The sequence below is a fragment of the Shewanella sp. SP2S2-4 genome (genome assembly GCF_031932025.1).
Taxonomy (GTDB): Bacteria; Pseudomonadota; Gammaproteobacteria; order Enterobacterales; family Shewanellaceae; genus Shewanella; species Shewanella baltica.
Genome location: NZ_JAUOER010000004.1, coordinates 173,014 through 230,544 on the forward strand (window position 1 = coordinate 173,014; position 57,531 = coordinate 230,544).

The following is a 57,531-nucleotide window of genomic DNA, read 5'->3' on the forward strand; positions in this document are numbered from 1 at the left end:
CAGGAAGTACAACTGCCACAAACGGATACGACGCAAACAGCAACCGGTCTACCGGACAGTTTGATTTCAGGAAAATTACGCACTCAAGGCTCATTTGCTGATCCTCGCTGGCAAGTCTCCCTGAACGACACTGAGCTCACGGGCACCCTGCAAGGTTATCCCTTCGATATCACAGGGGATATCAGTGTGAATGATTCCCTGTATGTCAGTGCTAAGGGGCTGAACGCCAAAGTACTGGGCTCGACTCTGGCACTCAAAGGCGAAGCCAACGCCAACTGGGATCTACAGGGTGAGCTGCAAGTGCCCGACTTCGGTCTTTGGTTGCCTAAGGCCAGCGGCCAATTGCAGGCGCAAATTAATGTCACAGGGGATGAAAAACACCCTCAAGTTGAACTCACCGCCCAACTCGCTGAACTGTTTTATCAAAACATTAAACTGCGAGAATCCAACTTAAAGGCCTATTACAAGCCGCTAGATCAACATGAATTTGCTATCTCGCTGATATCAAAAGCCTTACAGATTGCGGATCAGAATTTAGATACAGTGACGGTTGGGGCGAAAGGCACGATTGACGCTCAAAAGCTGACCCTGAATGCCACTGGCGATCTTGGCCTCGATACCACAGTGAGCAGTCAATACGATGTGAAAAAGTCACGGCTACGGCTCGATGTTGAACGTTTAAATCTCAATACCCCCGTTGGCCTATGGCAGCTCGACAACGCCATTAATCTCGCTTGGGACCAAAACAAGAATCAGGGCAGCATCACACCGTTTTGTCTCATGAATCCGAACAGCCGTATCTGTCTAAACAGTGAGACGGCCATAGGCAAAAAAGGCAGCGCGCAGGTGAGCTACTCAGGGAATCCGGGGCAGTTACTCGTACCGATATTGCCAACGAATATGCGCTGGGATGGTCCGGCCTCGCTGTTAGCCAATTTTGCTTGGACTGCGGGTCGTAAACCGACAGCCGATGTGGACTTTGATTTTGCTCCTGGCAGTATCATGCTCAAACGGGATAAGAATCGTGAAGTCACCATTAATTACCAACATTTGTCATTGCTGGCGACCTTAGATGCTAAACGGCTAGCAACAGTATTAAATTTTGAATCTGAAGGCGTGGCCAGTTGGCAGAGTGAGATCAACGTCAATGTCACCCCAGACCGCTCGCTCTCTGGTTATGCCAATATCAAGCAAATCAACTTACAACCACTGGGAGAATTTTTCCCACAACTCAATACGGTACAAGGCTTACTCACCAGTCAGCTTAACTTTGCGGGCAGTCTAGAGGCGCCGGAAGTGTCGGGAAGCATGGCCTTAACGGAGGGTGCCTTAGCCCTGACGGCAAACCCAACACTCATAGACAAAATTGATATGTCAATGTCGTTCGCGGGTCAACAAGCCGAGCTTAAAGGTCGCTGGATGATGGGCAATGGCTTGGGCAGGGTAAATGGCCAGCTGCAATGGCCACAAGGTCAATTTAGTGGCGAATTAGCCCTCGAAGGCGATAAGCTCGCCGTGATCCAACCGCCACTGGCTATCCTCGATGTTTCACCCGATATCAATTTAAGCTTCAATAGTAAGCAACTGGCAGTAAAAGGAAAAATTGCAGTCCCTTCTGGCAATATTAAAATTGTGCCATTAGCAGAAGGCGGTATCGCCACCTCAGAGGACGTGGTCTTTGACGATTCCATTGCCGCTATGCAACCTAAAACCAGCCCCTATGCCGTCGTAGCCGATCTGAATATCAGTGTAGGCAACGAGCTCAGGATTGATGGCATGGGCCTCAAGGGTAAGCTGCAAGGAACCTTAAAGCTGCAACAACAAGCGTTCCGCCCACCTTTGCTCTTCGGTAATATCAAGGTCAATCAGGGCAGTTACAAATTTATGGGCCAAACCCTGAAGATCCGTACCGGCGAAGTGCAGTTTGTGGGGCCAACGTCAGTGCCAAACTTAAATATTGAGGCAATACGCGAGATTAAGAGTGAAGACTTAGTCGCAGGTGTGCGCGTTACTGGCACTCCCGCCCGCCCTGTGGTGACCCTGTTCTCTAACCCCGCTAAAGAGCAGGCTGAAATCTTGTCTTACATTATTAAAGGCAGTGGTTTTAACAGTGCCAACAATGAGCAAAATAACTCGTTGATGATGGGCGCGGCCTTAGGTTTAGGCTCGCAGGTGGGCGGCGGCGCAATAAATAATATAGGAAATACCGCGACCGGATTAATAGAAGAGTTTGGTTTCTCTAACGTGCAACTCGACACCAACGATGAAGGCCGTGTGGCGATCAGTGGCTTTATCGGTGAGAACTTGATGGTGAAATACGGGGTAGGCGTGTTTAACCCTGGCTATGAGATGACGGTCAGATATTACCTGCTATCACAGCTTTATCTCGAAACCGTATCGGGTACTTTAGGGCAATCTCTTGATATCTATTACAACTTTAATATCAAGTAGCAAGATTAAGACTCGGGTGGAGTGTCGATACACTCTGCCTATCTATGATAAGTCTTTGGCAACAATAAAATGAGTCACGCCGATCCATCAGATGAAAATCAGTCGCGTGAAAATCAGCCACAAAAAAAGCGCCCTTAGGCGCTTTTTTGCTTCAGTTACGACAATTAAGCGTAAACGAAGTCAACATGTTCAATGATTGGCTTGAACACGTGGCGTTGCATAGCTTGTGCGCGTACACCCACTTCTTTACCATCAACAACGATAGTCAGAGTTGAAGTGTAGAAATCAGCGTTAGCTTGAATGTTGATGATATCTTTGTGATCAAAAACAATAGAAACTGGCTCTTTGCCTTGGCCATAAATAACAGCAGGTACTTTACCAGCATGGCGTAGGCGGCGGCTCGAACCTTTCCCTATTTCAGTGCGGGTTTGTGCTTGGATAGTGTAAGACATGTGTTTCTCACTTAAATTTAGAGTAAAAAGTTGCCGGCATTTTCGACCAATGACGGCTCATATAAAGCGCGCGAATACTAACATAGATACCCAAGGCGCACAAGAATGCCGCAACCCATCAATTTGTCCGCCGCTGCGTTAGTAAAACAGGTAGCAATTTATCAAATTGAAGAACTTGTATCTTGGCTGTTACAGCTGGGAAAAGGCTTTGATCTCAAACAAAAAACACGCGATCTAGATCACACTGGGAAATTGAGAAGCCTGATAAGCTCGGGCAAATTTCGATAACTGCTGTGTCAAAAAATGCGTCATGCGCTATACCAGTTACAACAAGAAAACAGACTTTCATGCCAACTGGCCCGTGAACTTGTCTCACTTATCGAAACCGTTCCTTACCAGCAAAATACCCTCGAATTAAAATTTTTAGAATTGCTTGCCTGCACCCAACAGAAAAACCGCAGCTTGATTTTACTCATGCAAGTCATTGAGTCGGTCGACATTGAGTTACAAAGGCAAAGGCAGTATCAATTCTCACAACATTTGAGTTTATTGATCTGTGATTGGCAACAGCATAGAGAAATGAACAAGCTCAACCAGCAATTTATCCCGCTGCTGAGGCATTACCTGACAGAATCTCAAGCCCTAGAGCAAGGATTCTATCAACGAGTTCAGCAACAAATTATTCACGCTACCAGTGTCGTACCGGCCCACAATCGACATGCACAAAGCCAGAGTTAGGATAATAGCCCACTCCACCCAGTTTTAGGGATAAAGCCGCTTCTCTGAGGGTTTTAAGCTTAACGCTTGGGATCGCGATATCCATAGCCATGCCGCGCATGTGATAACTCTTTTTTGCGACACCGCCACTGTGACTCGCAAGCATGGCATTGGTTTTGGGTGAACGATAACCAGAAATCACATGGATTTCATCGTCGACATTCAAAGTCGTTTTAAGGGAATAGAGTAAATCGAATAAACGTTTATCCATAGGCGCCGCCACATTCTGGCGATGGTCCCGCAGTAAATGATTAAAATCGTTTAATACCTTGCTTTGATAATGACCATCAACCCAGTAACTGCCGTCATCGCGCTCACCAGTATGGCGATTAAACAGACTTAACTCGCGGATCCCTTTGGTTGAACGACTGGCTACTGCTTTTGAGGGAATAAGAGAACATAATGCCACACCACTCAGGCCTAACAATAACTGCCTACGGGCAGGACATATCAAAGTCACATGATCACCTTTTGTATGCTTTTTGGTCACTAATCAAGCAAATTATACTGAATAAGCCCTAAGATCAAGTTTTGCCAACCCCATTCTGCCCACGATTTTAAAATGCCCTGTGAGTTCAATTTGTTATCTTACTCAGCTTTATGGTGCCAAAATCTTAATTGAGATCTAAAACCGTGGCGGGTACGGCATTCGTCAACTCAGCTTCTAAATGGTAAATGTCATTACGGTATTGCTCTTGCCCACTGTCATCTAGCCACGCAGTCCAATACACCAGATGCACTGGCAGCTTTTGAGAAAGTGAAAACCACTGGGGCTGCGTTACATCTGGGGCTAATTTGTCCCATAAACGCTTATCTTTGACTAAATGTTCCTTAAACCATTGAGCTAATTCAGTGACTTTTTCAATCCGAATACAGCCTGATGATAGTGCCCTATCATCCTTATTAAAGAGACTTGGCTCAGAAGTGCCATGCAAATAAACACTAAAACTGTTATCAAAGTGGAACTTATATTTGCCTAATGCATTCTTCACCCCTGGGCGTTGCACTAGCTGATAGGGAAACGAAGTGCTGGCTAAGCCCTGCCATTCTTCTGGCATGTGTTGCACTAGTTGGCCGTTATAGTCGTACACATCAAATTGGCGTTCATTAAGATAATGACCATTTCGCCGAATCTGCGGCAGGATATCTCGGCGTAGAATGCTGCTCGGCACTCGCCAACTGGGATTGAGGACCACGCTGGAAATCTGGCTATCCAGCAGCGGGGTTTGCCGAGAAGATTTGCCCACAATCACTTTGGAATTGAGCACTGTGGTGCCATTATCGACTAAGATCATCTCAAAGGCGGGCACGTTAATCAGCAAGTAGCTTGGCTCCAACTTACGTTCAAACACTCGTTGCCGAATCGTATTTTTAGCCAATAAGACTGCCCTCGCCTTTGGCGATTGATTCAACCAGTACAAGGTCTGCTTACCAATCACCCCGTCCTGTTTTAACCCATGCCTTTGTTGGAAACGCTTAACACCAACCACCAATTCTTCGCTATAGACAAAGTTAGTCATTGGCTCAATGGCTAAGTCACCCAAGCGCCACAAACGTTTAGCTATGGTATCAAGGAGTGGATGACTCATTCCGACCGTTAACTTTTCATCCAGCACTAAGGTTTCCCAAGGATCAGCCGCATCCAATAGCGCTAAATGGGTGACTTGTTTTAGCACCCTTTGATATTGGAGATCCGTTGGAATAACTGATGATACTGTGTCTACAGGTGCGCCGTTATTGCACTGTGCAAAGGTCTTGATATAACGCCAGTAGCCCGTCACATCAGCTTGAACCCGCGCCACATCGGCCGCTGATAAGGTATTTGGTGATAATGTTAATTCGCGATAATGCAGACCAAAAATAGGATTAACGCCCGCAAGATCCAGCAGCAACACCTGCGGCACTAATGCCGTAAGTGGCAAGGCTGCATCGGGCTCATCGGCTTTACTCTCAGTGCTTGGTTGCACACTGTTTAGCTGCAGCATGTCTTGCTGTGCCCCAATGCTGGGATTCGATGAAATGACTTGAGTATCATCGGTAGCCATTGCCACTGACGTGATAGGAAAACAGACAATAACGCTCAGCACTAACAGTCCCAAACAGCGACTCATGGGCATACGTTTAATTTGCGATGCGCGTACAAACGGTGAGAAATACTGGATGATCTTGTGCAATACCATAAATACTCCCTTCGCTATTTAAGGTCACTTGAAAGCCAGCGATCATGTCAGTCAATAATACTGTAATACGACTATTTCATGGGGTTCAGTTAATTACTAGGGGCAAACTGCAGATTATGAAAAGAAAAATGCCACTGAGGTCGTCAGTGGCATTTTCTAATAATTACAACCAAACTCATTTGCGAGCGAATGCTGCGCTAATGTTGGTTCGCTGTGCGTTAGATATTCGTTAGCAAAAAGACACCAGATCTTCTTCTACAAACTGCTCTGGTAATTTCTGCAGGCTACGTAACATCAAAGGATTCGCTAACACCATCGCCATTTCTTGGCGATTCAGTACAGCTAATGCACTCTGCTGGCAGCGAGCTTCATGCACTTTCACATGCACTATGGCTTCCATCGCTTCAATCGGAGTCCCCGCAGCGCGCAATGGCTGTTTATCCACCATAGCCAAATGCAGCTCCATCAACGCAGGATCTTTAAGTACCTGTGCCAATGTCCAAGGCTCAGCAATGTGTTTTTGGTAAGCGGCACGGGCTTCATGTGCTTGCAGACAAATCTGCGCAGGATTGCGCTCTTCAGGCGTCGCAAGAATACCCGCACGTTTAAACACTTCGCCGATTTTGACAGAACCCGTCCATGCTGAAATAGGCACGGCAATCCACAGACCAATCAAGGCTGGACTCATCCAAGCTAACAAGGTCAGAGAATCCAAAATAGCTGCATAACCTAACATCACACCCGCCAGCATATGCCAACGGTGACGATAGATTAACGTCATCCACGGCATACTGCCGTCATCACGACGTTGCGGCGACCAACCACTGTCGCGGCCCATTAGAATCGACATCACGGCACCGCAATGAATGAACATCATGATAGGTGCGATCAGCGCTGAGAGTATGACCTCAAAGATCACACTGAATATCGCTTTAATTCGACCACCAACACTGCGAGCAAACTCACCGTCTTTAAGCAGCAACAAGACACCAAATACTTTAGGGCCGAACAAGACGCCCATAGTAATGTAGAACAATCTCAATGCCCTATCCGAGTCCATGATGGGCCAAGTGGGGAATAGTGAAAATTGATCGGTGAAATATTCAGGTCGAATAAAGTGTGCCTGCAGGGCCAACATCAAACCAGTCAAAATCAACATCAACCAGAAAGGTGATGATAAGTAGGCCATGATGCCCGTCAGTAAATGCAAACGGCTCACCCAGTGCAGACCTTTGGTCGGCAAAATACGCGAATGCTGCAAGTTACCTTGGCACCAGCGGCGATCACGCACGGCTAAGTCGATAATCGACGGTGGACATTCTTCGTATGAACCTGGTAAGTCATAGGCAATGACCACACTCCAGCCCGCACGGCGGATCAGCGCAGCTTCAACAAAGTCATGGCTCATGATATGGCCACCAAAAGGTGGCTTACCCTTAAGGTTGGGTAATCCGGCCGCGGTCATAAAGGCTTCGGTGCGGATAATGGCGTTGTGGCCCCAGAAGTTACCTTCTTTTTGTACCCACCAGCCTAACCCGGTACCAATTACCGGACCATAAATACGCGCCGCAAATTGCTGTAAACGGGCCATTAAAGTGGTGCCATTGATCAACGACGGAATCGTTTGGATCAAACCCGCATCAGGATCGGCCTGCATGCGCTGAGCTAAGCCAGTGATGGTTGAAGACTCCATCAAACTGTCGGCATCAAGCACTAACAAGTGATCATAGCGCGACCCCCAACGACGGCAAAAATCGGCTACGTTACCCGCTTTACGGGCGACGTTTTTACGACGGCGACGGTAATACACCCGCGAATGCTTATGGGTTTCTTGACGTAACACCAGAAACGCCTGCTCTTCGAGCAAAGCAATATCGGGATCGGTAGTATCACTTAAGATAAACCAATCAAAAGCATGACCATGACCCGTTTGCGACAAGGTTTCTGCCATCACAGAGACCGCCGAGAATACCCTGTCTGGGGATTCGTTATAGGTCGGCATTAAGATCGCGGTGCGAGTATGCAGCTCAGTCACTTGCAGATCTTTTGCCCGCGGTTTGCGCAGCAAGATTAAAAACCCCGCAATACCACTACAGAACGCTAAGGCGATCCAACAAAAGTTGACCGCAAATAACGCCAACACGAGATATTCTAGCGGCGTAATTCCGCCGATACTAAATACCGCACCCATTTCATAAATAGCAAATAAAGACAGTAATAAAGCACCGCCAACCACTAAGAAGCGGCGCGAAGCACGCGAACGTACTCCATTCGCCACTGTACTACGGCGAGGGAATCCCTCTGGCATCTTACTTAAATTTTGGGGTTCCATAGCGCCAGGCCGTTCATTTGGCATAGCACTACCACCCACGAGGACTTCCGTCTCGAGTACCGAGTTTTCGGATACAGTCATATCATGTTGCTCCGTCATGAACCTTACAGCGTCCAGCGATAGAGCCAGGTTTCAACCTGACGAGGAGTTGGGAACTTGAGTTCAGCGCGCAGTTCGATAAGTTCTTTATCTTCTGGCTCTAATTCAAAAGCTAAGCGATAGCCATTATTGGTTGCATTACGGGCAATCACCACATTGGTAACCACACCACCAGACGCTTCTACTTTAGCAACTGGCATTTCATCTGTCATCGGACCTTTAATTTGATAGTCGACCACAAATAAACGTCTTGGTGTTGCTTTAGCAATATCGGCACGGCCACTGGCAGAGCGAGACACATGTACAGCACCGACTTTAGCCGCGGGTTCTTCACCCCAGCTCATGCGATAGGCAAAGTGAAATTCACTGCCCGCAGGAATAGGCTGACGAGGTTTCCAGTAGCTAACGATGTTGTCATGAATTTCAGACTCAGTCGGAATCTCAGTCAACACCACTGAACCTTGGCCCCAGTTGCCCACAGGCTCAATCCACAGACTTGGGCGACGTTCATAATGTGCTTCTAAATCTTGGTAAGACGCATAATCACGCTCGCGTTGGATCAAACCAAAACCCTGTGGTGAGTTGTCAGAAAACGCACTGACCTGTAATTGACGTGGGTTAGCCAATGGACGCCATAAATGCTCACCACGGCCGTTTAACATCAATAAACCGTCTGAATCATGTACTTCAGGTCTAAAGTCATCGGTATCATGACGACCATTGAGTGAATGCAGGAACATGCTTGTGCTTGGGGCTAAACCCACTTTGCTCAGCTCAACTCGCGGAAACAGTGTCGCTTCAACGTCAATCAAAGTGTTATCACCAGGACGAACAGAGAAAGTATAAGCACCCGCCACACTTGGGCTATCTAGCAAGGCATGCACGACAATCAGGTTGCTGTCATTGTATGGACGTTCAACCCAGAAGGCGCGAAATATTGGGAATTCTTCCCCTTCGGCATCGGCAGTTTTTAACGCTAAACCACGTGAAGATAAACCATAGGCGTTACCTTTACCTAACGCACGGAAATAACTCGCACCTTGGAACACCATAAGTTCGTCAAACACACCGTTAGTATTCAGCTGGTTATGAATGCGAAAACCTGAATAACCAATGTCGTCATTGGGTAATGCTTGGGTAATCACTTCACCCGCAGTGAAATACTTAGGCTCATAGGCCAAGTGCGTTGCGTTCTGACCTTCCACAATCGCAATTTCGATCAAATCTTGGAAATAGAAGCCACGGTGGAACATTTGCATTTGAAAAGGCACACCCTGATCACGCCAAATGGACGCAGTCGGGTTAAAACGAATATCACGATATTCATCGTATGACAGTTTAGCCAGGCCAGCGGGTAACGGGTCTTTAAGGGCCACATACGGTTTCGCTGCCAAACGTTTTGCAATCTTCACCACAGTATCGCTATCGAAAGCGCCTGTTTTAGTGAATCTCACTTGATTTTTTGTAGCGGGCTGAGAAATCACTTTCGGCGGAGTTACCACAGGAACTGTCTCGGCGGGTTTTGTCTCTTCAGCGTACGCGACACCAGACAGGGCGACAACAGCGCCTAGCGTCAGTGAACAAATGAGTGACGAATAAGGTTTGGACGATGGGCAACGCAACAAGCTAACCATAGATAGGTAACCTAAAAAATAAACTAAGAAATCAATGTTTTTTATGTATACAGTGAATTTTTTTCACCCTCGCTTAGGGGCGAAAAAAAACAGTTGCTTACATATCGCGAAAGATATCAGAAGGAGAAAAAAACTCATAAATAAAGATGCAGTTAACCCCTTCTACACAATACTATTTGAGAATAAGTTTATACCTAAAAGGAATATAAAAATAACATTATCATGCATATTTCTGCTTTCACAGTTACAAAAGCAGGTTAAGTGATCCAAATGCTACATTTTTGAAAGTAAAATGAGACTTTTTAAAGCCTCAACTTAGTGTGGATGATCTTAGATGAAAAAACACAATTAGCGAACCAATCTGTTGGTAAACCTAAGAATTTTTTCTAAAATAGCAGACAAACGCACAATTACACTCACCCAAATGTATCAAAACCACTGAGGTGATGTCACTTAAACTGCAGATCTATTTTAAGATGTTAACTTCTGAACTATTGCGGCAAAAAAAGAGTCACAGATAATCCGCCCTGCTCCCTAGGCGCTATCACTAAACGGCCTTGGTGCAATTCAATGATGTGATGGCAGATAGACAAACCTAAACCCGCACCTATGCCTTCATTTTCATTCACACGATAAAAACGCTCTGTGGCATTAGCAATCTGCTCTTCTGTCATGCCTTGGCCGCGATCCGCAATACAGATACTAATCTCATCACCCAGTGAATGGGCCGACACTGAGATTTCTGATTCCTGCGGGCTGTATTTGCAGGCATTTTCGATAATATTTTTTAGCACGAGCAGCAGATAGAACCGATCGCAAGTCACGGTCAGCTGGGGCGCGATATCGATATTCCATTCATAATCGGTGATTTGTGGCATCAATTGATTAAGCGCATCTTCAACCATAGGCAAGATAGCGTGGGATGACACATTGAGCTCATTTATCGAATCCACCCTCGCTAACACGAGTAACTGTTCAACGGTATGACTCATGTGCACCACACCAGCATCAATCGCGGCTAGATGAAATTTCTGCTGTGGATCATCGTCAATCAGGCTCTCTAAACCGTGTTGATGTAATTTAATCACAGATAATGGTGTTTTAAGTTCATGGGCGGCATCGGCGCTAAAACGGCGTTCACGGGCAATGAATCTAGCTATGCTATTGATATATAAGTTTAATGCACGGCGAACGGGTACGAGCTCTTTCGGTAGTGACATAGTCAGCGGCGTGAGATCGTTCGGCGCCCGCCCAATCAACTCCCTTTCGAAGGTTTTTAATGGCCGGAACAATAGATAAAACAATAGGCTAACGATAAGTAGTGTCAAAGGCACCACAATCAAGGGCACGATAACCGCGTTGTGCATGATTTGCGATACGAGCTCTTGGCGCACTTCATCCTGCTGAGCGGTGACAATCCAAACATGATTTTTAACCGAGAAAAAACTGAACACATGCCAGAGTTCACCTTCAAACACTTTCTTGTGATAACCCTGCACGAATCGGGTGATAGGTTGATGGCCAATATTGTCCGACAGCACTAAGGCTTCGCCCGCCTCACTCCAAATTTGAAACGCCAATTTATGCTCATAGGCGAGTTTCAGGGCATCGGCTTTTTCGGCAAAGGAACTGATCTGGCTATCGGGAACGTGGAGCACTTGCGGTCTTGCAGTACTCTGGGGCGTCGCACCGGGCTCAGTGTGATAAAACAGCTCCAGCATTTTTGCGGTTTGTAGCATTTGCGCATCAAAGAGTTCTTCTATTTGATGCTTAGAATCCCGAGTACTCAACCAGCTAGAGACAGCAACGGACACTGAAATACCTGACAAAATCAATAATGTCAGTACCAAACGCAGTGAATACACATCCAGCCCCTTTAATCGAATCACTTTGGTTTCCTAACGTTTTACCCTCAGCGAATGACTGAGGTATCAATACCCACAAACGTGAGTATTGTCACTTAATTCAGTGAATTAATTTATTTCAATCAAGGTATAGCCGATTCCGCGCACGGTTTTAATCAGCTCATTGGCGAGCTTTTTACGCAAATGATGAATGTGTACTTCAATCGAGTTGCTGCCGACTTCATCCCAACCATAGGTTAACTGTTCCAGTTGGCTGCGCGTCAATACACGACCCGCTGATTGTGCGAGTTCAAGCAATAACTGGAATTCACGCCGTGAAAGCAGCACATTTTGATCGCGAAAGGTCACTTCGCGGGTATTTAAATCTATACACAGCGCACCAATAATCAAACTGTTGTGATCGAGCCCATACTGTCGTCTGACGATGGCACGAATACGCGCGGCCAATTCACGCACATCAAAAGGTTTACCGAGATAATCATCGGCGCCCATGTCTAAGCATTCGAGCTTAGTGTCAAAATCCGTATTGGCGGTCAGCACTATTGTAGGAATTGACACCCCCTGCTGACGCCACGCCTTGAGTAACTCTTTACCGTTACCGTCGGGTAAACCCAGATCGAGCACTATGGCACTGAAGCTTTCATTTTTAACGCCCTGTAATGCTTGCTGATAACTATTAAGGTGATCAACCTGCATACCCAGCTTTGCCAAACTTAAGCAAATCCCTTGGGCTAATAACTCATTGTCTTCAACCAACATAATACGCATTCAATGTCCTTAACAGAGCCTTTTAAAAGAACCCTTAACGGAAAATACTAAACTTAACATCTTGTTGCTGTAAAAAATCTTCCGCATCTTGGCCCTGTAACATGGCCATAGTCGCCAGCATTCCTGCGGTCACACAATTTGGTCCTAACAAAGTCACGGAGCGCGGCGCCTGGACGACGGGATAGCCAGTACGTGGATCGACAATATGGCCGTAACGCTTCCCATGGACTTCAAAAAACCGCCGGGTATCACCGCTAGTCGCTAATGCACCCTGACTGATCGCCAGTACATTAGCCGCGTGATCGAGGTGTTGTGGATCTTCAATGCCCACCTGCCATGGGTACTCTTTGGGCACAGGACAGGCGATATCGCCACCAAAATTCACTAGCACAGGAATATCTGGATAACATTCAGCCAACTCGTAGGCGACTCTATCAACCGCATATTCCTTAGCTACGCCACCAAAATCCAATTTCATCCCCGTTGGCATCTCAATATGGCGCGAATCAAACTCGATACGATCAAACCCCACTAAGGCTTTCGCGGCAAGAATGCGGGCATGTTCGGGCAACTGGGCTTTGGGATCAAAACGCCACAGCTCCATTAACGGCCCTGCAGAAATATCAAAGAGTCCGTCACTGAGCTGAAAACATTGTTTAGCAAAAGCCAACAACTGCCAGGTTTCTTCATCGATAAGCTGCTTATGACCATAGGCATGGTTTAATTGCCACAGACAATTCTGCGCAATAAAGCGACTGTACTTATGCTCGATACGCAGCGCCTCAGTGACAGCCATATCCAACATATCATCGGCAATATCGAGTTGATCGCATGCGATGAGAATTTCACAGGGACTCGCCATGGCCCTAAATTCGCCCAGATAACCCCAATCACGGCGTTGCAGCGAATAAAGTGCGGTTTTTAGGGATGATGTCGACATCATAAATCACCTCTTCACATGGCATCCCACTGGAATTCAGCTCAAATAAGCTCAGGGAAAAATTAAGTATGGGTAGCTAAGCTACCCATACAGTTTAACGCCTTGCTATCTGAGTCAGTAGCATTATTTCGTATTAAAAAGAATAACTAAACTGTGCTGTTATCGCCTTCTGCGTCGGGAACAGATCAAAGTTTTGCAGCTCTCCAGGAATAGTCGTACCGTTATTTTTCGGATCCTGTTGGTAATATTCTAAGCGATACGACATCTCATGACCGCCCGATAATCGATGACCAAATTTAATCCCTATCGTATAAGCCGACATATCACCGATACGATAATCGGCACTGGCAAACTCTGTCAATGGCGTATCCGCCATCAAGAAAGGTTGATAGAAGTTAGCCGCCGTTTGCTGGTAATAACGTAGATGCAATTGACCGTAAAAATTGCCCGTAAAGTAATAACGGTAATGGGTTTCTAAGGTGTGCGACTTGAGATCCCAATCATCAGTATTATAACGATAGGAAAAATCCACCACGCCCGCATCCAACGCGCCTTTAGTCATCACATAGAAGCTATGCTTCAAGCGAGAATCGGGGCGGCTTTCATACAAGAGATCCTGAGTGATGCCATTGTTATCCACCACACTGAGTACTTTATAGGGATCGGTTAAATAGCCATTCACACTCGATAAACCATAATTGGCCTGCAACAACCAGCGCTGGCTCAGTACTTGGGTGATGCCTAGCATCACATCGGCGGTTTGCTTGTTATCGCTGCCACTTTGACGAGTCGCATCAAATGCGCTGCGGTATGCTTCTTCACTGGCGAAGTTATCGCGAACCGCCATTGAGGATAAATCTACCGGACGTCCACCGACAGGATCGACCACATCGAAGCTGTAAGCTGTGCCTAAAAATAACGTCGTGTTGTCTTTATTGAAGCCGCGTTCAATACTGGCATTGAGCCCCATTGACATATAATCAAACTCTTTCGAGCCATATGCGCCAACATTGAGTTTCCAATCTGGTGTTAGCACTTCACTCCAACCGACATTGGCTTGTACGCGAGTATCGTGAAACGTGTCATCGAGCGGTGTATCGCCCGCTGCCACACTGTATTGGCCATTGCCCGAAGGACGAGTAAAGGTTTGGCTGCTACTTTGGGCCACAGCGCCCGAAGCCGAGGCACCGGTTAAGCTATCGACCACCAATTTGAGATCCAGCACGCTATCATCGCCAAAGGCTTTTTGCGCTGTACCTATGGCTTCAACGGCCTGCACTCTATCCTGCTCACCGTAATACATTAGCGCAGCATCGACCTTCCAGTCGTCAGCTTTTTTAGATAATTCAGTCGCGTGGCCACTGGTGGCAAACAGCCCACAACTGGCTAAGGCTAACGCACCCGCAATCTGTTTCGATTGTCTTGCATTTATTTGATTGTTTTTTTGGGTCATAGCTGACAACACCTGTAGGTCACTTTTATCTATTCAATACCGCGGGATTTCGCCCGTGATTTAAGCACATCTGCGCGTTACATTTGTGCGTTACATCTAAGGGCAACTAACACCAACGGAGAGTTTAGTTACAGCCACATCCACCACCAGCAAAGGCACGGCCACCGCTACTGCCTTCTTTACTAAAATAAATATGATCATCGAGCGCCAGATCGAGCTTTTCACTGTCGAGCGCCATATCGCTGCGGGCCAACTGGCCTTTCTCCCATGGCTGCACCCCTAAATTTGAACAACCACTCAAACCTATAATGAGTGTGACTGCGACTAATGCGGGTTTAAGCATAAATTACTCCTTCAGTAAATTGACGAGTTCTTGCTCGTATTCAGCGGCTTTATCGGCATAAAAACCAACATGATGCTGCACTAACTGACCTTGGCGATTGAACATAAAACTGCTCGGCATACCCAGCAAATCGAAGCTGCGCGCGACATCACCTTCTGGATTGAAACGCACTGAAAAATTGGCAGGGACTTGTTTTAAGAATTCTTGGGCTAACTCGTTATCTGTATCTAGGTTGATTGCCACGACGGCCAAACCTTGATCTTGATACTTTTTTTGGATCTCATTCATCCACGGAAAGGATTTACGGCAAGGCCCACACCAAGAGGCCCAAAAATCGACATAAACGACTTTACCTTTAAACTCACTCAGGGAAACAGCTTGGTTTTGCGCGTTAAACACTTGGTGATCCAACGACGGCGCGGCTTGTACGCCAGCAGCCATTAAACTGAGTAACAACAATATTTTCTTCATAGAATATTCCGCGTTAACGATTACCTTTGAATCTATTAACTGAATCTTAAGGTTTTCTTAAACAAGCTGATATAAGCCCAATTAAGCCGTATGCGCAGACTCCCCCACTTAAGGTCGGCATTTTCAACAGCGTAACCTTAATAACATGAGCGCCGATTAAGTGACCGATTTCATCCAAAATGGCAAATATGAGACATTTTGTCCCATTAGAAAAAGTGAAATTAGATCTGCGTCATGTTAATTAAATGTCAAATTCAGTTCTATCACATCTCTTGAAAATTCTTGATATACATCAATAATCCTTACACTCCAACGGCCTAAACTGACCCTGTCAATTATGTAAACCCTTACCAATTTACATTTAAATAACAAAAAAGGTTGACCCATGGACACACATGCAGCCCTATATGAACAGGGAAAGGCGCGCTTAGATGCGTTACGCCAATTCGCTCCCCGTCAACAACAATCGCTGATTGAGAAAATGCAACAGCACGGCATTAGTCGCCGTGATTTTATGAAGTGGAGTGCCATGGTGACGAGCATGCTCGCATTACCGCTCCCCTTTAGTAACTTAGTAGCCGAAGCTGCCGAATTAGCCGACCGTGTACCCTTAATCTGGTTACACATGGCCGAATGTACTGGCTGCTCAGAATCCTTAATTCGTACCGATACCCCCAATCTAGATTCGCTGATTTTCGATCATATCTCCTTGGAATATCACGAAACCTTAATGGCTGCTGCGGGTTGGCAAGCCGAAGAAAACCTCGAAAATGCACTCGAAACCTACAAGGGCCGCTATTTACTGGCCGTTGAAGGGGCAATTCCGACCGCCAATAACGGCAGCTTCCTCACTGTGGGCTGTAAAGGCCACACAGGGTTAGAAATCATCAAACATGCTGCAGAAGGCGCCGCCGCGATTATCTCTGTCGGCACTTGTGCAGCGTTTGGTGGCGTGCAAGCTGCCTATCCAAACCCAACGGGGGCGAAAGGCGTGCACGAAGTGGTCAGTAAACCCGTCATTAACTTAGGCGGTTGCCCACCGAGCGAAAAGAACATAGTCGGCACTTTGATGTACTTCATCATGTTCGGCAAATTACCTGCGCTGGATATGTTTAACAGACCAAAATGGGCTTACGGCGCGCGGGTACACGATAACTGTGAACGTCGCGGGCGCTTTGATGCCGGTGAATTCGTTGAAGAATTTGGCGATCACGGCGCGAAAGAAGGCTACTGCCTGTATAAAGTCGGTTGTAAAGGTCCTTACACCTACAACAACTGCCCTACCGAGCGCTTTAACCATCACACCAGCTGGCCAGTACTTGCTGGACACGGTTGTATGGGCTGCTCAGAACCTAACTTCTGGGATGACATGGCCGACTTTGAAAAACCCCTTGGCCGTCAACTCCTCCATGGATTGGATGCGACCGCAGATACTATTGGTGCGGTGATTTTAGGCGCGACTGTGGTGGGCATTGGAGCCCATGCCGTTGCCAGTATTTTTGCCAAACCGCTGGAGGAATAACCCATGAGCAAGCGCGTTGTTATCGACCCTATCACACGTATCGAGGGTCACTTACGTATCGAAGTCGAAGTTGATGAAAATAACGTCATCAACAAGGCTTGGTCATCCTCCACACTTTGGCGTGGTATTGAAGTCATCCTCAAGGGCCGTACACCTATGGACGTGGGACTGATCGTGCAGCGGATCTGCGGTGTTTGTACCTATTCCCACTATCGCTGCGGCACTGAAGCGGTTGAGAACGCTCTGGGAATTCAAATTCCGTTGAACGCGAGATACTTACGTTCATTGATGCAAACCTCTTTATACATGCATGACCATATTGTGCATTTCTACCATCTACACGGTCTTGATTGGGTGGATGTGGTGTCTGCACTGAGCGCCGATCCGGCCAAAGCTGCACAAGTTGCGCTGCAATACACAGACCATCCCATAGCGGCGGGTGAAGGTGATTTAAAAGCGGTACAAGAAAGAGTTAAAGGCTTTGTCGAAACAGGAAAATTAGGTCCATTTGCCAACGCTTATTGGGGCAACGGCACCTATAAATTTACCCCAGAGCAAAATCTTATCGCGCTATCTCACTACCTTAAAGCGCTTGAAGTACAACGTGTTGCGGCAGAGATGCTAGCCATTTTTGGTGGCAAATCACCACATCCACAATCCGTTGTTGTCGGTGGTGTGACTTCGGTGCGCGACATGCTCAGCCCTGCTCGCCTGCAGGAATGGAAGCAAAAACATGCGACAGTAACTGACTTTATTCTGCGTGCCTATCAAGCAGATATCGTGATGGCGGCCGAAGCCTTTGGTACTGAACCTAGCGTGTTGGGCGGCGTAAACGTGAAAAACTTCATGGCGACCGATGACTTTGTGTTAGCCAATGGCGAATACATGTTTAATCAAGGCGTGATCATGAATGGCGACCTTGCCGGCGTCAGTGATGTGAATCCAGATCTGATTGCCGAAGACGTCAGCCACGCTTGGTATAGCGCCGATGCGCCGCAGCATCCCTATGACGGTACAACGATTCCTAATTACACTGGTTTTGTTGAACGTGACACTGTCTACGGCAAATTGCCAACACTGGATGGTGATGGCAAATACTCATGGGTGAAATCTCCCCGTTATCAAGGTGAACCTGTCGAAGTGGGTCCACTCGCCTGCCTATTGGTGAGTTATGCCCGCGGTAACAAGGTGGTCGTGGATTCGGTTAATGGCCTGCTCGCTCGCACAGGTCTACCCGTAGCGGCTCTATTTACCACTTTAGGTCGCACTGCAGCCCGTATGTTGCAGACAGTCATCGTCGCCCAAGAAGGCTTAAAAACCTTTGATGCGCTGCTGACGAATATCCAGTCAGATGAATCTACCTATGTAAAACCCAATATTGATCCAAATAAAGAGTATGTAGGTCACGCCATGATCGAGGCGCCACGCGGCATGTTAAGCCACTGGATCCGCATTAAAAATGGAGTGATTGAGAACTATCAAGCCGTCGTACCAACGACCTGGAACGCAGGTCCTGTGGATGCCAACGGTAAAATGGGTCCCTATGAAGCCTCTTTAATTGGCTTGAAACTGGAAGATCCTACTAAGCCCCTTGAGGTGATACGTATTATTCACTCATTTGACCCTTGCATGGCGTGTTCTGTACACGTAATGGATTTCAAAGGCCAAGCATTGAGCGAGTTCCGTGTCAGTCCCAATGGTCAATAATCGAGGGAGGGAACGCAAAATGAACCATTCTGCAACCCGCATTCGGACACTGATTTTTAGTCCGGCAATACGGATTTTTCACTGGCTCAGGGCACTGTCAATTCTGGTGCTAGTGATCACCGGATTCTATATTGCTTGGCCGTTTCTGGTGGCGCCTGAAAGTACGGACGTACTCGTACAAGGCTGGATCCGCTTCGCTCATCTGATCTGCGGTTTTGTACTAACCGCAATCACTTTAGTGCGCTTCTACCTGTATTTTTTCAGCCGAAGCGACATTGAGCGGCGCTCATTTCGCGATGTCATGAGCGTAAAAAGCTGGATCACCCAGCTGAAATCTTACTTATGGATGGGGCACTTACATAAAGCCGGTGTCTATGGACCGCTGCAATTTGTGACTTATGTAGCAATCTCACTGGTCGCTCTTGTGATATGTATAACGGGTCTGGTGTTGTATGCCAATGTGTATCACCAAGGTTTAGGTGGCATGCTTTGGGGCAGCGCCGCTTGGATCACGGCACAAATGGGTGGGCTGGCACAAGTTAGGATTTGGCATCACTACCTCACTTGGGCATTTGTTATCTTTGTGGTTATCCACGTCTATATGGCGGTTTGGTCAGGGATACGCTTCAAACATAACTCAGTTGACTCGATTGTCTCTGGCTATGACTACCCAAAGCCAGACTCACACCACTAGGAGTCCAATGAAGATATTGCTACTCGGTATTGGCAATGTCCTGTACGCCGATGAAGGCATCGGCGTACATTTTGTCAATTATATAGCTGATAATTATCAGTTTACCCATGAGTCCCACCAGCTAAAGCTGCTCGATGGCGGCACCTTGGCTCAGGGACTTATCCCTATTATTTGCCAATACGATTATTTAATCGTGGTCGATACAGTTAATGCCAATGGCGTAGAAGCGGGCGAAGTCTATTTCTTCGATTTTGATAAAGCGCCGAAGGAAATCGACTGGCAAGGCAGCGCCCATGAAGTCGAAATGCTGCAAACCCTCAATATGATGGAAATGGTTGGCGACAGACCTAAGACCTTTGTGCTGGGCGTCACCCCAACCGTGCTCGAACCTATGGTGCTAGGCTTGACCCCTAAAGTCGCCGCCGCGGTACCTTTAATGGAATCAAGCTTGTTATCCCACTTAGCCTCCCTTGGGTTCACTGCGACGCGTGTTGCCGAGCATAGTATCGACTCGCTGATCCCTGACTCTTATAAACGCGGCGTTACTACTGGTGAAAGTATATAGAAGATGAAAAACATCAGATTTGATTTTACCTGCTCACGTCAGGTGCCTTTGTACGCGCATTTATGTAATCAATATCTAAATTACGATGAACTAAATATCAGCATAGGCTGTGATGGTCAACATAGCTCAGGTCAATATGGTGCTGGCCAACATGACTTTGGCCCTCAAAGCTATTTTATTGAAGCTCAGGGCGAGCAAAACCAACTAGAACAATTGGCCGATGCCATTGCCGCGGACTTTTTGATTTCCGCTTGGTTGATTGACTCTAGCATTAAAGTCATCGACGAGCCCCAAGGCAGTAAAACCTTACTGCCCTTTCCACAGTCTGGATCAAGCTCTGCCATAGTGCCTTTTTGCCAGCATTGTTATCCGCTGATTGGCGATAATCAGTCGGCAAAGTTTGGCACACTCGATTTAATTTGCCCTTGCTGCAAAGGCGAAACACAATTAACGTCCGCACAAAAAGCGTTAACCTTGTCAGATATTAAAGCCATGGCACAGGGACTGCTGACACAAGGCCCACTGACATTAGCGGCCGCCGATAATCTGCAACTTAGTCTGACACCGTTTGCTCAGCCCTTAGGCGAGCGGCCACAACTGTTAATTTGTAATCCCAATACGCTAAACGCCCATTTTTGTCTGAACGATGCGCAGGTGCTCGCGCTTTCGAGTATTGAAAAGCCGCTTATCTGCGCGAGACCCACGCAAGAACACGACAAACTCAGTGCGCCGCTGTACGACATTTGCTTTGCCTACAGCCGAGTGATCTTAGTGCTCGGGGAAGTATTACGACAAAAAGGGGTCGATTGGGTTTACATTAAAGGGCCGCATAATAGGCCGAAGCTAGCGTGGGTCGATGGTGCTTGGGCACAAATTGCCAGCAAAGATTTAGGCTCAATGCAGACTCAAACCAAGCACTTTATCGCCCCAGAACCCTTAAGGGAAAAAGTCAGTCTTCACGGTTATCAAGCCCAATGGCAAGCGGCGAAACGCTCACGTTCCCATCAAGGCGAACTGAGTGTGGCGGTATTAGCTCAATCGAGTGAAGCGACTCATGCTGCTAACACCTTTGCCGCTAACGCAGGTGCCGATAATGGTGAAATTGAGCACGCTGGCACGCCACACGCTAGCGATACCGAAAATCATACCATCGCGGACGCAGCGTTATTCAGTGCCTTACTCAAGGGTAAATTTACTAGCCACAGACAGGCAAAAAATGCCGCGGTCATTTACTTAAGCCATACCCACGCCAGTCAAATTGTGACCTGCGATAATAAGGGCGACACCGAACTCTTCTTCGCGCTGCCCGAGCTGCCCGATAACGGTTACGAAATTTTCCATCAACTGGACAGCAGTCCACAAAAAGCCGTGGCACAGAAGTTTAAAAGCCTGTTCCCAGACGATTACCTAAAACTCTTAAGCCTAAAGCTTCACGGCAGACGGGACAACTTGCAAAGTCTGTGGGCCATTGCCGCCATTTTAATTGGCCTCAATCCCCAAGAAGAAACGCAAAGCCAAGAAAAACTCAGCGATGCACTCATGGCCGCCGCCATGCGCTACCACGGTGCCAATGCACCGCGTATCGATTATCCGCTGACCAAAGGTGAAGCCCACCGCAGCCTAAATTGGTGTAAAACCTTAGGCACTGTCTTAAGTTTTCGTATTGCGGGTAATGACGATCCGAGTCAGCTCGCCTTTGCAATGCAAGACTCGCTGGCGGACTATTTATCTAACTGGATCGAGCATATCGATTTAAATATCGGCGTGCACAATATAGCCTTAGCGGGCAATGAATTAATCAATGAAACCCTGTGCAAACGCATCAGCTTACGCTTAGGCAAAAACTTTCCATTGGTGATCAATCGCAGCCTAGATTTAGACGGCGATAACTTAGCCGTTGGGGCACTTTACGTTAAGCAGCGCCAACTGAATGCCCATGATTAGGAGGCCAAAAGTTAAGTCACAACGTATGAAGCCACATAGGCACAATAGTCGCCACAAAAAGCACTGTGACCTGCAGATAAAACGAAGGCTGGCATTGGAATACCTTGTCCACAAAGGAGCCACGTTAAAGCGTTGTCAGCTGCACGTCACTGGCATAGTACAAGGGGTGGGATTTCGCCCCTTTGTCTATCGTTATGCCCTTGAGTTTCAACTGACGGGCACTGTGCTCAACAATGTCAAGGGCGTGACCATTGAGCTGCAAGGTAATGATGAAAACCTCACTCGCTTTATCACTGTACTCAATACCACTCCACCGCCACTTGCCCGTATCGACAATATCAGTCAAATACCACTGCCGATTTTATTAAGCGAAACCACGTTTGAGATTATAAAAAGCGACACGAATGACGCCGATAACTCAAGCCCACTAATGGGCGTGCAAGTCGCAGTATCGGCGGATAAAAGCACCTGCCAAGACTGCATGAACGACATGCATAATCCTGATGATCGCCACTTTGGCTATGCCTTTACCAACTGCACTAACTGTGGCCCTCGATACACGATTATCAATGCTTTACCCTATGATAGACACAACACCGCTATGGCCGATTTTGACATGTGTCCCGAGTGCGCCAAAGAATATCAAAACCCACTCGACCGCCGCTACCATGCCCAGCCCATAAGTTGCCCCGCCTGTGGCCCCAGACTCAGTTTAAAAACACCGCAAGGGGAATACATCCTTCCCAATGCCTCAAATGTCAGCGCACCTGAATTGAGTACGGACCTTGCGGTACTGACAGCAGCGGCTGACAGATTACGCCAAGGGCAGATTCTGGCAATTAAAGGATTGGGTGGATTTCACTTAATCTGTGATGCCCGAAGTGACAATGCCGTCAACGCACTCCGGCTGCGAAAACAGCGCCAAGCCAAGCCGCTAGCGGTGATGATGGCGGATATCACCATGGCGCAGCACTATGTCACAGGGACGGATGCCGAGTGGCGAGTGCTGAGTTCGCAGGAAAGGCCCATAGTGCTGATGAGCAGCCGAGCCGAACATGATCTCAGCTTAGCTGTCGCCCCCAATCTGAATAAACTCGGGGTATTTTTACCCTACACACCGCTACATCATTTGCTATTGAGTCTCTTCAAAGGGCCATTAGTTGCGACCAGCGCCAATGTGTCAGGCGAGCCTATCATCACAGATTGTGACGAGCTGATTAACAGCTTAAGCCATGTGGTGGATGCCATAGTCGATCATAATCGGCCGATTATTAATGGCTGCGATGACAGTGTGGTGCAAGTGATTCAGCCGCACATGGATTCCTCCGCAGAGGTACAAGTGCTGCGTCTCGCCCGCGGCTATGCGCCCTTAAGTTTTCCACTTGATACACCGCTAACCCAATCAATTTTAGCCGTAGGTGCACAGCAAAAAAATGCCATCGCCTTAGGCTTTGGCAACAATGTGTTTTTAAGTCCCCATATTGGCGATTTATTCAGTGTCAGCGCCGAGCAATATTTTGAGCGCACCTTAGCCACTTTTGCTCGGTTGTATCACTTTACGCCAAATCTTATTATTTGCGATAAACACCCAGATTATGCCCCTTCGCGCTGGGCTGAAATGCACTCAAACTCGAGTGTAAAACTCAGCGATACCAGTCAAAATAAATGTTTATCGGTGCAACACCACCATGCCCATGTGCTCAGCGTAATGGCGGTTAACCAATATCGAGATCCCGTATTGGGCTTTAGTTTTGACGGTACTGGGCTTGGCGACGATGGCAGTTTATGGGGCGGTGAAGTGCTATTAACTACGCTCGATAAAGCGCAGCGACTGGCCCATTTTGAGCCCATAGCTCTGCTAGGTGGCGAGCAAGCCATTAAGCAACCCGTGAGGTTGTTACTGGCATTATTATTCGAGCAAATGAGCCTCAATGCTGTACTCGCATTGCAATTACCTATATTGAACAACATGCACCCAAACACTCTGACTAACTTACATAAGATCTGGCAGAACGGCAGTGCGATAAAAACCTCCTCTGTCGGACGACTGTTCGATGCCCTCGCCTGCGCCTTAGGCTTAATCGAAACCACACTGTTTGAAGGTCAAGCAGGCATGGCGATAGAAGCCGCGGCCAATCGCGCCGATGCATTAGCCCTTGAAGTCATTTCGCTTAACTTACCTCTTGACATCGACCAGTGGCGCAGCAGTGAGATGTTCAAGCAAATTGTTGAATTCATTACAGCACAACCGCTAACAGACAATAGATGCTATACCATCGCCCGCGCCTTTTTACACACATTAGGTGATGCTATCTGCGACTATGCCGCCCAGTACAAACACCTTCCCACCGTGCTCTGCGGCGGCGTATTCCAAAATAAATATCTAATAGAATACTGCCTGAGCAAACTCAGTGCCCAAGGCAATCAAGTGTTATCCAGTAAACAAATCCCCATCAATGATGGCGGCATAGCTCTAGGCCAACTTTGGTATGGCATTCATCAGAATCAATAACCTTATTTATTTGATAACCCCTGATGTTCGCTCGCCATTTTTATCCCCATAAACCTGACGAACATCAAAGATCTGCAGCGCAATTTGTATCACACTCAACATTAGCGTAACCAAATTAACGATCCGTATATCAGCATTCACAATTCGTCAGGCAAAGTCCTCGCACTCTGCCGATTCAAGGAGAGGTAAAATGTGTAAAGACTGCGGCTGCTCCCTTACCCGCCACGACCATGATCATTTAGGCGCGCATTCACATGTTGATAGTCATGACCATAGCCATGATCACGGCCATTCGCATGACGCATCGCATAACTCATCACATAGCCATAGCGAGTTACACACCAATCCTCAGTTAAACGATAAAAAAACCTTGTCAGTCATCCACAAGATTTTAGATAAAAATGATGTCGAAGCTGGTCATAACCGCGCCCACTTTGAGGCACATAAGGTCACGACCTTCAACATCATGAGTAGCCCAGGCAGCGGTAAAACTACCCTTTTAGAAAATCTCAAAGAATACACCAAGCTCAACTATGCGGTGATTGAAGGCGACTTAGAAACCTCACGCGATGCAGACCGCTTAATCGCGAAAGGCATTACAGCCTATCAAATTCAAACGGGCTCGGCCTGTCACCTTGACGCCTTTATGGTGCACGGCGCCCTACATCACCTGCCACTTGAAGGGCTGGATATTTGCTTTGTCGAAAACGTCGGCAATCTCGTCTGCCCAGCGAGTTATGACGTAGGTACCCACAAAAATATCGTGCTGCTGTCCGTGCCTGAAGGCGATGATAAGATTGAGAAATACCCTGTGATGTTCCGCCGAGCCGATGTAGTTTTTATCACTAAGTGCGATCTACTGCCCTATTTTGATTTCAAGCTAGACGAAGCCAGAGCACAGCTTAAAAAACTCAATCCAGCAACTCAAATCATTGAAGTCTCCATCAAAGATGGCGACTCCATGCAGGCTGTGGCCGCTTGGCTTAAAGACAACATTCGAGGTGCACAATAATGTGCTTGTCCATACCATCCCAAGTGGTGGCGGTCGATATTGAGCGCCAGAGCGTCACGGTCGATACCTTAGGCGTGCGCCGCGATGTCAGTAGTCATTTGATGAATGAGCCACTGGAGATTGGCGACTATGTGTTGATCCATATTGGCTTTGTGATGAACAAAATCGATAAGGAAGATGCGCAGCAAAGCATTGACCTATACCAAGAAATCGTCACTAAACTCGAAAACGAAGCCATACACTGACCATCAACAATGCAAGATTGAGTAGCAAGGCGCGCACCCTATCGAGTGCACCGAGGAAAGAGCATGCTTGAACTAAAACACCTCTATCAAGGCTTTCGCGATCCCCAAACGATTGCCAATTTAGCGCGGGATATTCAGGTAACCGCTAAATTGGTTAAGCAACCAATCAATATCATGGAAGTCTGTGGCGGCCATACCCACACTATTATGAAATACGGCTTGCTGGATTTACTGCCTGATAATATTGAGTTTATCCACGGTCCAGGTTGTCCTGTGTGCATTATGCCGAAAGAGCGCATTGACCAAGCGGCGGCGCTGGCCTCCCAAGAAAATGTTATTCTTGTGACGCTGGGCGATATGATCCGTGTGCCCGGTTCTAAGGGTTCCTTAGCCAGTTTTAGGGCGAAAGGCTGCGATATTCGGCCGATTTATGATCCCTTAGATACGCTCAAAATTGCCCGCGATAATCCCGATAAAACCGTGGTGTTCTTTGCCATTGGCTTTGAAACCTCAACCCCAATGACAGCAATTTTATTGCAGCTGGCCGAGCACGAAAAACTCGAAAATCTGTTATTCCATATTAATCATGTATTAGTGCCGCCCGCGATTGATGCCGTGATGCACGACCCGCAAGCCAGAGTGAATGCCTTTATCGGCCCCGCCCATGTGAGCGTGATCAGCGGCGCCAAAATCTATCGCAGCACAGTCGAAAACTATGGTACGCCCGTGGTTGTCGCAGGATTTGAACCCGTTGATGTGATGGAGTCGATTTTACGGATTGTGCACCAAAAAGCCGCGGGCAAAGCGGAGCTCGATATCCAATACAGCCGCGCGGTATCGGAAGACGGTAACCTCACGGCGCAGGCCAAAGTGAATCAATTCTTTAATGTCAGACCGCAATTTCGCTGGCGCGGCCTCGGCCCTATCCCCAATTCAGCGCTGCAGCTCAAACCCGAATATGCCCACAGGGACGCCGAACTGCGCTTTAAAGACCGCCTACCCGTGAAGGAAATTGACGATCATAAAGCCTGCCAGTGTGGCGACATTCTTCGTGGGCTTGCTAAACCAAAGGACTGTAAAGTTTTTGGCCGCGGCTGCAATCCAGAAACGCCCCTAGGCAGCTGCATGGTCAGCTCCGAAGGTGCATGTAACGCCTATTACCGCTATCAAGGTATCGATATCAAGGAGCCACATCATGGCTGATACGCTAAAAGATAAATCCATTCAGCTCAGCCACGGCGGTGGCGGCAAAGAAATGAATAAACTGATCCGTGATCTGTTTTTTGCCGAGTTTGATAACCCAATCCTTCGCAGCGAAGAAGACGCTGCCAAACTCGATTTGCACGGCGCCAACGCCTTTACTACTGACTCTTTTACCGTCTCACCTTTGTTTTTTGCCGGCGGCGATATCGGCAAACTCGCCATCGCAGGCACAGTCAACGATCTCGCTATGATGGGCGCAGAGCCTCAATATCTGAGCTGTAGCGTGATCATCGAAGAAGGCTTTTCTATCAATGATTTAACGACTATTGTCCGCAGCATGGCAAAAGAGCTCAAACAAAGTGGTGCGCGGATTGTCTGCGGCGACACTAAAGTCGTGCCCAAGGGCTGTGCCGATGGTTTATTTATTAATACCTCAGGCATTGGCCGCATCTTGCGTCCCAACATCTCAGCGGCAAACATTGCAGTGGGCGATGCCATTATCGTCTCCCGTGATATTGGCTGCCACGGCGCAGCGATTTTAATGGCGCGTGAAGGACTCACGCTCGAATCAGCATTACAAAGTGACTGCGCCACGCTCTGGCCGATAGTCGAGCAATTGATTGCCGCCAATATTCCCATTCATGCGATGCGAGATGCGACTCGCGGTGGCTTATCGGCAGTACTGAACGAATGGGCTATTGCCTCCAATGTTGGTATCACAGTGAATGAGGCCAGTATTCCCGTCAGCGATGAAGTCAAAGGTCTGTGCGAACTCTATGGTTTCGAAGCCATGGATCTTGCCAACGAAGGCACTTTCATCCTCGCCGTCCCCAACGACATCGCTTTAGGTGCGCTCGAAATCATGCAACGCTTTGGCCACTGTGAGCATGCAGCGATAATCGGCACTGTGAGTGAGGATTTAGTGGGGAAAGTCGTGCTAAGAACGCCTTGGAATACCAAGCGTTATCTCGATCTTCCCCAAGGTGAACTGCTGCCAAGGATTTGCTGATGCACGAATATTCAATTGTGAATGCGCTGATTGAGCAATGCGAGCAGCACGCGCAGGCTAATCATGCCGATAAAATCACCCGAGTGGATATCAAACTAGGCGTCATGAGCGGGGTTGAACCTAGCCTGCTACAAACGGCCTTCGATACCTTTAAGCTCGATGGGATTTGCAAAGAAGCCCTACTCAATATGCAAATTCAGCCGCTAGTGATACTTTGCCAAGACTGCCAGACTGAATCCGTACTGAGTGAGCGCACGGTCGTCTGCCCTGCGTGTCAAAGCTATCGCACCCGCGTACTCGATGGCGAAGACATGCTACTGATGCAACTTGAGATGGAACAGAACGAGGATTAATCATCCACGATACGCATGGTTAACGACAGCGCTATTGATAAAACGCTCTATAAATAAAGAGTGCTATCAATAAATAACGCCCTTCAACACAAAAATGGCTTCGAGCAATCAGAGCTCAAAGCCATTTTAAACCACACTATTTCAGTCACGCTACAATCAGCCGTAAATAGAAGCTTCACCCTCTGGGCGCGTCTTGAGCAACCGCAGGAACCACATATACTGCTCTGGATAAGCTAAGATAACTTGCTCGACCACTTTGTTCAGTGCCAACGCTTCGTTTTCTTTGCCCACCATATCTTCAGGCGCAACGGCCGCCATCACGGTGAGATCAAATTGGCGTGATGTTTGGTTGTAGCCAATCTTTACTGGTAACACTTGGGCATTCCCTGCCTGCGCTAAACGCCCAACAACAGGTAGCGTTGCCTTTACTGTACCTAAAAAAGGCGCAAACACGCTTTGTTCAGGACCTAAGTCTTCATCGGGAAGATAAAAGAAACTGTTACCGCGCTTAAGCTCAGCCAATAACGCCCGAATGCCCGCCTCGCGCATATACACATGGCCACCACAACTGCTGCGTACACGATTACTAAACCAATTGAATAAGCCGTTTTTATGGGCTTTGGCCATAGTCACCATAGGCAACTCAAGGTTAAGGCGTAAACCAGCATAATCGATTGGCCACACATGGGGCATGATAAAAATGATCGGTTGCCCAGCAGCCTGCGCTTTAGTCACATGCTCAAAGCCGATTAAATTGACTCGACGACGTAAATGCGCTTTTGAGCGCACCAGCAATTCGCCCTGTGCTAACAACACCAAAACGAAGTTTTGCACGTTCTCACGGATTAACACTTCAATCTCGGCGGTGGATTGCTCAGGAAAGCACGCCCTTAAGTTGGCTCTGGCAACGCTAATGGGCTTTTTGGCAATTGGCATCACTATTTTTGCCAATAATCTTGCTATGGGATCACGCAGCCATGCGGGCATGAGTCCGAAAATCACTAATAGACCAATCACTAACCAAGTGGCCCAGTATCTAGGGTGTAATAAGGCGAGTTTAAAACGACGGTCAAAATGTTTGGGCTGTCTTGACAAAGAATTCACCTCAGACAGTGGATAAAAACAATGGAGATATTGCATGAAAAAATAAACAGGAAAGCCACTCTCTAAGGAGTGGCTTTCCCATCAAACAAACGAAATTACTTACCCGTGTTTGCTGCTTCTACACGAGTTTTCAGCTTTTGGCCGGGACGGAAAGTCACGACACGACGAGCAGAAATTGGGATATCTTCGCCTGTTTTTGGGTTCCTTCCCGGTCTTTGATTCTTGTCCCTAAGGTCAAAGTTGCCAAAGCCAGATAACTTGACCTGCTCACCACTTTCAAGTGCGCCCCGAATCTCTTCAAAGAACGACTCAACCATCTCTTTGGCGACACGTTTGTTCATTCCGAGTGTTTCAAAAAGATGTTCTGCCATTTCGGCTTTGGTAAGTGCCATACTTTAATCCCTCAACGATGCGTTGAACTCGGACTTAAGGGCAGAAACGACTGAACCAACGGTCTCAGCAATCTCTTTTTCCTCAAGCGTACGAGTAGTGTCTTGTAATGTAAGTGCTATCGCCAGGCTCTTCTTGCCGGGTTCAACACCTTTACCTAAGTATACATCGAACAAGTTTATGCCAACCAACTGATTTTCGCCAACTTTTCTTATCAATTTCATTACATCACCTGCAGATACACTCTCATCTACTACGACTGCGATGTCACGACGATTAGCTGGAAACTTAGATACAGCTTGGGCTAGCGGCAAACTGGTATGCAATAAAGCATCCAATTCCAACTCAAAAACGATGGTTTTACCATTGAGTCCAAAAGGCTTCTCCAAACTAGGATGGATTGCACCTATATGACCGATCACTCGATCATTTCTCAATATTTCAGCACATTGCCCCGGATGGAGAGCAGAATGCGTCGCTCCTCTAAAGCTAAATTCTGATGCGGAAACTGTCAAGCCGATAATTGCTTCTAAATCACCTTTAAGGTCGAAAAAATCAACGGTTTTCGATTCCATAGCCCAATGTTCATCATTTTGGAGCCCAGTAATGACACAAGCGAGCATTGCTTGTTGTCTTACACCGGATTCTGCATTGATATCAGGAACAAAGCGCAGGCCAGTTTCAAAAAGTCTCACGCGACTCTGTTGACGACTTTGGTTATAGCCAACTGCGGCCAATAAACCGGTGAACATTGACAGGCGCATGGCCGACATTTCACTGGAAATTGGGTTTGGTAACACCATAGCGTCTAAACCAGGGTGAACCAGATTTTGCAATTTGGGATCGACAAAGCTGTAGGTTACCGCTTCTTGGAAGCCGCGAGCGACCAATAAGGCACGCACGCGTTTTAGGCTTAAGTCAGATTCTTTATGATCTGACATACGCAGCGCGGCAACTGGTGCGATATTCGGGATATTGTTATAACCGTAAATACGCGCCACTTCTTCAATCAAATCTTCTTCAATCGCCATATCGAAACGATAAGTCGCAGTGGTGACCTGCCAGCTTCCCTCTGCTGCAACGACAGCAAAACCTAAACGCGTGAGGATTTCAGCCACATCGCTATCAGGTACATGGTGACCGAGGATTTTATCTAACTTGCTACGACGTAACACGATTTGTGCTGGTTTGGGTAAATCAGCCTCTGATTTAGCCTCAACTACAGGGCCCGCTTCACCGCCACAGATATCCAGCACTAAACGGGTCGCACGGTCGATAACCTTGTGCTGCATCTCAGGGTCAACACCACGCTCAAAGCGGTGTGATGAGTCTGTGTGCAAGCCTAAACGACGTGACTTACCCATAATGGCAAGCGGCGCGAAGAAGGCACATTCAAGCAGTATGTCTTGGGTTGTGTCACTCACGCCCGAATATTCGCCGCCAAACACGCCAGCAAGGGCTAATGGACGCGCATCATCGGCGATCACTAAAGTATCGTTTGGGATGGTCACTTCGCTGCCATCAAGCAGAGTGATTTTCTCTTCGCCCGTGCCTAAACGCACTTGGATATCGCCCGTTAACTTGGCAAGATCGAAAGCGTGCATAGGTTGACCGAATTCAATCAACACAAAGTTAGTGATATCAACGATAGGATCGATAGAGCGAATACCGCTACGGCGCAGTTTTTCCTGCATCCATAACGGCGTAGGCGCTTTCACATTGACGTTTTTAACCACACGGCCTAAGTAACGTGGACAAGCGGCTGGCGCCTTAACGTTAATCGTGACCTGTGCATCTGTCGTTGGCGTAACGGCTTGCCACTGTGGCTCAACCACAGCTTGGCGGTTTAACACGCCCACTTCACGGGCAAGACCTGCCATGCCTAAGCAATCGGCACGGTTAGCCGTTAAATCTACATCGATAACGGCATCATTAAGTTGCAGATAATCGCGGATGTCAGTGCCGAGTGGCGCGTCCAATGGCAATTCGATAATGCCATCGCTTTCGACGTTGATGCCAAGCTCACTGTACGAGCACAACATGCCTTCTGATGGCATGCCACGCAGTTTGGCTTTCTTGATTTTGAAATCGCCTGGTAATACGGCGCCAACCATAGCCACGGCCACTTTAAGACCCTGGCGGCAGTTGGGTGCACCGCAGACGATATCGATAAGTTCGCTACCACCAACGTTGATTTTGGTCACGCGCAGTTTATCGGCATCGGGATGCTGACCACACTCAACCACTTCACCAATGACTACACCGCTAAAATCGGCAGCCACGGCTTCAACGTCATCGACTTCGAGACCGGCCATAGTGATCTGGTGGGATAATGCTTCACGGCTGACTGAAGGATTGACCCATTCACGAAGCCAAGATTCGCTAAATTTCATGCTATTACAGCTCCGTTATTTAAATTGCTTCAGGAAACGTAGGTCGTTTTCGAAAAACGCACGTAAATCGTTTACGCCGTAACGCAACATAGTTAAGCGCTCGACACCCATACCAAAAGCAAAACCAGAGTATTTTTCTGGATCTATGCCAACGCTGCGCAGCACGTTCGGGTGCACCATACCGCAGCCAAGCACTTCTAGCCATTTACCATTTTTGCCCATCACGTCTACTTCTGCTGAAGGTTCAGTGAAGGGGAAGTAAGATGGACGGAAACGCACTTGCAGATCTTCTTCGAAGAAGTTACGCAGGAAGTCATGCAAAATGCCCTTCAATTCGGCAAAGTTAACATGTTCATCCACGAGCAAACCTTCCACTTGATGGAACATTGGCGTGTGCGTTTGGTCGTAATCGTTACGATAAACACGACCCGGTGAAATAATGCGTAAGGGTGGCTTTTCAGTTTCCATAGTACGGATTTGCACGCCCGACGTTTGGGTACGCAGCATCAGTTTAGGATTGAAATAAAAGGTATCATGATCAGCACGCGCAGGGTGGTGTTCAGAGATATTCAGCGCATCGAAATTGTGAAAATCATCTTCAATTTCAGGCCCTTGCTTTACCGAGAACCCTAATTCCCCGAAAAAGGTTTCGATACGTTCAATGGTACGCGTCACTGGATGTAAGCCACCGATCTCTTGGGTACGGCCTGGCAAAGTCACATCAATCTTTTCAGCGATTAATTTGGCTTCCAGTTCCGAACTCTTCAGACCATCGATGCGCTCAGTTAATTTTTGTTGAATAGCCTGTTTAGCATCATTGACCGCTTGGCCAAAGGCTGGCTTTTCTTCAGGGCTTAAGCTACCCATCATTTTCATCATGTCGGTGATCTTACCTTTCTTACCTAGGTAATCGACACGGATATCATCCAGTGCTTTTAGATCACTGGCCTGGTCAATAATGACTAAGGCTTGTTCTACGATCTCAGTTAACTGCTGCATTTTCTCTTCCACTGCATAGTCGCGCTTGATAAACAAGTGCTATGGGCGCCAAACTTTCAGGCTATTTGGGTGCTCAGGTTATCGGGCGTTAATGCCAGACGCTTTGCTAGCTATAACGAAATAAAAGGATAGAAATTTTACGCGAGCGAGCGGCATATTACTAGGGCTTATTGGGGGTTTTTATCATGCAAATTCATGTGTTACCCCAGTTCAGAGCCTGAGTTTTGCTCAAGGTGAAATCCAAACCTCAATTCTGACCGAAACAAGTTCCCTATACAGCCACTAGCAGCATTTGTAACTAAACTGTAAACTAACGCCTGTACCCTGCCAAAATTGCAGCAAACAACACAATAACGACTGCAATTAGACTACATTAGCGATATAAATCATTACAAAACAGAAAACTATCAAGTCTATGGCAAACTGACCGATATACATTCGGTTCACAGCCCATTTTATCGAGGCACTCATGAAAGAAGTAAAGTTTCGCTGGATAGATCAATATCTTATCCATATGACCTTAAAAACTAAATTCGCAATTCTCTCTATCGTTCCTATGCTAATGATTGTTGGACTGGCGATTTTTCTTGATAACCAATCCCAGCAAACCTTAGTCCAAGGACAACTCAACGGTCTGCAAAATGCGTCACAACAAATCAACCAAGTCACGGGTACCTTATATAACAAACTCCCAGAGCAAGAACGCCAAGCTATCCTTAGCCAGCTAAGCCGCGACATCAAAGGCAATGTCAGCATTATTTCGGTGAATGAGGCCGACAGTAAAGCGCAATCCTTAGCTCGCAGCGGTGGCGGTATTGATAATAGCGGTAAGCTACCTAGAGCTGTGAGTGGCGTTAACGATCAAAACCTGATCACGATTATTCCCTTAGACAGCAAAGAAATTGATGCCCTGCTCGCCAAAGATAACCTGCTGGTTTACGGCCTGATGGCGGCGCTTCTATTTGTGTTGTTTTTATTTAGCTACTACATTTCGACCTTCGTGGGCGGCGCACTTTATACCACAGTGATGGCATTAAAACGGGCCGCATCGGGCGATTTAACTGGGCGTTTAAACTTCTTCGAAGTAAAAGACGAGTTCAGTATCTTAGCTATCAGCATAGATACCTTAGTTGAACGTCAACATCTGTTAGTGAAACAAATCGCCGAGTCGACAACAAAAATCCGTGAGGTAGTCTCCTCGTTTCGTAGCACAGCGCAGCAAGGTCAATCCTTGGCGGTGAACCAAAGACAACATTTGGACTCCCTAGCGACGGCAATGGAAGAAATGACCGCCGCAGTGAAGGAAGTCGCCCGCAATGCCGAGCAATCTTCTGCCGAAACTCAAGAGGCTAATCAACAAGTTAGCGCGGGCGGTAAAGACATTGAAACCACAGTCAAAGCCATCGATGTGTTATCGGATGAGATCTCCTCAGCCTCGAATGCGGTGGGCGTACTCAATGACAACGCCGGTAAAATTGATGAAGTGGTATCAACCATTAATGCGATTTCCCAGCAGACCAACCTACTCGCCCTCAACGCGGCGATTGAAGCAGCGCGCGCCGGTGAACAAGGTCGTGGCTTTGCCGTGGTCGCCGATGAAGTACGTACCTTAGCGGGCCGCACTCAAGCCGCAACGGTTGAGATCAAAACCATGATCGAATCGCTGCAATCGGGTACTCGCAATCTAACCCAAGTGATGTCGCGTACTGTGAGTCAAGCAAATGAAGGCAAACAACACGTACTGCAAACGGGTAAAGACTTAGAGTTTATCGCCCACCACAGTAATAAAGTGTTTGAAATGAGTGTGCTAATCGCCACCTCGGCCGAAGAACAATCGGCTGTGGCCAACGAGATTGCGACTAATCTGATGGAAATCCGCAACCAGTCCCACGATGTGGAGCAATCGGCGAACCAGTCGGTTTCAGGTTGTGATGAGCTGCAAGCAACAGCTGGGCAACTTGATCAGTTGATGGTGGGATTAAAAATCTAGTCGAGCATTATTTGATGGAATTTAAATTCACTTAACACCCAAAATGCACAAGGGAGCGATAATCGCTCCCTTGTTGTTTTTTCATTCTGACGGTAACGGTCCAATCAACTACTGTTGTTTCAATCAACCAGTGTCGTTTCAACCAATAATTCACTTTTCAATCAATAAGTCACTTTTCAATCGACAACGCGACGGTAAAAATTAATCCACGTCTGTTAATCCACATCTTTGAGTGGCCATAGCACGATATGATCTTCAATATCCTTCACGCGTCTTTCATCGACCACTTTGCCTTGGATCGACATGCCCGCTAAATGCATCGCTTCTTTAGAGCCAGTCAGCAGCGGATGCCAGCTCGGTAGCTCACGCCCTGCCGCTAACCGGCGATATGCGCAACTCTCGGGAAGCCAAGTTAACTCATGGATATTATCAATCGTGATCACAGTACATTGAGGGACATGGGTGAAACGGTCAGAGTAATGCTGACAGCCCGCCGTTTGATGATCGAGTAAAAGGCAGGCCGCATTGGTGTAATACAAGTCTTCGGTTTCATCATCTATCAACTTGTTTAAACAACATTTACCACAACCGTCACACAGGGATTCCCACTCGGTTGCGCTCATCTGCGCTAATGTTTTGCTCTGCCAAAATGCCATGATTAACTGTATCTTCTCAATAAAAAGCCCGCTTAATGCGAGCTATTTTACACTAGTTTATCGGCGGATACTTTATTCTCTCGGACAGATGCGCGACAGAAATCCCGAAATAATCGGTATTCTGCCAGTGCATTAATACGCGGTAATTGCCATAAACGAGGTATTTTCGACCGGTAACACCATCGGGCATGATTAGCGAGGCCTTGATTTCTTCGCGGGACGGCAAATCGGTATGATCAAACTTGCGAATACCGAGAGTTTGCCACTGGGCTAAGGACTGGGGTTTATCTAATCCAGCGACGGCCAAATCAAGCGTTGCAGGCACTTGTACTTGTCGCCCCCAAGTATCATCGCCGTTCCAACCGAGTTGCTGTAGCAAATGCGCCGCGGAGGCAAACGCATCTTGTGTGTTGTGCCAAATGTCTTTCTTACCGTCACCATCGCCGTCCTGCCCATAGGCAAGATAATCCGTTGGCATCAGCTGCGTTTGTCCCATGGCGCCATTCCAACGACTTTTAAGATCTTGAAAACCGATATGATCTTTATCCATTATGCTGAGCGCTGCAATAAACTCTTTTTTGAAGAAAGCTTCGCGCTCGCCGCCAAAGGCCAGTGACGCAGTCACAGATAGCACAGGATAATCCCCAGAGGCTTCACCAAAGTCTGAAACAAGCCCCCAGAGCGCAACTAAGAAGCGTGGCTGAACTGAGTATTGGCTGGCGATGGCATTGAGTTGTTGTTCATGCTCTTTAAACAGCACACGGGCGGTGTCAACTTTCCACTCGGGCACAGTGTCGGCGAGATAAGTATCGAGGTTGTGAGTTTTGTCAGTTTGGGAACTGTCTGTCGCGCGGGCTTTTTTGAAGAGTTTGATCTGGGGAAAGGCTATATCTAAGGTGGTTTGGCTGATGCCTTGGAGACTAGCTTCTTGCTTTAATTGAATTAAATAATCACTAAAGCTGATTTTCTCGTCTAGTTGCTGCGCCATGGCAGGCAAACTGCACGCACTCATCCAAATAATGAAACAGACAAATGCCCTGATGGCAGCGAAGATATATGCGGCAAGTCGATAAAGCTTATTCAGATAAAGCCCAAAGTGACAAATCTTAACCGGGAAAGCATTGGTTTGATAAGCTTGGGTTAGATAAGCACGGTATCGATGCATATACCTTCCTGTTATTGTTATGCTATTGGCTTAATCTTTGATCCCAAGACTGAGTTTATGCTCTGCCAATAAATTCACCTGAGGTGGTGGAATTTGTAAATAAAAGCCGTTTTCTTCCATCGCAGCTCTCACCTTTTGAATATCTGCCATGCCTAACGCATCACGTTTCGCAATAGGAAACACCATCACCAGCTTTGGCACGCCGAACATTTCCATCAAAGGCGCTGGAACATCATCAAAACAATCTCTTTTCTTCACAAATAAATAAGTATCAGCCTTTCGGCTACTTTTATAAACGGCACATAGCATAAGAGTACAAATATCCAATAGTTCAAACTTGCCAGTCAATGGGGCACACTATAACATGGTCGCCTAGTAATTTAATTGTAAAATCAGCGAACCGACTGATGATTTCTGGAGAATAGTGCCGGGATGTCAAAACCTAGCTTAGAGTTAAAAGGCGCTTCTTTTACTCTTTCAGTGCTTCATATTAATAGCAGCGATTTACAAGCTGTCATGACTGAATTAGACAGTAAGTTGGCACAAGCTCCTCAGTTTTTTCTGGGTGCTCCTTTAGTCGTCAATCTGAGTGCGATCCAACACGACAGCTTAAATTTAAGTGCGTTAAAGGATCTGCTGATCTCACGTCAATTAGTGATTGTTGGCATAACGGGCGCGACAACCGTACTCAGTAAACAGGCTAAAGACTTAGGCCTTGCCATAGTCAAAGCCGGAAAACAGAGTAGTACGCCACCGCCAGCACCGCGCCAAACTAAGATAGTGAAGCAAAATATTCGTTCAGGCCAACAAGTCTACGCAAAAAATGGTGATTTAATCATATTTGGTGCGGTAGGCAATGGCGCAGAAGTCATCGCAGATGGTAGCATTCATATCTATGGCGCATTACGAGGGAAAGCCATGGCAGGCGCGGCGGGCGATACCAGTGCCGTCATCATAGCCCACTCTCTGGAGGCCGAACTCGTTTCAATAGCAGGGCAATATTGGCTCGCTGAAAATCTACAACAACATAGCTCAGATAAAAGCGGCTGCATTCGCCTAGACGGTGAGTCGCTTATGGTTGAATCATTGCCCCTCTAAATGGCAGAACAAAGGATAGAGAGAAACATGGCACAAATTATTGTTGTCACTTCAGGTAAAGGCGGCGTAGGTAAAACCACATCGAGTGCTGCAATTGCGACCGGTCTTGCCATGCAAGGACACAAGACAGTCGTTATTGATTTCGACATTGGTTTACGGAATTTAGACTTGATCATGGGTTGCGAGCGTCGTGTGGTTTATGACTTCGTCAATGTGATCAATGGTGAAGCCAATTTAAATCAAGCGCTGATCAAAGATAAGCGCTGCGACAAGTTATTCGTATTACCCGCTTCACAGACTCGCGATAAAGATGCGCTGACTAAAGAAGGCGTCGGCCGTGTGCTGGACGATTTAGCCAAAGACTTTGAGTTTATTCTGTGTGATTCACCTGCGGGGATTGAGCAAGGCGCTATGATGGCACTGTATTTTGCCGACATTGCCATTGTGACCACGAACCCAGAAGTCAGTTCAGTGCGCGATTCAGACCGTATTTTAGGGATGCTGCAGAGCAAATCCCGTCGTGCCGAGCTAAACCTTGAGCCAATCAAAGAATACTTATTGCTGACGCGTTATTCACCGAGCCGTGTAAAATCGGGCGAAATGTTGAGTGTCGACGACGTGAAAGAGATTCTGGCCATTGAATTACTGGGCGTGATCCCTGAATCACAATCGGTACTGAAAGCCTCTAACTCAGGCGTGCCTGTGATTATCGATCAAGAAAGTGATGCAGGTTTAGCCTACAGTGACACTGTTGCACGTTTACTGGGCGAAGATGTACCAGTACGCTTTATTACGGAAGAAAAGAAAGGTTTCTTACAACGGATATTTGGTAGCTAATTATGTCTTTACTCGACTATTTCAAAAGCAAGAAAAAGCCTAGCACTGCGGTAATGGCTAAAGAGCGCCTACAGATCATTGTGGCTCATCAACGTGGACAAAGGGACACTCCCGATTATTTCCCACAGATGAAACAAGAGATCATTGCCGTTATTCGCAAATATGTGCCGATTTCTGATGATCAAGTTTCTGTGCAGTTAGATCAAAACGACGCGAACCTGTCGGTACTCGAACTTAACGTCACATTGCCTGACAGATAAGTCGATTACGCAAAAAGCGTCATCTTCTGTGGAAGATGACGCTTTTTGTTAGCTGTTTTTCGGCTTAAATACTGCGCATAAAGTACAAGACATCACGCGCAAGATTTAAATACTAAATTAAAAGCCTTAGACCTCAAGCTTAGCTAAAGACTCAGCGGCAATCTCGCCTCGCCATCCGCATAACACCGCGGGTAAATCCCCTTGTTGCTTATCCCAACGCCATTGCAAAAACTCATGGATATGACGTTTAGAACCGAGCATTTCCTGCGGCACATCATGCTGTTCGCACAACTCGACTAAACAGCTTTTAATCGCCTTAAAGGCCGATTTGTAGCCTGATTTTAACGCCAACACATCCACTAACTCAGGTAAATTGACCAAATCAGCGGTTTGCAGCACACGTAATAAATCTTTGCCGTGGATACGTTTTTCTTGCTCAGTCAAATCATTGAGCTTAAACAAGTCGGCCGAGGATTTAGGTTGCTTCTTCGCCAATGCGATAAGACCATGATCTTTGACCACAAAACCTAGGGCTAAATCACGCACTAAGGCTTTTTCAAGACGCCACTTAGCAAGCACTTTAAGATAAGCCAATTGGATTTCGGTCAGTTGGAAAGCATTTTTCACTTTCAAATAGGCAGTGTCGAGATCAGGATCGGCAAGCCTGCCCTGAGTCATCCTCTCCCCTTCCTCGTATAACCAAGCTAAACGCCCTTGGGCGCTGAGTTTCGCTTCCAGTTGAGGATAGAGCTGATACAAGTACAAGACGTCATTAGCGGCGTAGCTTAACTGTGCTTCCGTTAAAGGACGGCGGATCCAATCGGTACGCGACTCGCCTTTATCGATCACTTCACCAAGGCAAGTTTCAACTAACTTGGCATAACCCACACCGTGGCCCATACCGCACAAAGAGGCGGCAATTTGGCTATCAAACAAAGGCGTAGGCTGACATTTACCGTAGTGGGCAAACACTTCTAAATCTTCACTGCAGGAATGCACAAGCTTAATGATATTCGGGTCCGATAACAGCGCCCAAAACTGGGCTAAATCAGGTAAAGCCACAGGATCAATCAAAGCTAAGGTTTTACCATCATAGGCTTGGATCAAACCTAACTTGGCATAATAAGTACGAGTACGAACAAACTCGGTATCTAACACGAGTATCTTACTCTGTTTATATTGGGCAACGAGGGCATTAAGGCTTGCTTCATCACTCACATATTGAAACGCTGACAAATTCTTCTCCAGATCCTGTGGGTCAATCACAGTCCATAAAAACAAAAGCCGGCAAATGCCGGCTTCAATCTTACGCGCGCTTAGCTTCGTCTCTAAGCTCTCGTCGCAAGATTTTACCCACGTTGGTTTTAGGTAACTCGTCCCTAAATTCTACCAGCTTCGGTACTTTATATCCCGTTAAATGAATACGGCAGTGCTTAATGATGTCTTCAGCGGTTAAAGATTTATCTTTTGCCACCACAAATACCTTCACTAACTCGCCACTGGCGTCGTTTGGCACACCAACAGCGGCCACTTCAATCACTTTAGGATGCAGTGCGACCACTTCTTCGACTTCATTAGGGAATACGTTAAAGCCTGAAACTAAGATCATGTCTTTCTTACGATCGACAATATAGAAGAACCCTTTCTCATCCATGTAACCAATATCGCCCGTGGCTAACCAGCCGTCGGTATCGATCACTTTGGCAGTTTCTTCAGGACGTTGCCAATAGCCTTTCATCACTTGCGGGCCCTTACCAAACAGCTCACCGGTTTCGCCTTGGGCTAATACCTTGCCGTCATCGTCACGGATTTGAATAAGTGTCGAAGGTGCAGGGAAACCAATTGAACCGTTGTAACCATCTAAATTATATGGACAACAGGTTAATAAAGGTGAGGCTTCGGTCAGACCATAACCTTCGAGTAAACGGGTCTTAGTGATGGCTTGCCATTTATCCGCGACGGCTTTTTGTACCGCCATGCCGCCACCGATAGAGAGTTTTAAGCGTGAAAAATCCAACTGGGAAAATTCATCACTGTTCACTAACGCGTTAAACAAGGTGTTTACCCCAGTCAATGCAGTGAAAGGATACTTTTTCAACTCGGCCACAAATCCTGGGATATCACGGGGATTGGTGATGAGTAAGTTCTGGCTGCCTTTGTGCAAAAACAGCAGGCAATTCACGGTCAACGCGAAGATGTGATACAGCGGCAAAGCAGTTACCACAAACTCGCTGCCATCGTTTAAGGCGGGCGAATAAGCGCCATCGGCCTGCAATACGTTGGCGACAATATTGCCATGGGTCAACATCGCGCCTTTAGACACCCCAGTTGTGCCACCTGTATATTGCAAAAACGCTAAATCGTCGTTAGTGACTTCAGGCTTGATGTATTGCATGCGACGACCGGTTGATAAGGTGTCGCGCATCGATAAAGCATGGGGTAAATCGTATTTAGGGACGAGCTTCTTAATGTACTTCACCACAAAGTTCACTAAGGTGCGTTTTGGCGCACTTAATTGGTCACCTAAACTGGTGATAATGACGCTTTCAACAGGCGTTTGTTCGACAACTTCTTCTAAGGTGCGGGCGAAGTTTGACACTACAACTATGGCTTTGGCGCCCGAGTCAATCAACTGATGTTTAAGTTCGCGCGGGGTATATAGTGGGTTAACGTTAACGACCACCATACCGGCACGTAAAACACCAAACAGTGCAATCGGGTATTGCAACAGGTTTGGCATCATTAAGGCGACACGATCGCCCTTTTCAAGCTTTAATTCATTTTGTAGATACGCGGCGAATGCACGGCTGCGTTCTTCCAATTTACGATAGGTTAGCGTGGCACCCATGTTGATAAATGCAGGCTGGTCTTCATACTTAGCCACCGCTGTTTCGAACATATCAACAAGCGATGAGTACTGCTCCACATTAATTTCAGCAGGCACATCTTTTGGCAAATGATTAATCCAAGGCTGATCCACTACTCTCTCCTAAATCCCCACAACTGCGGAAACAATATCCATACAAGCGTCAAGACTCGATAAATACCGAGTTAAAATACCGGCTTACATTTTATAGTTATTGATTGACTCGTCATAAATCATACGAGCGTTTTAATTTTGATCATCATCACATAAAAAAAACAAAAAACCTAGCGTCTTTTTTAGGGCGGCAAAGGCAGCCTATTTAACGAATTCGCGGATCAAGCGTGCAACGCCTTCAGCATTGTCCATGTGCACATGATGATCGCCCTCGATTATATGTTCAGACAAATGTTTGAACCAAGTTCGCGCCTTAGGTATGGCGGTCTGCAACTGGCTAAATCCCTGTTTGCCGCAGACTAATAAGGTTTCAATATTGATGTCCTGCATCAAGGCATCAACTTGAGCAAAAGTTAACCGTTGGGGTGAATCTAATCTCAATCGAGGATCACTGCGCCAACCTATGCCCTCACCTTCGGGTTGCATATTACGCTCGAGCAACAGACGACACCAAGGTTGGGCAAGTCCTGTTAAATGTGCTCTCGCCCGTACTGCGGTATCTATGCCGTCATAAATTTTTGCCTGCCCATGCTTCTGGGTTAAATACTTCTCGTGTTGATAGAAGCTTTTCCTTAATCGTGCTTTCGCCTGCGTTGGCGACTCAGACAAGGGGCTTAACGCTTCAATCAATACCAGCTTGTTGACCTTTTCTGGAAACGTCGCCGTATACGCCGAGGCAATAATGCCACCGAGCGAATGCCCGACCATGGCCACAGGCTTTTGCGGTAATGCCGTTAACAGTGCATCCAAATCATACAAGTAATCAATCCAATGCAGCGGATAATGCCCCGGCCTGTGCATCGAAAAGCCGTGTCCAGGCCAGTCAATGGCGAGCACTTGATAATCGAGTAAATGTGCCGCTAAGGGCTCAAAACTGTTGGCGTTATCTAACCAGCCATGTAAGGCCAGTAATAAAGGTTTATCCTTCGCCCCCCATAATCGGCCCGCGACCTTAATATGAGGTAATACAAATTCGATTTGATTTTGGGGGGCGAGAGATTGCCACATAATGCCTCTGATGTCAGGTGATTAAGATGATTTTTTGACAAATTTGAGTGTCATACGATCACTTTCACCGATCGCTTGGAATTTTTCTTTATCCGTGTCACCCAAAGCAAAGGATGGCGGTAGCGTCCAAACACCTTTGGCATAATCCTTAGTATCTTTGGGGTTCGCATTGATTTCGGCGCTTTCAACTAAGGTGAAACCGGCTTTTTTGGCTAGAGCAACCATGGCCGCTTGGTCCATATAGCCAGTGCTAAAATTCATCCCTTCGTTGGCTCTATGCTCCACCACACCAAAGACACCGCCGTCTTTCAATACTTTATATGACGCAGCAAACACATTCTCTAACTGATCACTTGATGCCCAGTTATGAAGATTACGGAAGGTTAATACCAGATCGGCACTGCCATCGGCGCCTAAGTCCATCTTATTTGGGGGATCGAAAGTGACCATTTTTGCATTGCCCATGACGTCTTTATTAGCCGTCATCCACGCTTCGTACTTAGTGCCGGCATTGGCGCGATAGCGATTTCCAGGCGTGTCCGTCGCGGGAGCGGTTTCAAAACTGGCGGCGATATATTGGCCTTCTTTGGCTAAATAAGGCCCTAATATTTCGCTATACCAACCATTACCTGGCCAGAGTTCAATCACAGTTTGTGTTGGGGTAATGCCAAAAAAACTTAAGGTTTCAGCGGGATGACGATAAACGTCACGACTGGCATTTTTAGCCTGACGAAAATCGCTTTTTAAGACTTTATCTAAACTCTCATCGGCGTAGGTAGCACTCGAACATAAACCAGCAAGCAATAGACTGGCAACTAAGGTGACTTTTTTCATTGTAATTCTCCATGGATACCGAAGGCTTAAGCTAGCAGCCAATGGCCAAAAATCCAAGGAATAGAAGTCGTAAAACCTAGGTTTGAGTGACATAAGTGGTTATGGCTCAAAGTGATGAGTCAATTCACCTTTATCTAAACCAATAAAGCGCAAAGCGGAAAAAAGCCAGAGGAAACACAATACGCCTGAGGTATTAAATGACCTTAAGGATTAGCGACTCGCAGCGTTATCGACACGGCGCCATGCAAAATACAAGGCGCAGGCACTGGTTAATAACCAGAGTCCCACCCAGATCCAAGCGGGGATCCAAGAACGTTCGGCCAACATCACCGCATCACCTTGGCCATCAAGCCCGAGCAACACAGTTGGACTTGCCAGCGCATTGAGCATAATCATCAAGCCAATAATACGTAAAAACTGGGTCAACATTTTGTTTTGACTGAGTTTAAGCGGTAACAACAAAATAATAGTGAGTACGGCTAAAATCGCCAGCGTGAGGATATCCCTTCCCCAAAGCAAGCCGCTTAGCACCACTAAAGCGCCCAGCAAGGCAAAGCTCACGCGGATCCCTTTTGGCCAAGTCGCGAGCAAGTAGATTAAATATCCCCAACAGGCCGCGCCAAAATACCCAGCAAAGCCAATCAACATCGGCGAACCGCCTTGGCTAAAACAAAAGCCTGCGCCGTTAGGAAACAATTGAATATGGCTGACCACGCCCGAGCTTAATATCGTCGCAATGCCGTGGGACAATTCATGGAAATAGCTTTCAAGCCATTTAAACGGCACGCTTAAATAGGGAATGCGAGTGATGAGTAACGCCACCACCAGCTCGATGATAAACAAGCCACGGCTTGGTACACCGCTGGCGGCTAAACCTGTTAATTTAGAAGAGGAAAATCGCGAGGTAGAACGGGGAGGCTTTTGTTGATGTTCAAGCATACAAGTCCACGCCAACCATTTGCTGAATTTCATCGCGTTTGGCGGCATGTTGAGTTTGTAAATATTGGGCTATCGCCCCCTGATGGCCACGCGTATCTTGCTCATACTCGAGGTGGGCGCCGAGCCTTGACTGTAAATTTCCCGCTGCGCTTTTACTTTTAGGCTGGGTTTCTAAACTAAGGGCTTCGACGGCATCTTGCTCAATCACTGGGCGTGACGATTCAGGTGCGGTTAGCCCCTGAGCGATAGCGGGTCTATTACTCGCTACAGCATTCGTCAAACTCATTTGATTCACATTAACTTGCATCAAGAAGCCTTAAGTTTGCACTATTCATCGTTAAGCCATTCATCGTAAAGAATGCTTAGCATTAATTGCCTGAGATTCTATAGCAGATACTCAGGCAAAGAACAGCTTATTCACGACCGGGTAACTTTTTCCATGTGACTGTATCACGTAAATACACAGGTTCAAGCTCATCGACCGAGGTTGTTAGCCCTGCTTTGATACCTGTCTCAGCCAATATCAGCATAGCCCTTGCATCGGGATATTTCACGGCGTCGAGAGCTAAAATCCCCTTGCCGAGTGCCAGTAAATCCGGATAAGCATCAAAACCGGTGCCGCAAGCCACAATGGGCGCTTCAGTATCAAGCTGAAGTTGTACGTTGGCAGGCGCACTGACCACTTCTTTACCGACTAATGTCGCAATACCATCGACGGCCACAAACTGCCCCCAATACACTTCACCCATGCGCGCATCAATGGCACACAGCACTTGCTCGGCTTGATGCTCGCTAATGGCCATTTGTGCCATTGCCGCTAAAGTTGAAATACCAATCACAGGCAAATCTAACCCCAGTGCCAGACCTTGGGTCATGCTAGTGCAAATACGGATCCCCGTAAAACTGCCAGGACCTCGACCATAGGCAATCGCCGCCACTTTATCTAAGCTAATGCCCGCTTGCTTGAGCACTGAATCGACCATAGGCAACAGACGCTGGCTGTGTTCACGCGGCGCATCGGCAAGTTCAGCATAAATCTGACCTTGATATTGCAGCGCAGCTGAGCAGGATTCGGTACAAGTGTCTAAGGCAAGAATACAAGCAGAGTGTTCGTGTGTTATTGTCATTTCAAAACCGGATTAGCGGGCAAGATTTCGCATCAAGTTGACCATTTCGGTATTGTGCGAATATGCCATGAGTAAACTGGCGCAAATAATAACATCAAATGCCCGAAAACAAAGGGCTAAGCAAGCAAGTCAGCTAAAATAGCGCCCGCATGATATCCAGCAGCAAATCAGGACTTGATGGATTTATGTGATCTAAGTCAATGATCGATAAACTCATTAAGGAATACCGCCAGCTTGGGGAAACTTTTTCAACTTTGCTTGTCAGAGCAGACAAGTCTGGATTGAATTCATTCCTTGCCATTCCTTTACTATTGTACGATTGCACTAACCCGCCTTCGATAAGGATATTTCATGTTAAACACGCCTCCATTGCGTCGCCTAAGACGCTTACGTAGTTCAGAAGCGATGCGCGATCTGTTGCGCGAAACCCATATTTCGTTAAGCGATCTCATCCATCCCCTGTTCATAGAAGAACACATCACCCACGCAGTGCCTATCTCCACGTTACCTGGCATCAGCCGCTTACCTGAGACTGCACTGGCGGAAGAAGTGCGCGAGCTTTACGCCCTCGGGATCCGTTATGTTATGCCCTTTGGGATTTCGCACACTAAGGATGATAAAGGCAGCGACACATGGGATGACAATGGCTTGCTCGCCCGCATGGTGCGCACCATTAAAGCCGCCGTGCCTGAGATGATGGTGATCCCCGACATTTGTTTTTGTGAATACACAGATCACGGCCATTGCGGCGTGGTACACAATAATGAAGTCTGCAACGATCTCACCGTCGAAAATTTAGTTCAGCAATCAGTCACTGCCGCTAAAGCGGGCGCCGACATGCTAGCGCCATCGGCCATGATGGACGGTCAAGTGAAAGCCATTCGCCAAGGGCTTGATGCCGCAGGTTTTGAGCATGTGGCGATTCTGGCCCACTCGGCAAAATTCGCCTCTTCCTTCTACGGTCCTTTCAGAGCGGCGGTCGATTGTGAACTCAGTGGTAACCGCAAAGGATATCAGCTTGATTATGCCAACGGTCGCCAAGCCCTGTTAGAAGCCTTATTAGATGAAGCCGAAGGCGCCGATATCTTGATGGTTAAACCGGGTACGCCCTACTTGGATGTGTTAAGCCGTTTAAGACAAGAAACCCACTTGCCACTCGCCGCCTATCAAGTCGGCGGCGAATATGCAGGCATCAAGTTTGCCGCCCTTGCAGGTGCGTTGGATGAGCGTGCAGTGGTGACAGAAACCTTTATCGGCTTAAAGCGAGCTGGAGCGGATTTGATTGTCAGCTATTACACCAAACAATACGCCCAGTGGTTAGCCGAGAGTAGATAGTTACTTAGGTAACTACCGTTGCGGACATTAAAAAACCGATAAAAAACGCCACCTTTATCGGTGGCGTTTTTGTATTTAGCATCCTGCGCTTAACTGCTTAAGCTTTTTGCAATCGTGCAAACAAGGCTTTCACTTTTTCGACTTTAGGGCGCACCACCATCTGACAATAAGGCTGCTCACCGTGTAAAGCAAAGTAATCATTGTGATAATTTTCAGCGGGATAAAACGTCTCAAACGCTGACACTTGAGTCACAATCGGCGCATCAAAAACCTTGGCCGTCGTTAATTGAGTTAACATAGCAGTGGTTTGCTCAATCTGCTCAGCATTATGGGCAAACACCACGGAGCGATATTGTGGCCCCTTATCATTGCCTTGACGATTGAGCGTAGTCGGATCATGACTCTCAAAAAAGACCTGCAACAGCGTTGTAAAATCAATTTCCTCTGGATTGAACTCGATATGCACCACCTCTGCATGGCCAGTTTGGCCCGAGCAAACCGATTTATAATCGGCATCATGGGCATCACCGCCGGCATAGCCAGAAGTGACGTTCACCACGCCTTTGAGGCTTTGAAAGATCGCCTCGACGCACCAAAAACACCCAGCACCAAAAGTCGCAAAGCTGTTCGATGCTGGTTCAACAGCATCATCCATCCCTTTGAAAACCATAGAAACGGAGTTAACACAGTGACGAATATTATTGGGGGTTAACATCTCACCTTCAAAAACATGGCCTAAATGGCCACCACACTGGCTACAGACAATCTCGGTTCTGCGGCCATCGGCGTCGACATGGCGAGTTACAGCGCCGGCGATTTCATCATCGAAAGCTGGCCAGCCACAATGGGCATTAAATTTATGCTCAGAGCGGTACAAGGGCGCATGGCATTTTTTGCATAAATACAAACCCTTGGCATCATGATCATAATACTCACCACTAAATGGTCGTTCAGTGCCTTTTTCTTCGATAACATAGCGTTCAAAATCGGTCAGTTTGTTCATATTAATGCCCTTTCGACTCACGTCGTTGTCTATTTTGATACTCTTTGATTAAGTTGATTAAGCAGCTGTTCCATAAAAAGCCAACATAAGACCCACTCCAAGCAAGATATCTTGCACTCGGCTTCAAAATGCGGCTGACATCAATCCCAATCACAACAAATCTAATCACAACACATCCAATAACCCATAATAACGGGTTTAACGGCTAAAATCTTGCCACTTAAGTCAGTCCTAATCTAAGCATTTAAATCAGTGCGCATTAAGCGACAGCATAAATGACCGAAAATACAGCAGTTGCTCTCACTCACCCTCGCGGAGTATTTGCACCCGCTCAAGCGCACGGCTACACTTGCTGCGGGTCAAATTACAACTAAATATAACAAGTAGAAACCACAATGAAATTAGAAACCATTGATTACCGCGCTGAAAACAGTGCCCAGCAATTCGTTGAATCACTTAGGGAAACTGGCTTTGGTGTTTTATCTAATCATCCGATTGATAAGCGCTTAGTTGAAGACATCTACACCGAGTGGCAAGCCTTTTTTAATTCAGAAGCTAAAAACGACTATATGTTCAAAAAAGAAACCCACGACGGTTTCTTCCCCGCATCGATTTCTGAAACCGCCAAAGGCAACACAGTCAAAGACATTAAAGAGTACTATCACGTTTATCCTTGGGGCCGGATCCCCGATTCACTGCGTGCCAATATTCTCGCCTATTACGACAAAGCCAATGCGCTGGCTTCAGAACTTTTAGAGTGGATTGAAACCTACTCACCCGAAGACGTAAAAGCCAAGTTTTCGATGCCATTGCCAGAAATGATCGCCAACAGCCAAAAAACCTTACTGCGTATTCTGCATTACCCACCGATGACGGGCAGTGAAGAAATGGGCGCCATTCGCGCCGCCGCCCATGAAGATATTAACCTTATCACAGTGTTACCTGCGGCCAATGTGCCTGGGTTACAAGTGAAAGCCAAAGATGGCACTTGGTTAGATGTCCCCAGCGATTTTGGCAGCATTATTATCAATATCGGTGACATGCTACAGGAAGCGTCTGGCGGTTATTTCCCATCGACGTCACATCGCGTCATCAATCCTGAAGGTACGGATAAAACCAAACCACGGATCTCTTTGCCGTTATTTTTGCATCCAAACCCTGCTGTCGTGCTGTCTGAGCGTTATACCGCCGACAGTTATTTGATGGAAAGACTGCGCGAACTAGGGGTTATTTAACCCTTAATTCAGCCTATTAATCCGAGTGACAATCGCAAGAGACAGTCAAGGATTAAGCGATTAAAGCGCCTTAGGGCGCTTTTTTTATGACATTCGCCACCTTCAAGGTAGAATAGCCGTTCTTTAAGTTATTTAGGACAAGGCGTTATCATGGCAATTCAGTGGTATCCAGGGCATATGCACAAGGCACGCAAAGAGATTGAAGAGGCAATGCCTCAGGTCGATCTTGTTATCGAAGTGCTGGACGCGCGTATTCCCTACAGTAGCGAAAACCCCATGGTGGCTCAGCTTCGAGGCGACAAACCTTGTATCAAACTGCTCAATAAATCTGATCTGGCCGATCCAGAGATCACTGCGCAATGGATTGAATACTTAGAACGCGAACAAGGCGTAAAAGCCACCGCGATCACCACACTGCAAGCGGCAATGGTGAAAAAGATCCCTGATATCTGCCGTAAGCTAGTGCCGAGTCGCGATAAAACAGAAAAAGACATTCGCACTATGATCATGGGGATCCCCAACGTAGGGAAATCCACCATCATCAATACCTTAGCTGGCCGTGTTATCGCCAAAACAGGTAACGAACCTGCGGTGACCAAAACCCAGCAAAGGATCAATTTACGTAACGGTATCGTACTCTCGGACACCCCAGGAATTTTGTGGCCCAAAGTGGATAACGAAGCCAGCAGCTATCGCCTCGCCGTCACTGGTGCCATTAAAGATACCGCAATGGAATATGAAGATGTAGCCCTGTTCGCTGCTAAGTATTTCTTAACCGCTTATCCAAAAGAGATTTGTGAGCGCTACAATCTCACTGAATTACCAAAGGATGATGTGGCTTTACTCGAAGCCATTGGCCGCAAACGTGGCGCCCTGCGCCCCGGTGGTCGAATCGATATGCACAAGGCATCTGAGTTATTGCTGCATGAATACCGCTCAGGTAAAATCGGCCTCCTCTCGTTAGAAACGCCTGCGATGGCCGAGCTTGAGAAGATTGAAGTCGCCCGCATCATGGCGGAGAAGGAAGCAATAAAAGAAGCTAAACTCGCAGCAGAAAGATTGAAGCGTTCTGGTAAGCGCCATAACGACTAACTGATTACGCGTAGTCATCACGCTTAGTCATCACGGCAAGTTATCTTACTATTTCTGCAAGCATTGAAAATAACGCTTAGAGTGTATTTAAGATAAGACGCTAATGGCGTTGATATTCAAGCTTAGTAAGCTAATTCATCAAGCTTAATATTTAAGCCAGCATATTGAATATGCTGGCTTTTTATTATCATAAACGAAGATGTTGCGTTAACAAACACTGTCACGCGCAACTACTTTTGTGCACCAGAGGTCAACCTATCAAGCAAGGCATCCAAACTCTGCTCTAATAAATCCAACACCAGTTCAAAGCCCTGCTCGCCACCATAGTAAGGGTCCGGCACTTCCGTGACTTGCGTATCCGCATAAGAGAGCATTAACTGTAACTTGTACTGATACTCAAGCGGACAACGACTACGCAAATCCGCTAAATTGGCCTTATCCGCCGCCAAAATTAAATCAAAGTGTTCAAAGTCGGCATCCACAACCTGCCGAGCCCGCATTCCATCGAAACTAAAACCCCGCTTTTCCCCCGCCGCCATAGCACGGCGGTCAGGCGTATCCCCTTGGTGATAACCAATAGTACCCGCAGAGTCCACCTCAATATTGAGCCTACGCTGCGCAACCTTAAAGCGGCACACAGCTTCTGCCGTCGGTGAGCGGCAGATATTGCCCATATAAACACAATAAACAAGATAAATCGCAATAAAATCAATTAATTAATTGCTATTCGAGGTGTTTTTGTAGAGAACATTGAACAAATTTAAATGCTATTTTAATCAATTACTTATTTTGGGTTTTGGAGAGAGAAAGTGTGAATAACGCACCTTCTAGATGCAAAACTGGACCTCTACTTCAATAAGTAGCAAGTCTATGCTGTTCCTTGCACCCTGCTATGTTATCGCCGAGAGTGACACTGGCAATGGCGCAGATGCTCCAGCCATCACGGTAGTGTTTAATACCCTGTGGCAATTTATGTAGTACTATTTGAAATTATTTTTTATTTTCAAGAAAATCACTTTTTGGAAGTATCCTGCAGCTGAATAGAGACGGTCCAATAATCAGTCGAACCAAAGTAACGCCCACAAACAGCGAACTATCAGATAAAATCGGCAATACACTGCACATTACAGTATCCGACCTGCAACCCACGTTTCCAATACATCAGCCAGTTTAATGAGTTGTTCTTGATGCTTGGATTTGTTTTTCGCTAGGTTTTGGATATTCAATAGCTTCCATCTCACCGCAGGTAGTGCCGCGACGCTCGGTTCATCAAACAATGACCAATCAGGCTGACCCTGTTTAAAGGATAATAAAAAGTCTCTGTCTTTTGCAGTAAAGTGATGCTGCAACGCTGTCAGCATTTCTGAGCGAGTTAAAATAAGCTCATCGAGTTTAATCGGCTTTGTCGTCATTCCATTGAATTCAGTTTGAAAGCTTTCATCAAGCGGTTTCCAGCGTGGAGACATCACTTCATTAATAGGCCTTGGATGGCTAAGTGTATAAGTGAGAAAGCCGACTAAAATCTCTCGAGTGATCCCCTCTTCCGCCAGCAGCATTTTAACATCGAAAAGATCCCTTGGGTGCAGTCTATCCATCGCTGCACATAACTTACCACCGTATAGATCAGGCAGGCTTACGACGGGGATCTCTGCGTACCCAAATTCTTCTTCAACTAACTCAACGACTGGCATTAATACCGCTTTGTGTAGCGTACCTCTCGCAACAGGAGAGACTTCAATTTTTATTGTCACTCTATCACTTGTCACGACGACCCTGAGCTCATCATATTTATTGTCTTGAAATACTGCACTAAGGTTCGGTTGTAGATTGATCTGCGCAGTCAAACGACCAAGCGCTTCCTTCACACTTTGTAGCGCTTGTTCCCTTGGCTCCAAAGGAAGATAAGCCAAATCGATATCGACCGATAAGCGTGGGAAGTTGCGTACAAATAGGTTGATAGCCGTACCGCCCTTTAGAGCAAATACCTTCTCTTGGGCGACGAGCGGCAGCATCCGAATAAGCAAGGTCACTTGCTGGTAGTATATCGATGACTTATTCATATTGATTTTCTTCTGTCTTAATAAACGATGCCGGCACTGTTATTTGATACCGCCCATCGTAACGGCCATGAGCCACCACCTGACGCTTTCCCGCACCGAGCGTGATTTGCTGCTCATCTAGCCTTTTGCTCCACTGGTGTTGATAGTAGTGGCCTAAAAAGAGAAATACGCGATTAGCTTGTACGGCTTCACTTCGATTCAGTATTGACTGAATTTTACGTGGGCTGAGATTCACTAACCCTTGAAACAGCTCCGCGGCATGCTCAAAACTGATATGTTTGCCAATGGCATTGACGACTTCATAGGCCGCAAGCTCCGCACAACTTGCCTTAACTTCCCTATTGTTCACCCCTATAGTAATAAAGTCTTTTTCCAACGTTTGGGTCAGCTTGCTACTGGTATAAAAAAGCCAGTTTTGCTCTTCCAATTCGCGGAACCACTTTGGCAACGCCAGCTTACTTTGACAGCCAACCCAAACTTGCTCGCTGCTTAGTTGAAGATAATGACTAAGCCCTTGATGTGTTAGGCTACTGACTCCCGCAAGGTGAACAGGAAGCTTTAGCTGCTCATTCACAGCCTTGAGCGCTTCAACCCAATGAGGCTGTAACTTGCCTGTTGACTCAGGACGAACGTAAACCCCCGCACTAATCTTGTACAGCCAACCACTCTGCACATATTTTCTCACCAAAGATGAGCTGATCTCATTTTGTGTCAACCACGACTGAAGCACTACCGCACCAGGACTCGTATGATTAATCAGCCAGTTTATTTTTGATGGCATAGTTGTACCATAAGTACCAAAATATTTAATAAATTAAACTGAGTATAGGAACGTGGTTTAAAAATTGCAATTAAATAGCACCTAAAGTACGATTTTACCTAAAAATGTAAACTGACTAAATGAGAAAAGCATCGGTTCTGGCAGACTTAAACATCCAGCTGAATCGCAGTTAGGCCCCCTGTGTCAGAATAGTTCTCACCCCTTAAAAATCACTATTTTATAAAGACAGGGATCGGTAACAAAGAATGACATGGCTCAGTATTCACAAGAACGTAAAGACACAATATTTAAAAAATTATTACCACCCCACAATTTAACTGTCGCAAAGGTTGCACGAGAAGAAAGTATGGCAGTGCAAACCTTGTATCATTGCCGAGATAAAGCCAAAAAGGAAAGTCGCCCCGTGCCAGGTAAAACATTAACAACCGATGATTGGTCAGCTGAAACTAAGCTTGCTGTTATCATTGAAACAGCGCCAATGTCGGAAGCTGAAATTAGTCAGTATTGTCGAGAAAAAGGCTTGTTTTGCGAACAAGTTCAGCAGTGAAAACTTGACTGTTTGGCGGGTTTTCAAACCAGTGAAGTGCAGGCAAAAACCATTAAGCTGCAGGCTAAAGCGGACAAGGCTGAAATCAAATTCTTGAAAAGAGAATTAAATTATAAGGAGAAAGCCTTAAACTGAAGCAGCCGCTTTACTGATGCTAAATAAAAGCTCAATGTACTATGAGGAATCACATTAAATATCTAATCTGTTCAGAGCCTCACAGGCATTTCAATCTAAGGCGCATTGACGAAGAAATGGTCATTCCCTTTTAAGTCAATGCAATAACGGAGTTGGATGCCTGTGTGGCTCTCGAAGGGCGGGCTTCAACGCTCTGAATGAACGGATATTTAATTCGATTAGAATGATAGGGCTAGTTTTAAATAGATTTATGTATTGCCAAAATGGCATGGGTTAACATGAGTGAGTGCAATAGTATGAAATGGATTTATCCGGGTTGGTGTTTTAATCGCTGGTTACATACAGCGTTATTGTTTCTATTTCCTCTGCTCATTGCAGCCTTAATTTACCCTTGGTTAACTTCATCCTTAATGAAACAGAAAGTGACTGAAGATCTCAATGCGATCAGCCGGTCGTTTTCCGGAAACATCGAAAACTTCAAAAACTTAGATGGTTTTAGAAATTTGTCATTTACTTGCTCAGAAGCGGATATTGTTCAGCTAAATAGCTCATTATTAAGCCCTACTATGGTGAGGTTTATTCAGCTAGAATTAGCCAATGGAACTAAATGTTCAAATATTGGCCCTGCTGTGAATTATAAAATTGATCAGCATTATGTACAGTTAATCGGCGATAAATCGATAAGTATTGCCACGACAATGGCGACCGATGATCGCTCTCGAAATTTGATATTTATGTTTCCGTTAGGCGAGCATAAATTAGTCGTATTAACCAACAGCTCCGTATATAACGACCTGTTATCAAAGCTATGTTCCGATTGCTACCAGTTACAAATTACCTATAGTGACCTAAAACCGTTGACGCGAGGCGTCGAAGCCTTAAGTCAACAACAGATTTTTATTGAACAATCTCGACACGACACATGGCTTAATGCAGATTTTGTCCTCCAGGCAGGGGATAAGCTGTATAAGGATATTGGGCTAAAAACAGGTATGTCATTGTTAATCATTGCCCTATTGTTGGCCATAGTTGCAGTGATCTTATATTGGAACTGGATATCAGCAAGGGTTTCGACAGATACTCTGATCCAGAAGGGATTAAAACGTAAAGAGTTTATTCCTTACTATCAAGTCGTTGTCGATTGCCGAACTGGGCAAGTCGTTGGTCAAGAGATGTTAGTACGTTGGCGTAGGTTTGATGGGACATTAGTACAACCTAATCAGTTTATTCCCTATGCCGAAGATTCGGGCTTAATCTTATCAATAACCGAAAGCTTGCTAGAGCAGGTTTATCGGGATTTAACTAGACTTAAGGGATGGGTTAGCGTGAATGTTGTGGCGCAGCATTTAGAGGCTGGCTTACTCAGTGAGTGGCTAAAATCCCATCAAGATAAACGTGTGAAGCGAATTTCATTCGAGTTAACAGAGCGCAAGCCTATTACTTTTTTTGAATTGGCACTCACTGAAATCAATGCTGTCGCCCCCCAATGTCATGATTTTAAATTGGACGATTTTGGTACTGGATTTGGTGGTTTTAGTTATTTACAACAGCTTGGTATTAACAGTATCAAAATCGATAAAATGTTTATTGATACCATTGGCACTCAAGATTTAAAGGCTCCTGTACTTGATTCTATTATTGCCTTCGGACAGGAAGCAAATATGGAGATGATCGCTGAAGGTGTCGAGACGCAAGAGCAAGCAGACTATCTCGCCGCCAAAGGGGTATACATACATCAAGGCTATTTGTACGCTAGGCCCTTACCCTTGGATCAGTTATTAAATTATTACCATAATCATTCATAATGCATAAAGACAAGGGCTCTTAGGAGCCCTTGTTAATGTGAAATGCCATAGGATTAGTGGGTCATTTTATTCTTGATCTGCATACTGTTCTGGTCAACCCAAACTGGACACTTTTAGTTGAGAACCCATAAGGCAGGCTGCTTTTCGCTGTCGTCAACTCATCTCTATAAACAGGTCGCATCCCGATATGAGCACGGGTGAGTTAAGCTTTTTATCACCACTAGCAACTGTGGTCTTATCTACCCAATAATATGCTAGTGACCTTGCAAACTAACTCGATGCAGCACGAGTAGCTCGTCAAGACTTAAGCTCATCTGCATGTGTCTCAAAAACACTCATCCCAGCATGCGCAGAGACTGGAATAAAAAGAAGAATACGCCCATCAGAACACTGTATACAATCACAGTAACCATATGCTGTACTAACCGGTTAGCAGATTTTGAATGATTTAGTTATCAGTTAAGTGATTTTGGGATAAAGCTGGGACGAATCGATGAGCCTAGGCGGCGATGCTCTGATGTAATCAGACTAAAAGTAGGTTTCTCCCCCCTCACTGTTCTCCACTTTATAGTGACTCGCTTACCCATAGAGGCAAAATATCGGCCCATTCAACAAAGATCAAAGGATCACAAAATCGATCTGTTGAAGTTGGTATATCCGAGCATACCTAAATTTTGTCCCTCTGAGAAAGTAACGAAAATAATTATTTATAATCAACACCATATATAGCGTTCAAAATTATGAACGCCCCTTAAAAGCCCGCTAATAAAACAACAACCAAGCCCTCTAAAATCCTCATATGTAGTGAAGCACTGCGTGTCGCCGCCCCCGCAATCAACCGCGCCGGAAGGACCCGCGATGATAATGGTTCGCATCTACATAGAGTTGAGAGTGATTCTCATCATCATAAAGTGTCGCGTTCGGTTTCAATCAAACCGTGAGCATCGGCGAGACACAAAATCCACCCATCTGAAAGTCTAAATTCCTCATAATTGCACATGATCATCGATCCCTTTCTATCCATGCAAGATGACTAATATAGGTAAAGTGGCACTCGGCTAAAGTAAGCCTAGGCCTAGACAGCTGCTGTTCACCTAAAACCGTCTAAAACCTTGGCTTTTACCCTCTTCACCCTATCGCCAACAATTAACACTAAAGCAACAAATG

51 protein-coding genes and 1 pseudogene (1 of these 52 only partly in view) are annotated in these 57,531 nt (G+C 46.6%); 23 read left to right on the forward strand and 29 right to left on the reverse strand.

All coding sequences use genetic code 11. From position 1 onward, the window contains the following. Positions 1 to 2,451, forward strand: the 3' portion of a protein-coding gene (locus Q4Q54_RS05430) for a translocation/assembly module TamB domain-containing protein (RefSeq protein WP_311987918.1). 1,584 nt of this gene lie to the left of the window's left edge; only the last 2,451 of its 4,035 coding nucleotides appear in the window; its start codon lies off the left edge, out of view; its stop codon occupies positions 2,449 to 2,451. Between the two features lie 164 nt (positions 2,452 to 2,615). On the opposite strand, the gene rplY is transcribed toward Q4Q54_RS05430, so the two are convergent. Next, on the reverse strand, positions 2,616 to 2,903 hold the full coding sequence (rplY, locus tag Q4Q54_RS05435) for a 50S ribosomal protein L25 (RefSeq protein ID WP_028760163.1): 288 nt from the start codon (positions 2,901 to 2,903) through the stop codon (positions 2,616 to 2,618). A gap of 105 nt (positions 2,904 to 3,008) precedes the next feature. Between rplY and Q4Q54_RS05440 the strand changes: the two genes are divergently transcribed. Continuing rightward, positions 3,009 to 3,191 (forward strand): hypothetical protein, encoded by a 183-nt coding sequence (locus Q4Q54_RS05440; protein ID WP_006086419.1) that lies wholly within the window; start codon positions 3,009 to 3,011, stop codon positions 3,189 to 3,191. 15 nt (positions 3,192 to 3,206) lie between these two features. After that, on the forward strand, positions 3,207 to 3,641 hold the full coding sequence (locus Q4Q54_RS05445; protein WP_006081396.1) for a hypothetical protein: 435 nt from the start codon (positions 3,207 to 3,209) through the stop codon (positions 3,639 to 3,641). Here Q4Q54_RS05445 and Q4Q54_RS05450 read toward each other — a convergent pair. The 10 genes from Q4Q54_RS05450 to Q4Q54_RS05495 form a co-directional block, all read right to left on the reverse strand. After that, positions 3,592 to 4,140 carry a DUF882 domain-containing protein gene (locus Q4Q54_RS05450; RefSeq protein WP_012089020.1) on the reverse strand — a complete coding sequence of 183 codons (549 nt, stop codon included), beginning with the start codon at positions 4,138 to 4,140 and terminating at the stop codon, positions 3,592 to 3,594. The genes Q4Q54_RS05445 and Q4Q54_RS05450 overlap by 50 nt on opposite strands. Positions 4,141 to 4,294: 154 nt before the next feature. After that, positions 4,295 to 5,860 carry a L,D-transpeptidase family protein gene (locus tag Q4Q54_RS05455; RefSeq protein WP_311987919.1) on the reverse strand — a complete coding sequence of 522 codons (1,566 nt, stop codon included), beginning with the start codon at positions 5,858 to 5,860 and terminating at the stop codon, positions 4,295 to 4,297. A 229-nt stretch (positions 5,861 to 6,089) separates the two neighbouring features. Further along, a complete protein-coding gene (gene mdoH / locus Q4Q54_RS05460; protein ID WP_006086416.1) occupies positions 6,090 to 8,273 on the reverse strand; it encodes a glucans biosynthesis glucosyltransferase MdoH in 2,184 nt (727 codons plus the stop codon). 23 nt (positions 8,274 to 8,296) lie between these two features. Further along, on the reverse strand, positions 8,297 to 9,925 hold the full coding sequence (locus Q4Q54_RS05465; protein ID WP_311987920.1) for a glucan biosynthesis protein G: 1,629 nt from the start codon (positions 9,923 to 9,925) through the stop codon (positions 8,297 to 8,299). A 491-nt stretch (positions 9,926 to 10,416) separates the two neighbouring features. After that, positions 10,417 to 11,814, reverse strand: a complete 1,398-nt coding sequence (locus Q4Q54_RS05470) for an ATP-binding protein (protein ID WP_006081390.1) — start codon at positions 11,812 to 11,814, stop codon at positions 10,417 to 10,419. Positions 11,815 to 11,898: 84 nt separating this feature from the next. Further along, the gene (locus tag Q4Q54_RS05475; RefSeq protein ID WP_006081389.1) at positions 11,899 to 12,558 is read right to left on the reverse strand and encodes a response regulator transcription factor; all 660 of its coding nucleotides are present in this window, start codon (positions 12,556 to 12,558) and stop codon (positions 11,899 to 11,901) included. Positions 12,559 to 12,592: 34 nt separating this feature from the next. Continuing rightward, positions 12,593 to 13,501: an FAD:protein FMN transferase gene (locus Q4Q54_RS05480; protein WP_311987921.1), complete on the reverse strand. Its 909-nt coding sequence runs from the start codon at positions 13,499 to 13,501 to the stop codon at positions 12,593 to 12,595. Positions 13,502 to 13,631: 130 nt separating this feature from the next. After that, on the reverse strand, positions 13,632 to 14,951 hold the full coding sequence (locus tag Q4Q54_RS05485) for a DUF3570 domain-containing protein (protein ID WP_311987922.1): 1,320 nt from the start codon (positions 14,949 to 14,951) through the stop codon (positions 13,632 to 13,634). A gap of 124 nt (positions 14,952 to 15,075) precedes the next feature. Then, on the reverse strand, positions 15,076 to 15,294 hold the full coding sequence (locus Q4Q54_RS05490) for a DUF4266 domain-containing protein (RefSeq protein ID WP_220775984.1): 219 nt from the start codon (positions 15,292 to 15,294) through the stop codon (positions 15,076 to 15,078). Between the two features lie 3 nt (positions 15,295 to 15,297). After that, positions 15,298 to 15,765 (reverse strand): TlpA disulfide reductase family protein, encoded by a 468-nt coding sequence (locus tag Q4Q54_RS05495; protein WP_311987923.1) that lies wholly within the window; start codon positions 15,763 to 15,765, stop codon positions 15,298 to 15,300. A gap of 385 nt (positions 15,766 to 16,150) precedes the next feature. On the opposite strand from Q4Q54_RS05495, the gene hyaA reads away from it, so the two are divergent. The 11 genes from hyaA (at position 16,151) to hypA (ending at position 28,531) form a co-directional block, all read left to right on the forward strand. Then, complete coding sequence (gene hyaA, locus Q4Q54_RS05500; RefSeq protein ID WP_006081384.1) at positions 16,151 to 17,287, forward strand: nickel-dependent hydrogenase small subunit; 1,137 nt, start codon at positions 16,151 to 16,153, stop codon at positions 17,285 to 17,287. Between the two features lie 3 nt (positions 17,288 to 17,290). Beyond that, positions 17,291 to 18,994 carry a nickel-dependent hydrogenase large subunit gene (gene hyaB, locus Q4Q54_RS05505; protein ID WP_311987924.1) on the forward strand — a complete coding sequence of 568 codons (1,704 nt, stop codon included), beginning with the start codon at positions 17,291 to 17,293 and terminating at the stop codon, positions 18,992 to 18,994. Positions 18,995 to 19,013: 19 nt separating this feature from the next. After that, positions 19,014 to 19,688: a Ni/Fe-hydrogenase, b-type cytochrome subunit gene (cybH, locus tag Q4Q54_RS05510; protein WP_028760178.1), complete on the forward strand. Its 675-nt coding sequence runs from the start codon at positions 19,014 to 19,016 to the stop codon at positions 19,686 to 19,688. Between the two features lie 7 nt (positions 19,689 to 19,695). Next, complete coding sequence (locus tag Q4Q54_RS05515) at positions 19,696 to 20,253, forward strand: HyaD/HybD family hydrogenase maturation endopeptidase (RefSeq protein WP_028760179.1); 558 nt, start codon at positions 19,696 to 19,698, stop codon at positions 20,251 to 20,253. 3 nt (positions 20,254 to 20,256) lie between these two features. Further along, positions 20,257 to 22,197 (forward strand): NiFe hydrogenase, encoded by a 1,941-nt coding sequence (locus Q4Q54_RS05520; protein ID WP_311987925.1) that lies wholly within the window; start codon positions 20,257 to 20,259, stop codon positions 22,195 to 22,197. Continuing rightward, the gene (gene hypF, locus Q4Q54_RS05525; protein ID WP_409438281.1) at positions 22,190 to 24,709 is read left to right on the forward strand and encodes a carbamoyltransferase HypF; all 2,520 of its coding nucleotides are present in this window, start codon (positions 22,190 to 22,192) and stop codon (positions 24,707 to 24,709) included. Before Q4Q54_RS05520 ends, hypF begins: the two co-directional genes overlap by 8 nt. Positions 24,710 to 24,899: 190 nt before the next feature. After that, positions 24,900 to 25,721 carry a hydrogenase nickel incorporation protein HypB gene (hypB, locus tag Q4Q54_RS05530; protein WP_311987928.1) on the forward strand — a complete coding sequence of 274 codons (822 nt, stop codon included), beginning with the start codon at positions 24,900 to 24,902 and terminating at the stop codon, positions 25,719 to 25,721. Beyond that, the gene (locus Q4Q54_RS05535; RefSeq protein ID WP_011846641.1) at positions 25,721 to 25,966 is read left to right on the forward strand and encodes a HypC/HybG/HupF family hydrogenase formation chaperone; all 246 of its coding nucleotides are present in this window, start codon (positions 25,721 to 25,723) and stop codon (positions 25,964 to 25,966) included. Before hypB ends, Q4Q54_RS05535 begins: the two co-directional genes overlap by 1 nt. Before the next feature lie 63 nt (positions 25,967 to 26,029). Beyond that, entirely contained in the window at positions 26,030 to 27,169 is a 1,140-nt protein-coding gene (hypD, locus tag Q4Q54_RS05540; protein ID WP_311987929.1) for a hydrogenase formation protein HypD, read from the forward strand. Then, on the forward strand, positions 27,162 to 28,178 hold the full coding sequence (gene hypE / locus Q4Q54_RS05545; protein WP_311987930.1) for a hydrogenase expression/formation protein HypE: 1,017 nt from the start codon (positions 27,162 to 27,164) through the stop codon (positions 28,176 to 28,178). Before hypD ends, hypE begins: the two co-directional genes overlap by 8 nt. Continuing rightward, the gene (hypA, locus tag Q4Q54_RS05550) at positions 28,178 to 28,531 is read left to right on the forward strand and encodes a hydrogenase maturation nickel metallochaperone HypA (protein ID WP_311987931.1); all 354 of its coding nucleotides are present in this window, start codon (positions 28,178 to 28,180) and stop codon (positions 28,529 to 28,531) included. Before hypE ends, hypA begins: the two co-directional genes overlap by 1 nt. A 156-nt stretch (positions 28,532 to 28,687) precedes the next feature. Here the strand turns inward: hypA and lpxM are convergent, their stop codons facing one another. The 4 genes from lpxM to pheS form a co-directional block, all read right to left on the reverse strand. Then, entirely contained in the window at positions 28,688 to 29,626 is a 939-nt protein-coding gene (gene lpxM, locus Q4Q54_RS05555; RefSeq protein ID WP_311987932.1) for a lauroyl-Kdo(2)-lipid IV(A) myristoyltransferase, read from the reverse strand. Between the two features lie 104 nt (positions 29,627 to 29,730). Beyond that, on the reverse strand, positions 29,731 to 30,027 hold the full coding sequence (gene ihfA, locus Q4Q54_RS05560) for an integration host factor subunit alpha (RefSeq protein ID WP_006081370.1): 297 nt from the start codon (positions 30,025 to 30,027) through the stop codon (positions 29,731 to 29,733). Between the two features lie 3 nt (positions 30,028 to 30,030). Next, the gene (gene pheT, locus Q4Q54_RS05565) at positions 30,031 to 32,418 is read right to left on the reverse strand and encodes a phenylalanine--tRNA ligase subunit beta (protein WP_311987933.1); all 2,388 of its coding nucleotides are present in this window, start codon (positions 32,416 to 32,418) and stop codon (positions 30,031 to 30,033) included. 15 nt (positions 32,419 to 32,433) lie between these two features. Then, complete coding sequence (gene pheS / locus Q4Q54_RS05570; protein WP_006081368.1) at positions 32,434 to 33,417, reverse strand: phenylalanine--tRNA ligase subunit alpha; 984 nt, start codon at positions 33,415 to 33,417, stop codon at positions 32,434 to 32,436. A 469-nt stretch (positions 33,418 to 33,886) separates the two neighbouring features. Between pheS and Q4Q54_RS05575 the strand changes: the two genes are divergently transcribed. Next, a complete protein-coding gene (locus Q4Q54_RS05575) occupies positions 33,887 to 35,407 on the forward strand; it encodes a methyl-accepting chemotaxis protein (protein ID WP_311987934.1) in 1,521 nt (506 codons plus the stop codon). 215 nt (positions 35,408 to 35,622) lie between these two features. Here Q4Q54_RS05575 and Q4Q54_RS05580 read toward each other — a convergent pair whose 3' ends face one another. The 3 genes from Q4Q54_RS05580 to Q4Q54_RS05590 are packed head-to-tail and all read right to left on the reverse strand — an operon-like array spanning position 35,623 to position 37,537. Continuing rightward, positions 35,623 to 36,063, reverse strand: coding sequence for a YcgN family cysteine cluster protein (locus Q4Q54_RS05580; protein ID WP_311987935.1), 441 nt, complete (start codon positions 36,061 to 36,063; stop codon positions 35,623 to 35,625). Between the two features lie 52 nt (positions 36,064 to 36,115). Then, on the reverse strand, positions 36,116 to 37,228 hold the full coding sequence (locus Q4Q54_RS05585) for a lytic murein transglycosylase (protein ID WP_311987936.1): 1,113 nt from the start codon (positions 37,226 to 37,228) through the stop codon (positions 36,116 to 36,118). A gap of 30 nt (positions 37,229 to 37,258) precedes the next feature. Next, a complete protein-coding gene (locus Q4Q54_RS05590) occupies positions 37,259 to 37,537 on the reverse strand; it encodes a YcgL domain-containing protein (protein ID WP_006081364.1) in 279 nt (92 codons plus the stop codon). 123 nt (positions 37,538 to 37,660) lie between these two features. On the opposite strand from Q4Q54_RS05590, the gene minC reads away from it, so the two are divergent. From minC to minE, 3 genes are read left to right on the forward strand one after another with little or no spacing between them, the layout of a single operon-like run. Next, on the forward strand, positions 37,661 to 38,326 hold the full coding sequence (minC, locus tag Q4Q54_RS05595; protein WP_006081363.1) for a septum site-determining protein MinC: 666 nt from the start codon (positions 37,661 to 37,663) through the stop codon (positions 38,324 to 38,326). 27 nt (positions 38,327 to 38,353) lie between these two features. Next, positions 38,354 to 39,163, forward strand: a complete 810-nt coding sequence (gene minD, locus Q4Q54_RS05600) for a septum site-determining protein MinD (RefSeq protein WP_006081362.1) — start codon at positions 38,354 to 38,356, stop codon at positions 39,161 to 39,163. 2 nt (positions 39,164 to 39,165) lie between these two features. Then, positions 39,166 to 39,423, forward strand: coding sequence for a cell division topological specificity factor MinE (gene minE / locus Q4Q54_RS05605; protein WP_028760193.1), 258 nt, complete (start codon positions 39,166 to 39,168; stop codon positions 39,421 to 39,423). A 126-nt stretch (positions 39,424 to 39,549) separates the two neighbouring features. Here minE and rnd read toward each other — a convergent pair whose 3' ends face one another. The 7 genes from rnd to tsaB all read right to left on the reverse strand — a co-directional run bounded on the left by rnd (position 39,550) and on the right by tsaB (position 46,371). Then, positions 39,550 to 40,659 (reverse strand): ribonuclease D, encoded by a 1,110-nt coding sequence (gene rnd / locus Q4Q54_RS05610; RefSeq protein WP_006086390.1) that lies wholly within the window; start codon positions 40,657 to 40,659, stop codon positions 39,550 to 39,552. A 70-nt stretch (positions 40,660 to 40,729) separates the two neighbouring features. Continuing rightward, complete coding sequence (gene fadD, locus Q4Q54_RS05615; protein WP_311987937.1) at positions 40,730 to 42,403, reverse strand: long-chain-fatty-acid--CoA ligase FadD; 1,674 nt, start codon at positions 42,401 to 42,403, stop codon at positions 40,730 to 40,732. Positions 42,404 to 42,604: 201 nt separating this feature from the next. Then, complete coding sequence (locus tag Q4Q54_RS05620; protein ID WP_311987938.1) at positions 42,605 to 43,471, reverse strand: alpha/beta hydrolase; 867 nt, start codon at positions 43,469 to 43,471, stop codon at positions 42,605 to 42,607. A gap of 21 nt (positions 43,472 to 43,492) precedes the next feature. Continuing rightward, the gene (locus Q4Q54_RS05625) at positions 43,493 to 44,305 is read right to left on the reverse strand and encodes a methyltransferase (protein ID WP_311987939.1); all 813 of its coding nucleotides are present in this window, start codon (positions 44,303 to 44,305) and stop codon (positions 43,493 to 43,495) included. 210 nt (positions 44,306 to 44,515) lie between these two features. Next, positions 44,516 to 45,244 carry a M50 family metallopeptidase gene (locus Q4Q54_RS05630; protein ID WP_006086386.1) on the reverse strand — a complete coding sequence of 243 codons (729 nt, stop codon included), beginning with the start codon at positions 45,242 to 45,244 and terminating at the stop codon, positions 44,516 to 44,518. Then, complete coding sequence (locus tag Q4Q54_RS05635) at positions 45,237 to 45,551, reverse strand: hypothetical protein (RefSeq protein ID WP_006081355.1); 315 nt, start codon at positions 45,549 to 45,551, stop codon at positions 45,237 to 45,239. Before Q4Q54_RS05635 ends, Q4Q54_RS05630 begins: the two co-directional genes overlap by 8 nt. Positions 45,552 to 45,657: 106 nt before the next feature. Next, positions 45,658 to 46,371 carry a tRNA (adenosine(37)-N6)-threonylcarbamoyltransferase complex dimerization subunit type 1 TsaB gene (tsaB, locus tag Q4Q54_RS05640; protein WP_006081354.1) on the reverse strand — a complete coding sequence of 238 codons (714 nt, stop codon included), beginning with the start codon at positions 46,369 to 46,371 and terminating at the stop codon, positions 45,658 to 45,660. A 351-nt stretch (positions 46,372 to 46,722) separates the two neighbouring features. Between tsaB and hemB the strand changes: the two genes are divergently transcribed. After that, entirely contained in the window at positions 46,723 to 47,706 is a 984-nt protein-coding gene (gene hemB / locus Q4Q54_RS05645; protein WP_311987940.1) for a porphobilinogen synthase, read from the forward strand. Positions 47,707 to 47,803: 97 nt separating this feature from the next. On the opposite strand, the gene Q4Q54_RS05650 is transcribed toward hemB, so the two are convergent. After that, entirely contained in the window at positions 47,804 to 48,709 is a 906-nt protein-coding gene (locus Q4Q54_RS05650; RefSeq protein WP_311987941.1) for a bifunctional methionine sulfoxide reductase B/A protein, read from the reverse strand. Positions 48,710 to 49,104: 395 nt separating this feature from the next. Here Q4Q54_RS05650 and Q4Q54_RS05655 point away from each other — a divergent pair, with 395 nt between their 5' ends. Both Q4Q54_RS05655 and ylqF read left to right on the forward strand, forming a co-directional pair. Then, complete coding sequence (locus Q4Q54_RS05655; protein ID WP_311987942.1) at positions 49,105 to 49,944, forward strand: 2OG-Fe(II) oxygenase family protein; 840 nt, start codon at positions 49,105 to 49,107, stop codon at positions 49,942 to 49,944. 150 nt (positions 49,945 to 50,094) lie between these two features. After that, on the forward strand, positions 50,095 to 51,036 hold the full coding sequence (ylqF, locus tag Q4Q54_RS05660) for a ribosome biogenesis GTPase YlqF (RefSeq protein ID WP_259510061.1): 942 nt from the start codon (positions 50,095 to 50,097) through the stop codon (positions 51,034 to 51,036). 230 nt (positions 51,037 to 51,266) lie between these two features. On the opposite strand, the gene Q4Q54_RS05665 is transcribed toward ylqF, so the two are convergent. The 3 genes from Q4Q54_RS05665 to Q4Q54_RS05675 form a co-directional block, all read right to left on the reverse strand. Beyond that, entirely contained in the window at positions 51,267 to 51,710 is a 444-nt protein-coding gene (locus tag Q4Q54_RS05665) for a low molecular weight protein-tyrosine-phosphatase (RefSeq protein WP_311987943.1), read from the reverse strand. 450 nt (positions 51,711 to 52,160) lie between these two features. Then, a complete protein-coding gene (locus Q4Q54_RS05670) occupies positions 52,161 to 53,096 on the reverse strand; it encodes a nucleotidyl transferase AbiEii/AbiGii toxin family protein (protein ID WP_311987944.1) in 936 nt (311 codons plus the stop codon). Then, positions 53,089 to 53,877 (reverse strand): type IV toxin-antitoxin system AbiEi family antitoxin domain-containing protein, encoded by a 789-nt coding sequence (locus tag Q4Q54_RS05675; RefSeq protein WP_311987946.1) that lies wholly within the window; start codon positions 53,875 to 53,877, stop codon positions 53,089 to 53,091. The genes Q4Q54_RS05670 and Q4Q54_RS05675 overlap by 8 nt, the downstream gene beginning before the upstream one ends. 250 nt (positions 53,878 to 54,127) lie before the next feature. On the opposite strand from Q4Q54_RS05675, the pseudogene Q4Q54_RS05680 reads away from it, so the two are divergent. Together Q4Q54_RS05680 and Q4Q54_RS05685 are read left to right on the forward strand one after the other, a co-directional pair. Then, positions 54,128 to 54,593, forward strand: a pseudogene (locus tag Q4Q54_RS05680) (IS3 family transposase); the annotation flags it as partial. Positions 54,594 to 54,855: 262 nt separating this feature from the next. Next, the gene (locus Q4Q54_RS05685; RefSeq protein ID WP_311987947.1) at positions 54,856 to 56,364 is read left to right on the forward strand and encodes an EAL domain-containing protein; all 1,509 of its coding nucleotides are present in this window, start codon (positions 54,856 to 54,858) and stop codon (positions 56,362 to 56,364) included. The last annotated feature ends 1,167 nt before the right edge of the window (positions 56,365 to 57,531 follow it).

What these genes read in the sequence shown, in the direction of transcription:
- rplY (WP_028760163.1), bottom strand. Translation starts at nt 2,903, where the DNA reads ATGTCTTACACTATCCAAGCACAAACCCGCACTGAAATAGGGAAAGGT.
- Q4Q54_RS05440 (WP_006086419.1), top strand. Translation starts at nt 3,009, where the DNA reads ATGCCGCAACCCATCAATTTGTCCGCCGCTGCGTTAGTAAAACAGGTA.
- Q4Q54_RS05445 (WP_006081396.1), top strand. Translation starts at nt 3,207, where the DNA reads ATGCGTCATGCGCTATACCAGTTACAACAAGAAAACAGACTTTCATGC.
- Q4Q54_RS05455 (WP_311987919.1), bottom strand. Translation starts at nt 5,860, where the DNA reads ATGGTATTGCACAAGATCATCCAGTATTTCTCACCGTTTGTACGCGCA.
- mdoH (WP_006086416.1), bottom strand. Translation starts at nt 8,273, where the DNA reads ATGACTGTATCCGAAAACTCGGTACTCGAGACGGAAGTCCTCGTGGGT.
- Q4Q54_RS05465 (WP_311987920.1), bottom strand. Translation starts at nt 9,925, where the DNA reads ATGGTTAGCTTGTTGCGTTGCCCATCGTCCAAACCTTATTCGTCACTC.
- Q4Q54_RS05475 (WP_006081389.1), bottom strand. Translation starts at nt 12,558, where the DNA reads ATGCGTATTATGTTGGTTGAAGACAATGAGTTATTAGCCCAAGGGATT.
- Q4Q54_RS05480 (WP_311987921.1), bottom strand. Translation starts at nt 13,501, where the DNA reads ATGATGTCGACATCATCCCTAAAAACCGCACTTTATTCGCTGCAACGC.
- Q4Q54_RS05485 (WP_311987922.1), bottom strand. Translation starts at nt 14,951, where the DNA reads ATGACCCAAAAAAACAATCAAATAAATGCAAGACAATCGAAACAGATT.
- Q4Q54_RS05490 (WP_220775984.1), bottom strand. Translation starts at nt 15,294, where the DNA reads ATGCTTAAACCCGCATTAGTCGCAGTCACACTCATTATAGGTTTGAGT.
- Q4Q54_RS05495 (WP_311987923.1), bottom strand. Translation starts at nt 15,765, where the DNA reads ATGAAGAAAATATTGTTGTTACTCAGTTTAATGGCTGCTGGCGTACAA.
- hyaA (WP_006081384.1), top strand. Translation starts at nt 16,151, where the DNA reads ATGGACACACATGCAGCCCTATATGAACAGGGAAAGGCGCGCTTAGAT.
- hyaB (WP_311987924.1), top strand. Translation starts at nt 17,291, where the DNA reads ATGAGCAAGCGCGTTGTTATCGACCCTATCACACGTATCGAGGGTCAC.
- cybH (WP_028760178.1), top strand. Translation starts at nt 19,014, where the DNA reads ATGAACCATTCTGCAACCCGCATTCGGACACTGATTTTTAGTCCGGCA.
- Q4Q54_RS05515 (WP_028760179.1), top strand. Translation starts at nt 19,696, where the DNA reads ATGAAGATATTGCTACTCGGTATTGGCAATGTCCTGTACGCCGATGAA.
- Q4Q54_RS05520 (WP_311987925.1), top strand. Translation starts at nt 20,257, where the DNA reads ATGAAAAACATCAGATTTGATTTTACCTGCTCACGTCAGGTGCCTTTG.
- hypF (WP_409438281.1), top strand. Translation starts at nt 22,190, where the DNA reads ATGATTAGGAGGCCAAAAGTTAAGTCACAACGTATGAAGCCACATAGG.
- hypB (WP_311987928.1), top strand. Translation starts at nt 24,900, where the DNA reads ATGTGTAAAGACTGCGGCTGCTCCCTTACCCGCCACGACCATGATCAT.
- Q4Q54_RS05535 (WP_011846641.1), top strand. Translation starts at nt 25,721, where the DNA reads ATGTGCTTGTCCATACCATCCCAAGTGGTGGCGGTCGATATTGAGCGC.
- hypD (WP_311987929.1), top strand. Translation starts at nt 26,030, where the DNA reads ATGCTTGAACTAAAACACCTCTATCAAGGCTTTCGCGATCCCCAAACG.
- hypE (WP_311987930.1), top strand. Translation starts at nt 27,162, where the DNA reads ATGGCTGATACGCTAAAAGATAAATCCATTCAGCTCAGCCACGGCGGT.
- hypA (WP_311987931.1), top strand. Translation starts at nt 28,178, where the DNA reads ATGCACGAATATTCAATTGTGAATGCGCTGATTGAGCAATGCGAGCAG.
- ihfA (WP_006081370.1), bottom strand. Translation starts at nt 30,027, where the DNA reads ATGGCACTTACCAAAGCCGAAATGGCAGAACATCTTTTTGAAACACTC.
- pheT (WP_311987933.1), bottom strand. Translation starts at nt 32,418, where the DNA reads ATGAAATTTAGCGAATCTTGGCTTCGTGAATGGGTCAATCCTTCAGTC.
- pheS (WP_006081368.1), bottom strand. Translation starts at nt 33,417, where the DNA reads ATGCAGCAGTTAACTGAGATCGTAGAACAAGCCTTAGTCATTATTGAC.
- Q4Q54_RS05575 (WP_311987934.1), top strand. Translation starts at nt 33,887, where the DNA reads ATGAAAGAAGTAAAGTTTCGCTGGATAGATCAATATCTTATCCATATG.
- Q4Q54_RS05580 (WP_311987935.1), bottom strand. Translation starts at nt 36,063, where the DNA reads ATGGCATTTTGGCAGAGCAAAACATTAGCGCAGATGAGCGCAACCGAG.
- Q4Q54_RS05585 (WP_311987936.1), bottom strand. Translation starts at nt 37,228, where the DNA reads ATGCATCGATACCGTGCTTATCTAACCCAAGCTTATCAAACCAATGCT.
- Q4Q54_RS05590 (WP_006081364.1), bottom strand. Translation starts at nt 37,537, where the DNA reads ATGCTATGTGCCGTTTATAAAAGTAGCCGAAAGGCTGATACTTATTTA.
- minC (WP_006081363.1), top strand. Translation starts at nt 37,661, where the DNA reads ATGTCAAAACCTAGCTTAGAGTTAAAAGGCGCTTCTTTTACTCTTTCA.
- minD (WP_006081362.1), top strand. Translation starts at nt 38,354, where the DNA reads ATGGCACAAATTATTGTTGTCACTTCAGGTAAAGGCGGCGTAGGTAAA.
- minE (WP_028760193.1), top strand. Translation starts at nt 39,166, where the DNA reads ATGTCTTTACTCGACTATTTCAAAAGCAAGAAAAAGCCTAGCACTGCG.
- Q4Q54_RS05620 (WP_311987938.1), bottom strand. Translation starts at nt 43,471, where the DNA reads ATGTGGCAATCTCTCGCCCCCCAAAATCAAATCGAATTTGTATTACCT.
- Q4Q54_RS05625 (WP_311987939.1), bottom strand. Translation starts at nt 44,305, where the DNA reads ATGAAAAAAGTCACCTTAGTTGCCAGTCTATTGCTTGCTGGTTTATGT.
- Q4Q54_RS05630 (WP_006086386.1), bottom strand. Translation starts at nt 45,244, where the DNA reads ATGCTTGAACATCAACAAAAGCCTCCCCGTTCTACCTCGCGATTTTCC.
- Q4Q54_RS05635 (WP_006081355.1), bottom strand. Translation starts at nt 45,551, where the DNA reads ATGCAAGTTAATGTGAATCAAATGAGTTTGACGAATGCTGTAGCGAGT.
- tsaB (WP_006081354.1), bottom strand. Translation starts at nt 46,371, where the DNA reads ATGACAATAACACACGAACACTCTGCTTGTATTCTTGCCTTAGACACT.
- hemB (WP_311987940.1), top strand. Translation starts at nt 46,723, where the DNA reads ATGTTAAACACGCCTCCATTGCGTCGCCTAAGACGCTTACGTAGTTCA.
- Q4Q54_RS05650 (WP_311987941.1), bottom strand. Translation starts at nt 48,709, where the DNA reads ATGAACAAACTGACCGATTTTGAACGCTATGTTATCGAAGAAAAAGGC.
- Q4Q54_RS05655 (WP_311987942.1), top strand. Translation starts at nt 49,105, where the DNA reads ATGAAATTAGAAACCATTGATTACCGCGCTGAAAACAGTGCCCAGCAA.
- ylqF (WP_259510061.1), top strand. Translation starts at nt 50,095, where the DNA reads ATGGCAATTCAGTGGTATCCAGGGCATATGCACAAGGCACGCAAAGAG.
- Q4Q54_RS05665 (WP_311987943.1), bottom strand. Translation starts at nt 51,710, where the DNA reads ATGGGCAATATCTGCCGCTCACCGACGGCAGAAGCTGTGTGCCGCTTT.
- Q4Q54_RS05670 (WP_311987944.1), bottom strand. Translation starts at nt 53,096, where the DNA reads ATGAATAAGTCATCGATATACTACCAGCAAGTGACCTTGCTTATTCGG.
- Q4Q54_RS05675 (WP_311987946.1), bottom strand. Translation starts at nt 53,877, where the DNA reads ATGCCATCAAAAATAAACTGGCTGATTAATCATACGAGTCCTGGTGCG.
- Q4Q54_RS05685 (WP_311987947.1), top strand. Translation starts at nt 54,856, where the DNA reads ATGAAATGGATTTATCCGGGTTGGTGTTTTAATCGCTGGTTACATACA.